55 protein-coding genes and 1 pseudogene (2 of these 56 running past the window's edge) are annotated in these 55,829 nt (G+C 69.9%); 29 read left to right on the top strand and 27 right to left on the bottom strand.

Translation table 11 applies throughout. The annotated features are described in order from the left end of the window. Together BLV57_RS06060 and BLV57_RS06055 are read right to left on the bottom strand one after the other, a co-directional pair. Positions 1–1,990, bottom strand: partial view of an ATP-binding protein gene (locus tag BLV57_RS06060; protein WP_091287515.1) — the 5' portion only. 659 nt of this gene lie to the left of the window's left edge; only the first 1,990 of its 2,649 coding nucleotides appear in the window; the start codon lies at positions 1,988–1,990; its stop codon lies off the left edge, out of view. A gap of 62 nt (positions 1,991–2,052) precedes the next feature. Next, a complete protein-coding gene (locus BLV57_RS06055) occupies positions 2,053–3,228 on the bottom strand; it encodes a beta-1,3-glucanase family protein (protein ID WP_245757173.1) in 1,176 nt (391 codons plus the stop codon). Positions 3,229–3,425: 197 nt separating this feature from the next. Here BLV57_RS06055 and BLV57_RS06050 point away from each other — a divergent pair, with 197 nt between their 5' ends. Further along, positions 3,426–4,376, top strand: coding sequence for a Leg1-related protein (locus BLV57_RS06050; RefSeq protein ID WP_091287514.1), 951 nt, complete (start codon positions 3,426–3,428; stop codon positions 4,374–4,376). A gap of 379 nt (positions 4,377–4,755) precedes the next feature. Then, complete coding sequence (locus BLV57_RS06045) at positions 4,756–5,658, top strand: Asp23/Gls24 family envelope stress response protein (protein WP_091287513.1); 903 nt, start codon at positions 4,756–4,758, stop codon at positions 5,656–5,658. A 66-nt stretch (positions 5,659–5,724) separates the two neighbouring features. Here the strand turns inward: BLV57_RS06045 and BLV57_RS06040 are convergent, their stop codons facing one another. Further along, positions 5,725–6,231 carry a hypothetical protein gene (locus BLV57_RS06040; RefSeq protein WP_091287905.1) on the bottom strand — a complete coding sequence of 169 codons (507 nt, stop codon included), beginning with the start codon at positions 6,229–6,231 and terminating at the stop codon, positions 5,725–5,727. Positions 6,232–6,383: 152 nt separating this feature from the next. After that, positions 6,384–7,202, bottom strand: a complete 819-nt coding sequence (locus tag BLV57_RS06035) for a hypothetical protein (RefSeq protein WP_091287512.1) — start codon at positions 7,200–7,202, stop codon at positions 6,384–6,386. Between the two features lie 189 nt (positions 7,203–7,391). Between BLV57_RS06035 and BLV57_RS06030 the strand changes: the two genes are divergently transcribed. The 3 genes from BLV57_RS06030 (at position 7,392) to BLV57_RS06020 (ending at position 10,624) form a co-directional block, all read left to right on the top strand. Then, the gene (locus tag BLV57_RS06030; protein WP_091287511.1) at positions 7,392–8,615 is read left to right on the top strand and encodes an MFS transporter; all 1,224 of its coding nucleotides are present in this window, start codon (positions 7,392–7,394) and stop codon (positions 8,613–8,615) included. A 184-nt stretch (positions 8,616–8,799) separates the two neighbouring features. Next, positions 8,800–10,068 carry a GGDEF domain-containing protein gene (locus BLV57_RS06025; protein ID WP_245757172.1) on the top strand — a complete coding sequence of 423 codons (1,269 nt, stop codon included), beginning with the start codon at positions 8,800–8,802 and terminating at the stop codon, positions 10,066–10,068. Positions 10,069–10,078: 10 nt separating this feature from the next. After that, the gene (locus tag BLV57_RS06020) at positions 10,079–10,624 is read left to right on the top strand and encodes an AAA family ATPase (protein ID WP_091287509.1); all 546 of its coding nucleotides are present in this window, start codon (positions 10,079–10,081) and stop codon (positions 10,622–10,624) included. On the opposite strand, the gene BLV57_RS06015 is transcribed toward BLV57_RS06020, so the two are convergent. Further along, positions 10,608–11,345, bottom strand: a complete 738-nt coding sequence (locus BLV57_RS06015) for a hypothetical protein (protein WP_245757171.1) — start codon at positions 11,343–11,345, stop codon at positions 10,608–10,610. The genes BLV57_RS06020 and BLV57_RS06015 overlap by 17 nt on opposite strands. Positions 11,346–11,761: 416 nt before the next feature. On the opposite strand from BLV57_RS06015, the gene BLV57_RS06010 reads away from it, so the two are divergent. The 6 genes from BLV57_RS06010 (at position 11,762) to BLV57_RS05985 (ending at position 17,861) form a co-directional block, all read left to right on the top strand. Continuing rightward, entirely contained in the window at positions 11,762–11,977 is a 216-nt protein-coding gene (locus tag BLV57_RS06010) for a hypothetical protein (protein WP_091287507.1), read from the top strand. 128 nt (positions 11,978–12,105) lie between these two features. Then, positions 12,106–12,897 carry a serine hydrolase gene (locus tag BLV57_RS06005; RefSeq protein WP_091287506.1) on the top strand — a complete coding sequence of 264 codons (792 nt, stop codon included), beginning with the start codon at positions 12,106–12,108 and terminating at the stop codon, positions 12,895–12,897. A 116-nt stretch (positions 12,898–13,013) separates the two neighbouring features. Next, positions 13,014–13,604, top strand: a complete 591-nt coding sequence (locus BLV57_RS06000) for an RNA polymerase sigma factor (protein ID WP_091287505.1) — start codon at positions 13,014–13,016, stop codon at positions 13,602–13,604. Then, positions 13,601–14,227 (top strand): hypothetical protein, encoded by a 627-nt coding sequence (locus BLV57_RS05995; RefSeq protein WP_091287504.1) that lies wholly within the window; start codon positions 13,601–13,603, stop codon positions 14,225–14,227. The genes BLV57_RS06000 and BLV57_RS05995 overlap by 4 nt, the downstream gene beginning before the upstream one ends. Positions 14,228–14,242: 15 nt before the next feature. Beyond that, on the top strand, positions 14,243–17,464 hold the full coding sequence (locus BLV57_RS05990; RefSeq protein WP_091287503.1) for a S8 family peptidase: 3,222 nt from the start codon (positions 14,243–14,245) through the stop codon (positions 17,462–17,464). A gap of 28 nt (positions 17,465–17,492) precedes the next feature. After that, positions 17,493–17,861: a hypothetical protein gene (locus BLV57_RS05985; RefSeq protein WP_091287502.1), complete on the top strand. Its 369-nt coding sequence runs from the start codon at positions 17,493–17,495 to the stop codon at positions 17,859–17,861. Positions 17,862–17,903: 42 nt separating this feature from the next. Here the strand turns inward: BLV57_RS05985 and BLV57_RS05980 are convergent, their stop codons facing one another. After that, positions 17,904–18,563 carry a TetR/AcrR family transcriptional regulator gene (locus BLV57_RS05980; RefSeq protein WP_091287501.1) on the bottom strand — a complete coding sequence of 220 codons (660 nt, stop codon included), beginning with the start codon at positions 18,561–18,563 and terminating at the stop codon, positions 17,904–17,906. A 75-nt stretch (positions 18,564–18,638) separates the two neighbouring features. Further along, positions 18,639–18,962, bottom strand: a complete 324-nt coding sequence (locus BLV57_RS05975) for a putative quinol monooxygenase (protein WP_091287500.1) — start codon at positions 18,960–18,962, stop codon at positions 18,639–18,641. Between the two features lie 141 nt (positions 18,963–19,103). On the opposite strand from BLV57_RS05975, the gene BLV57_RS05970 reads away from it, so the two are divergent. After that, on the top strand, positions 19,104–21,128 hold the full coding sequence (locus BLV57_RS05970) for a CocE/NonD family hydrolase (RefSeq protein ID WP_091287499.1): 2,025 nt from the start codon (positions 19,104–19,106) through the stop codon (positions 21,126–21,128). Here BLV57_RS05970 and BLV57_RS05965 read toward each other — a convergent pair. Further along, complete coding sequence (locus BLV57_RS05965; RefSeq protein ID WP_091287498.1) at positions 21,119–21,526, bottom strand: DUF4383 domain-containing protein; 408 nt, start codon at positions 21,524–21,526, stop codon at positions 21,119–21,121. The two genes, BLV57_RS05970 and BLV57_RS05965, sit on opposite strands and share 10 nt — an antisense overlap. 113 nt (positions 21,527–21,639) lie before the next feature. Between BLV57_RS05965 and BLV57_RS43860 the strand changes: the two genes are divergently transcribed. The 4 genes from BLV57_RS43860 to BLV57_RS05950 are packed head-to-tail and all read left to right on the top strand — an operon-like array spanning position 21,640 to position 23,772. Next, positions 21,640–21,900 carry an NAD(P)H-dependent oxidoreductase gene (locus BLV57_RS43860; RefSeq protein ID WP_245757170.1) on the top strand — a complete coding sequence of 87 codons (261 nt, stop codon included), beginning with the start codon at positions 21,640–21,642 and terminating at the stop codon, positions 21,898–21,900. Positions 21,901–21,915: 15 nt separating this feature from the next. Beyond that, positions 21,916–22,245 (top strand): hypothetical protein, encoded by a 330-nt coding sequence (locus tag BLV57_RS43855; RefSeq protein WP_245757169.1) that lies wholly within the window; start codon positions 21,916–21,918, stop codon positions 22,243–22,245. Positions 22,246–22,258: 13 nt separating this feature from the next. Further along, positions 22,259–22,735 carry a hemerythrin domain-containing protein gene (locus BLV57_RS05955; RefSeq protein ID WP_245757168.1) on the top strand — a complete coding sequence of 159 codons (477 nt, stop codon included), beginning with the start codon at positions 22,259–22,261 and terminating at the stop codon, positions 22,733–22,735. Next, positions 22,732–23,772: an FUSC family protein gene (locus tag BLV57_RS05950; protein ID WP_091287496.1), complete on the top strand. Its 1,041-nt coding sequence runs from the start codon at positions 22,732–22,734 to the stop codon at positions 23,770–23,772. Before BLV57_RS05955 ends, BLV57_RS05950 begins: the two co-directional genes overlap by 4 nt. An 8-nt stretch (positions 23,773–23,780) precedes the next feature. Here BLV57_RS05950 and BLV57_RS05945 read toward each other — a convergent pair whose 3' ends face one another. From BLV57_RS05945 to ctaD, 4 genes and pseudogenes are all read right to left on the bottom strand, one after another. Further along, complete coding sequence (locus BLV57_RS05945; RefSeq protein WP_091287495.1) at positions 23,781–24,476, bottom strand: glycosyltransferase family 2 protein; 696 nt, start codon at positions 24,474–24,476, stop codon at positions 23,781–23,783. Further along, a complete protein-coding gene (locus tag BLV57_RS05940; protein WP_091287494.1) occupies positions 24,473–25,753 on the bottom strand; it encodes a bifunctional PIG-L family deacetylase/class I SAM-dependent methyltransferase in 1,281 nt (426 codons plus the stop codon). Before BLV57_RS05940 ends, BLV57_RS05945 begins: the two co-directional genes overlap by 4 nt. After that, positions 25,750–26,709, bottom strand: a complete 960-nt coding sequence (locus tag BLV57_RS05935) for an acyl-CoA dehydrogenase family protein (RefSeq protein ID WP_143046989.1) — start codon at positions 26,707–26,709, stop codon at positions 25,750–25,752. The genes BLV57_RS05940 and BLV57_RS05935 overlap by 4 nt, the downstream gene beginning before the upstream one ends. Before the next feature lie 53 nt (positions 26,710–26,762). Next, positions 26,763–28,461, bottom strand: a pseudogene (ctaD, locus tag BLV57_RS05930) (aa3-type cytochrome oxidase subunit I). A 182-nt stretch (positions 28,462–28,643) separates the two neighbouring features. Between ctaD and BLV57_RS05925 the strand changes: the two are divergent. Continuing rightward, the gene (locus BLV57_RS05925; RefSeq protein WP_091287492.1) at positions 28,644–29,543 is read left to right on the top strand and encodes a manganese catalase; all 900 of its coding nucleotides are present in this window, start codon (positions 28,644–28,646) and stop codon (positions 29,541–29,543) included. Positions 29,544–29,774: 231 nt separating this feature from the next. Here the strand turns inward: BLV57_RS05925 and BLV57_RS05920 are convergent, their stop codons facing one another. From BLV57_RS05920 to BLV57_RS05900, 5 genes are all read right to left on the bottom strand, one after another. Further along, positions 29,775–31,223 carry an aminotransferase class I/II-fold pyridoxal phosphate-dependent enzyme gene (locus BLV57_RS05920; protein ID WP_091287491.1) on the bottom strand — a complete coding sequence of 483 codons (1,449 nt, stop codon included), beginning with the start codon at positions 31,221–31,223 and terminating at the stop codon, positions 29,775–29,777. A 28-nt stretch (positions 31,224–31,251) separates the two neighbouring features. After that, on the bottom strand, positions 31,252–33,549 hold the full coding sequence (locus BLV57_RS05915; protein WP_091287490.1) for a molybdopterin oxidoreductase family protein: 2,298 nt from the start codon (positions 33,547–33,549) through the stop codon (positions 31,252–31,254). A gap of 29 nt (positions 33,550–33,578) precedes the next feature. Beyond that, positions 33,579–33,902, bottom strand: coding sequence for a DUF6292 family protein (locus BLV57_RS05910; protein ID WP_091287489.1), 324 nt, complete (start codon positions 33,900–33,902; stop codon positions 33,579–33,581). A 99-nt stretch (positions 33,903–34,001) separates the two neighbouring features. Then, positions 34,002–34,445 carry a hypothetical protein gene (locus tag BLV57_RS05905; protein WP_091287488.1) on the bottom strand — a complete coding sequence of 148 codons (444 nt, stop codon included), beginning with the start codon at positions 34,443–34,445 and terminating at the stop codon, positions 34,002–34,004. Positions 34,446–34,465: 20 nt separating this feature from the next. Next, a complete protein-coding gene (locus tag BLV57_RS05900) occupies positions 34,466–35,734 on the bottom strand; it encodes an ATP-grasp domain-containing protein (protein ID WP_245757167.1) in 1,269 nt (422 codons plus the stop codon). Between the two features lie 139 nt (positions 35,735–35,873). Between BLV57_RS05900 and BLV57_RS05895 the strand changes: the two genes are divergently transcribed. The 3 genes from BLV57_RS05895 (at position 35,874) to BLV57_RS05885 (ending at position 37,706) form a co-directional block, all read left to right on the top strand. Continuing rightward, positions 35,874–36,785 carry an alpha/beta hydrolase gene (locus tag BLV57_RS05895; RefSeq protein ID WP_091287486.1) on the top strand — a complete coding sequence of 304 codons (912 nt, stop codon included), beginning with the start codon at positions 35,874–35,876 and terminating at the stop codon, positions 36,783–36,785. Between the two features lie 33 nt (positions 36,786–36,818). After that, entirely contained in the window at positions 36,819–37,136 is a 318-nt protein-coding gene (locus BLV57_RS05890) for an antibiotic biosynthesis monooxygenase family protein (RefSeq protein ID WP_091287485.1), read from the top strand. A 126-nt stretch (positions 37,137–37,262) separates the two neighbouring features. Next, positions 37,263–37,706, top strand: coding sequence for a hypothetical protein (locus BLV57_RS05885; protein WP_091287483.1), 444 nt, complete (start codon positions 37,263–37,265; stop codon positions 37,704–37,706). Between the two features lie 64 nt (positions 37,707–37,770). Here BLV57_RS05885 and BLV57_RS05880 read toward each other — a convergent pair whose 3' ends face one another. Next, positions 37,771–39,174 carry a KamA family radical SAM protein gene (locus BLV57_RS05880; protein WP_176968504.1) on the bottom strand — a complete coding sequence of 468 codons (1,404 nt, stop codon included), beginning with the start codon at positions 39,172–39,174 and terminating at the stop codon, positions 37,771–37,773. A 132-nt stretch (positions 39,175–39,306) separates the two neighbouring features. Here BLV57_RS05880 and BLV57_RS05875 point away from each other — a divergent pair, with 132 nt between their 5' ends. From BLV57_RS05875 to BLV57_RS05855, 5 genes are all read left to right on the top strand, one after another. After that, complete coding sequence (locus BLV57_RS05875) at positions 39,307–40,884, top strand: amidohydrolase (RefSeq protein ID WP_091287482.1); 1,578 nt, start codon at positions 39,307–39,309, stop codon at positions 40,882–40,884. Positions 40,885–41,023: 139 nt separating this feature from the next. After that, complete coding sequence (gene lnt, locus BLV57_RS05870; RefSeq protein WP_091287480.1) at positions 41,024–42,574, top strand: apolipoprotein N-acyltransferase; 1,551 nt, start codon at positions 41,024–41,026, stop codon at positions 42,572–42,574. A gap of 39 nt (positions 42,575–42,613) precedes the next feature. Beyond that, positions 42,614–43,384, top strand: coding sequence for a polyprenol monophosphomannose synthase (locus BLV57_RS05865; protein ID WP_091287478.1), 771 nt, complete (start codon positions 42,614–42,616; stop codon positions 43,382–43,384). Then, positions 43,384–43,725, top strand: coding sequence for a YciI family protein (locus BLV57_RS05860; protein WP_091287477.1), 342 nt, complete (start codon positions 43,384–43,386; stop codon positions 43,723–43,725). The genes BLV57_RS05865 and BLV57_RS05860 overlap by 1 nt, the downstream gene beginning before the upstream one ends. Next, positions 43,718–44,905, top strand: coding sequence for an RNA polymerase sigma factor (locus tag BLV57_RS05855; RefSeq protein ID WP_091287475.1), 1,188 nt, complete (start codon positions 43,718–43,720; stop codon positions 44,903–44,905). Before BLV57_RS05860 ends, BLV57_RS05855 begins: the two co-directional genes overlap by 8 nt. Before the next feature lie 468 nt (positions 44,906–45,373). On the opposite strand, the gene BLV57_RS05850 is transcribed toward BLV57_RS05855, so the two are convergent. The 3 genes from BLV57_RS05850 to BLV57_RS05840 all read right to left on the bottom strand — a co-directional run bounded on the left by BLV57_RS05850 (position 45,374) and on the right by BLV57_RS05840 (position 48,119). Then, on the bottom strand, positions 45,374–45,721 hold the full coding sequence (locus tag BLV57_RS05850; RefSeq protein ID WP_091287474.1) for an RNA polymerase-binding protein RbpA: 348 nt from the start codon (positions 45,719–45,721) through the stop codon (positions 45,374–45,376). Between the two features lie 225 nt (positions 45,722–45,946). Beyond that, positions 45,947–46,702, bottom strand: a complete 756-nt coding sequence (locus BLV57_RS05845) for a thymidine kinase (RefSeq protein WP_176968503.1) — start codon at positions 46,700–46,702, stop codon at positions 45,947–45,949. 22 nt (positions 46,703–46,724) lie between these two features. Beyond that, positions 46,725–48,119, bottom strand: a complete 1,395-nt coding sequence (locus BLV57_RS05840; RefSeq protein WP_091287472.1) for an MFS transporter — start codon at positions 48,117–48,119, stop codon at positions 46,725–46,727. A 189-nt stretch (positions 48,120–48,308) separates the two neighbouring features. On the opposite strand from BLV57_RS05840, the gene BLV57_RS05835 reads away from it, so the two are divergent. Continuing rightward, the gene (locus BLV57_RS05835; protein ID WP_091287471.1) at positions 48,309–48,968 is read left to right on the top strand and encodes a transglycosylase family protein; all 660 of its coding nucleotides are present in this window, start codon (positions 48,309–48,311) and stop codon (positions 48,966–48,968) included. A gap of 54 nt (positions 48,969–49,022) precedes the next feature. Here BLV57_RS05835 and BLV57_RS05830 read toward each other — a convergent pair whose 3' ends face one another. Then, entirely contained in the window at positions 49,023–49,973 is a 951-nt protein-coding gene (locus BLV57_RS05830) for a helix-turn-helix transcriptional regulator (RefSeq protein WP_091287469.1), read from the bottom strand. 62 nt (positions 49,974–50,035) lie between these two features. Between BLV57_RS05830 and BLV57_RS05825 the strand changes: the two genes are divergently transcribed. Continuing rightward, positions 50,036–51,184 carry an epoxide hydrolase family protein gene (locus BLV57_RS05825; protein ID WP_091287467.1) on the top strand — a complete coding sequence of 383 codons (1,149 nt, stop codon included), beginning with the start codon at positions 50,036–50,038 and terminating at the stop codon, positions 51,182–51,184. Between the two features lie 21 nt (positions 51,185–51,205). Here the strand turns inward: BLV57_RS05825 and BLV57_RS05820 are convergent, their stop codons facing one another. Then, a complete protein-coding gene (locus BLV57_RS05820; RefSeq protein ID WP_245757166.1) occupies positions 51,206–51,601 on the bottom strand; it encodes a hypothetical protein in 396 nt (131 codons plus the stop codon). Between the two features lie 103 nt (positions 51,602–51,704). Here BLV57_RS05820 and BLV57_RS05815 point away from each other — a divergent pair, with 103 nt between their 5' ends. Continuing rightward, positions 51,705–52,283: a TetR/AcrR family transcriptional regulator C-terminal domain-containing protein gene (locus BLV57_RS05815; protein WP_091287464.1), complete on the top strand. Its 579-nt coding sequence runs from the start codon at positions 51,705–51,707 to the stop codon at positions 52,281–52,283. Here the strand turns inward: BLV57_RS05815 and BLV57_RS05810 are convergent. Next, positions 52,219–53,001, bottom strand: a complete 783-nt coding sequence (locus tag BLV57_RS05810) for a glycerophosphodiester phosphodiesterase family protein (RefSeq protein ID WP_091287462.1) — start codon at positions 52,999–53,001, stop codon at positions 52,219–52,221. The two genes, BLV57_RS05815 and BLV57_RS05810, sit on opposite strands and share 65 nt — an antisense overlap. A gap of 67 nt (positions 53,002–53,068) precedes the next feature. On the opposite strand from BLV57_RS05810, the gene BLV57_RS05805 reads away from it, so the two are divergent. Continuing rightward, a complete protein-coding gene (locus tag BLV57_RS05805; RefSeq protein WP_091287459.1) occupies positions 53,069–53,443 on the top strand; it encodes a hypothetical protein in 375 nt (124 codons plus the stop codon). Between the two features lie 49 nt (positions 53,444–53,492). On the opposite strand, the gene BLV57_RS05800 is transcribed toward BLV57_RS05805, so the two are convergent. From BLV57_RS05800 to BLV57_RS05790, 3 genes are all read right to left on the bottom strand, one after another. Beyond that, positions 53,493–54,452: a tyrosine-type recombinase/integrase gene (locus BLV57_RS05800; protein ID WP_176968502.1), complete on the bottom strand. Its 960-nt coding sequence runs from the start codon at positions 54,450–54,452 to the stop codon at positions 53,493–53,495. A gap of 406 nt (positions 54,453–54,858) precedes the next feature. Beyond that, entirely contained in the window at positions 54,859–55,197 is a 339-nt protein-coding gene (locus BLV57_RS05795; RefSeq protein ID WP_091287455.1) for a hypothetical protein, read from the bottom strand. 233 nt (positions 55,198–55,430) lie between these two features. Then, positions 55,431–55,829, bottom strand: partial view of a hypothetical protein gene (locus tag BLV57_RS05790; protein WP_091287453.1) — the final stretch only. It continues 1,641 nt past the right edge of the window; 399 of the gene's 2,040 nt are visible here — the last part of the coding sequence; the start codon falls outside the window, past its right edge; it ends in the stop codon at positions 55,431–55,433.

The following is a 55,829-nucleotide window of genomic DNA, read 5'->3' as shown; positions in this document are numbered from 1 at the left end:
CGTTGCCGACCACGGCCGTCGCCCAGTGGACGTTCGCGTACATCATGCCCAAGTCCATTGTGGACGCGAGCGCGCTGGCCCTCTCCGTCAGGTCGAGCAGGTCCTGGCGGCGCCCGCGCATCCCGACGAGGTGCGCCTGCGGGTAGAGCAAGGCCGGGACGCCGAGCGCGTCCGCGATCGCCTCCTCCTCGGCGATGGCGGACATCGCCTTGCCGAAGTCGCCTGCTTGCACCGCTCCGCACGCCACCTGCGCGAGTCCGAGCCGCAGCACGTGTGGTGATCCGCCGTCTCGGCCGGCCGCGACCAGCCACTCGCTGATCTTCGTGTGTGCTTCGGCGTCCCAGAGGTCAGCCGCGATCGTGGTCGCCAGCGCGGGCCGCCGCGTCCATTTCCCGGCGTCGAGAAGAACGGTGCGCAGCAAGGGAACCGCCGGTTCGTAGCCATCGGTGGTCAACAGGATCAGCGCGTCGAGGAAGTCCGGCGGTTCCGGCGCGGGCGGGGCGGAGCGCGCCTGCGTGACCACGGTGTCCATGACCCCGGCCGCGCGGCCGACGAGCAGGCCCATCTCCAGCGCGTCGAGGAAGTGGTCGCGGGACCGCTCCGCGTCGAGCGGCGCGAGCCTGCGCGCGGCACTCAGCATCGAGGCCGCGCCGTCGCCGTGCGCGTGCCGGATGAAGGAGAGCCTGCCGCGCAGCAGGTCGACCGTCGCGTGCGTGCGCTCGTCGAGCGCGCCCGCCTCGGCGGTGGTGAGCAGCTCGGCCGCCGCGTCGATCGCGCCCGCGTCGAGCTTGGCCTGCGCCGCGGCCAGGGTGCGCTCGGTCCGCTTGGCCGGGTCGAGCGACAGCGCCGCCGCGCGTTCGAGGAACGCCGCGGCCGCCGCGACGCCACCGCGTGCCCGCGCGCGCGACGCCGAATTCTCCAGCTCGGCGGCGATGTCGTCGTCGGGCCCCGCGGTGCCCTGCGCGCGGTGCCAGACCCGGCGATCCGGGTCGGCGCCGGGATCGGTGACCTCGGCCAGCGCGAGGTGGACGCGGCGGCGCAGGCCCGGTTCGGCCGCCCGGTAGACGGCCGAGCGTGCCAGCGGATGGCAGAACCGCACGCGCGTCGAGAACTCGATCAGCTCGGACGTTTCCGCACTCGACGACGCGGCGGTCACCTCGATGCCGAGCCGTTGCGCGGCGGGCCACAGCAGCCTGGGATCGCCGGTCGGGTCCGCGCTCGCGAGGGTCAGCAGCAGCCGCGCGTCGTCGGGCAGCTCCGCGAGCCGGGCCTGAAAACTGCGCTCGATCCGGTTCGGCACCGAGGACGTGTCGGGCATGGCGAAGCCGCCCGCTCTCGGCAGTTCGAGCAGCGCCAGCGGGTTCCCGCGGGCCTCGGCCAAGATCCGGTCGCGCACCTGATCGTCGACCGGGTCGCCGCTTTCGGCCGCCAGCAAGGCTTTCGCGTCGGTGTCGCGCAGACCTTCGAGCGTGAGATCGGGCAGCTCCGCGAGCCCGGTCGTCGCGCGCGTCGCGAAGATCATCGCGACCGGTTCGGAGGCGAGGCGGCGGGCGAGGAAGGTCAACGCCTTCGCCGACGCGTCGTCGAGCCAGTGCGCGTCGTCGATCAGGCACAGCACGGGGCTTCGCTTGGCCGCGCAGGCCAGCAGTTCGAGGGTGGCGAGGCCGATGCGGAAGAAGTCGGGTGTCCCGGTCTTCAGCCCGAACGCGACTTCGAGCGCGTCGCCGTGACTGTCGGACAGTTCGCCGAGATGACCGAGCAGCGGCACGCACAACTGGTGCAGCGAGGCGAACGGCAGCTCGGTCTCGAACTCTGCCCCGGACGCCTCGATGACCCGGAACCCCGTGGCCTCGCGCACGTGTCCCAGCAGCGCGCTCTTCCCGATGCCCGGCTCGCCGCGCACGACCAGCGCGCCGCCGTCGCCCTTGCGCGCGTCGCCGACGAGCTGGTCGAGCCGCCGGACATCGTCCTGCCTGCCGAGGAGCCGCATGGTCACCAACCTAAACGGCCTGGCAGCGAGCGGGGACCGCGGGCGGCCCCCGCTCGTCGTGCTCAGAACGGCGTGAGGATCACGCGCGCCGAGCGCGGGTTCGGGTCGTGCACGAGCGACTCGAAGTTGCCGACGTCGTCGAACGAGAACCCGTACGCCTTGCCGTCCACCATCTGCTCGTGGATCTTGCGCGAGTAGTGGTCGGTCACGGCGCGCGTGTAGAACTCGGCCGCGTTGTAGGTCGGCTGGGTGTGCAGGTAGCCGAGCGTGGAGCGGTGCAGCGCGGCGCACAGCGACCGGGTGATCAGGCCGGTGTCGCTGTTGGGCGCGCCGAGCCTGCCGTCGCAGCCGAAGACGTCCCTGGTCGACGGCCGCTGGACCGACGCGACCCGAGCGCCCGCGGTGTTGGTGAACTGCATGACCCCGGCCGAGTCGGTGCGGCCGAAGAACTTGATGGCCGTGTTCTCCCTGATCGGCACCACGGTCAGCGTAGTGTTCTTGTAGGTGTTCCACACCTCGGTCGTGTAGCCGTCGAAGTAGGTGTTGCCGAACAGGCCCGACTCGATGCCCAGCCGAGGCGCCAGCGCGCGGACGACGGTGCCGTCGCCGCGGGTCTGGATCAGCTTGGGCCAGTCGCCGGGCTGGCCGCGCAGCGCGGCGAAGAAATTGTTGCGGCCGCCCGCCTTGAGCTCACCCTCGCGCTTGGTGGCGCCCGCGGTGTTGGTCACCTCGACGGCGTGCGGCACGGCGAACATGTCCACCTGCGACGAGTTCAGCCACAGGCCGCCGTCGTTGTAGGTGAACTCGCTCCAGTCGAACAGGATGTTGCGGTTCGGGTCGCTCGGGTTCCACGGCGCGGGCTGAACGAGCCCGTCCGGGGTCAGGAAGAACTTGAGCTTCTCCCCGAACGACATGTACAGCCGCCCGCTGGAGAGGTTGCGGGGAATGTTGAGCGTCTTCGAACCGCCGCCGGCCGGGCCGGGGATGGACGCGTCCGGGGCCGGGCTCGGCGGGATGGCGCCGCCGGACCACGCGGTGAACTGGCCTGCGGCGTTGACGTAGCCGAGCCTGCCGTTGTACCCGCCGAGCACGTACAGGTAGACCTGATCGGCCCGGTTCGAGTTGTTGGTGACGGTCAGCGGCAGCAGCGACGGTGGCACGGCCTCGGCGGGCGCCGAGACGATCAAGGGCATCGTGGCCGTGATGGCGGCCAGCCAAGACAGGATTCTGGAACGCACGGGTGGCTCCTCGTTGAGCTGTCGTGACTTGCGGGAGGTCAACAGGATCAGCCGATTTTCCGAGAATTGTCAACGATTCATTGTGTTTTTGTCTTGCAGGACAGGGCCCTTTTTCATGGCTTGACATAAGCCCGTGAGGAAGGCGGGGAAGAAACGATTTCCGCTTTCGGCTCGCGCGTTTCCGCTAGATTCATCAGATGACCAGTGCGCATCCGGACGAGCTGGCCGTACTGGACCTCTACCAGGTCTGGACCACGGCGGAGGACCTGACCGACCGGTTCGACCCGTACCGGTTCGACCATCGGATGGCGGCCTACCGTGCGCTCGTCGACGCCACCAACGACGGCGACCGGTTCGGCACCGACAACCGGCGCAACCCGCTCTGGGCGTGGCTGTTCCAGCTCCAGTGGCAGTGCCGCACCGACCGGCTCGGCCCGACGACCGGCACCGATGGCCGCATCGACCCCGACGCCCCGTGGGCCTACGGCAACTACACGCTGAGCGTGATCCCGTGGCTGGGCGCGGTACGGGCCGGGGTGGTGGCGCCGCTGGAGATCGCCGACGCGCCGTCGCCGTCGCGGTTCGGGTACGTGCGGTCGGGCGTGGTGCCCGCCGAGCTGGCGCGCAGCGTCGAGCACTGGGCGGACTACTTCGCGCTGGTGAAGACCATGGACGCGACGACCGATACCGAGCCGGTCCGGATCGCGTTGTGGAAGGCGCACAAGACCTGCCTCGACGTGGTCGTCACCGCGATCGCGGACATCGACCCGGCCCCGTACGCCCCGATCGAGCTGACGTTCCTGCGCGGCTGGTGCCGGATGGTCGACTACCTGGGCGCCGCGGCCTGGCGGACGGACTTCGACTTCATGACCGGGCACGGCCTGGACGTGCTCCCGGAGATCTTGCTCGAGCAGCGCTCAGACCTGCACGCGCTTCCGGACAAGGTCCGCCGCAACGTCGCGAACGTGCTCAGGCTGGCCACCACCTCGCCGCGCCGCCACGCCCTGAATCTCCGGCTGTGGAAAAGGATCATGCGCACCCGGGCGGCGCGCGACGAGGTGATCGCTCTGCTCGACGCGGTCTTCGACCCCCGGCCGGACAACGCCGCCGCCCGGCTCCGGACCCTCCGGTATCTGCTGCGTCCGTAGCGTTTGGGGGTCGTGAGTGTTGCGGCCGGTTCTAACCGGCCGCAACACTCACGACCCATTTCATGCCAATAACTGGTCACTTGATTCCAGGCTCCCCAGCGGGACGCGGATCGGCTAATCTTCGCGGGGCCGGGTCCGGGGCGGAGGTCTCCGAGCGCCCCGGCGGGCCCCGGAGTGACGTTTGAACTCCGGGCGAACATGGTGCGTCGATTCGGCGTCGGCAGGTCCGTGTCCTTCGGTCTCAGGCGGAACATGGTTGGGACACAAGGAAATCTCAGATTGGGGGTCAGTGATGTGCAGCATCTGGCTGGCCCTAGTATGGCGCCGTCTCCTCGCAGCCCCCCGTAGTCGTCGCTCCCGAAAAGGGGAATCCATCATCATGTCTGACGTCATGAACAGCATCTTCGGCCGCGCCAAGACCGAGACCCACGAGCCGTACGCTCCCGTCGCCGCCGAGCCGGAAACCGTTGCGCCCGAAGCGGTCGAGGCCGAGACGACGGAGCCGGAAGGCGCCGCCGACGAGACCGAGACCGCCGAAGTGGACACCGTCGACAGCGACCAGGCCGAGGACGCCGAGGACACCGAAGCCGACGAAGACGCCGCCGAGGCGGACGAAGACAGCGCCGAACTCTCGGACGAGGAGTCCGACGAGGCGGCCGACGACGAAGAGTCCGACGAAGCGGTGGCGGACGAGACCGAAGAAGCCGTCGCGGACGACGAAGCCGACGAGACCGATGAGGCCGTCGCCGACGAGACGGACGAGGCGGCCGCGGAAGACGACGCTGAAGCCGACGAAGCCGAGACCGACGAAGCCGACGAGGCCGTCGCCGACGAAGCGGGCGAGACCGCCGAAGAAGAAGCCGAGGTCACCGGCGCGCCCGAGGTCGAAGAGGCCGAAGAAGCGGCCACGGACGAGGCCGCCGCTGAGGAGCCCGAGGCTGCTGAGCCCGCCGCCGAGGAGGCCCCGGCCGAGGCGCGTCCCGCCGCAGGCGCTCGTGGCGCCACCACGGTCGGCGACGGCGTGGTCGTCAAGATCGTGAACGTGGTGTCCCGCAAGGCCGAAGGCGTGCACGAGCTCGCCGAGGACGGCATCTCCGTCGAGCTCGAAGGCGACGTCGCGACGATCAAGATCTCGGTGATCGTCGTGTTCGGGCACGCGGTCAAGGCCGTCGCCGAGCAGATCCGGGTCAACGTGGTCGAGTCGGTCGAGCAGTACCTCGGCCTCGACGTCGCGGTCGTGGACGTGCACGTCGTCGACATCCACCTGCCCGACCTGGCCTGATCCGTCGTCCACTGTGGACAGGCGGCGTGAGAGCGCGGACCGCTCCCACGCCGCCCGGTCAGTGCGCTACCGCCGCTCGCCCGACCAGTCCTCGGTGAGCAGCGGGCCTTCGTAGAGCACCGCGTCACCCTTGTCGAACACCCGGACCGTGAGTTCCGGGGCCCGCCACTCGAATATCTCGTCCATCGTCCGCGGTCGCGGCCCGATGTCGATGTTCACCGCGAACGTGTGGGCCACGATGTCGGCGGCGACGGCCTCGCCGTCCGTGCCAGCCACCTCCAGCCTGCCCACCCGCGGCCCGACCGAGCCGGCGACCCCGGGCCGCAGGGTCCACACCCGGTATCCGTATCGGTCCGGCGGTGACCCGTGCCCGCCGTTCATGATGTTGAACAGCGGGCGCTCGCCTGCCCGGAACACGTACTCCGCCTCATCGCCGGAGTCGTGATACGCCAGCATGGTCCCGTCGCCGTCGCGGTCGCCCAGTTCGGCCCCGGCGTGCCAGCCGCGGTGGGACACCGCCCTGCTGGCCCGGTAGAGCTCGCCGAACTCGGTGAGCTCCTCGACCTTCCGCATGAGCTCCGGATCTTCGCGTTCTTCCACTAGGCGTGTTTCCTCTCCTCGGTGACGACCACTGTCCACAGTGGCCATCACCGAGGTTGTCACGCTCCGCGATCGGCGGCATCGGGGTTTTCCCGGAGATCACCGCACGATTTCGTGCAATCGTGCTACGCGCGCCCCGCCGAATAATTACGGAACAGCAGATAGGTGTCGAGAATGTCGGACGACGCGCTCTGCACCGACCGGTAGATTCCCCACTTCGGGCGCACGTAGTCGCCCTGGTCGGGGATATTCACGTTCGACATCTTGCCCTGGGCGGCGATCGGGGCACTCGAGCCGGTGCCATTGCGGATGACGCAGCCCGCGGCGCCTTTCGCGCCAGGAGTGAACGTCCATTGGATGGTGATCCACTTGTCGCGCAGCGGAGCGAGCTCGGTGGACGCGATGTTCGGCGAGCCGGAGTTGGAGTACGCCCGCGCGCTGATCATTTCCTTGCCGCCGCTGCGGGTGAGGTCCAGTGTCACCCAGGGGCCGCCGTTGGTGCTCGGCGTTTTCGTCTGGAAGATGTGGGTGAACTTGCTGGTGCCGTGCAGCGAGCCCGGAATGTACATCTCGTACGACAACGTCCAGTTCTCACCATTGTGCATTTTCAGGACGGTGCCGTTCTGGACCATGCCCTTGGACTCCGTGCGCTGGCGGTCGCCACCGCCGGTGGTGTCGCGGTCGTCCTTCCAGATGTTGAACCGGTAGTGGTCACCCTCGACGACCACGTATTTGCGGTCCGGGTGGTGATTGCCGCGGTCGGCTTCGATTCCTTCATAGGCCTTGAGCCCGTCGGTGGCGGGATTGGGATGCCACAGCGGCGCGGCGACGGCCGCGGCCGAATTCAGCGGGGAGAAGACGACGGGGGCGGCGAGTGCGGTGGCGGCCAGCGTGCGCAGCGCCGTCCTCCTGGTGAAGCCGTGGGGACGCGTGGATTCAGGCATCGTCGGTGTGTCCTTCCTGGCGGCGGGTCGACAGGTTGGTGCACATCGGCCGGCGGGCGTGGACGGCCCTGAACGGGCTGAACATCCGATGTCTTGCCTCACCGACGGTAGGAGGACGGGTCGTTACCGTCAACTGTGACTCTTCCGCGCCGCGAGTGGAACGGCTACCTTCGGTCAGGGGTGAGGGGGATGACGGACACGGGGGACAGGCCTGCGAGTTTTCGCGCGGTCTTCGCGATCGGCGAGTTCCGCGGGCTGCTGGCCGCGCATGTGCTGTCGGTGGCGGGTGACCAGCTCGCGCGGCTCGCGCTGACGATCCTGGTGTGGCAGCAGACTTCGTCGCCGTCGCTGACGGCGCTGACGTTCGCGGTCAGTTATGTGCCGGACGTGCTCGGCGGCCTGGTGCTGGCCGCCGTCGCGGACCGGTTCTCGCGGCGGACGGTCATGGTCGCGACCGATCTCGCGCGGGCCGTGGTGGTCGCGGCGATGGCGTTGCCCGGTGTGCCGCTCGTGGTGCGGGTCGGGTTGCTGGTGGTCGTGCAGCTGGCGGCCGTGCCGTTCACGGCCGCGCGGCAGGCGGTGCTGCCCGAGCTGCTGGACGGGGATCGGCTGGTCGCGGGCACCGGGATCCTGTCGATGACGTATCAGTGCGGGCTCGCGTTCGGGTTCGGCGGCGGCGCCGCGGTGGTCGACGCGCTCAGCCCGGCGGGCGCGTTGTGGGTCGACGCGGGCACCTTTCTCATTTCGGCCGCCTTGCTCCGCGCGACCCTGCGTCCACATCGGCCTGCCGGGTCCGCCGCGCCGAAAGCGGGCCGCTGGCCGACGATCACGGCGGGCTGGCGGCTGGTCGCCGCGGACAAGCGGCTGCTCGCGCTGCTCGGTATCGCCTGCTGCAGCGGGTTTTACGTGGTGCCGGAAGGCCTGGCCGTCCCGTACGCGGCCGAGCTGGGCGCGAACTCCCAGCTCGGCTGGCTGCTGGCGGCCAACCCGCTCGGCACGATCGCCGGAGTGGTGGTGCTCAAACGGCTCGCGCCGTCCCGTCGGCTGGCATTGCTCGGTCCGCTCGCCGCGGCTAGCAGCCTGGTGCTGCTGCCGACGGGCTGGGCGCCGAGTGTGCTGGTCAGCGCGCTGCTGTGGGGACTGAGTGGCGCGTTCTCGGCGCACGACATGGTCACCCAGGCCACCTATGTCCGGCTGGCGCCGGACGCGCGGCGGGGGCAGGCGCTTGGCGTCGCCGGTGCGGCGTTCCGTGCGGCGCAGGGCCTGGCGATCGTGTTGTCGGGGCTGCTCGCGCAGGCGATCGCGCCGTCGCTGGTGATCGCCGTGTTCGCGGCCGCCGGTGTGCTCGGGGCGATGGCCGCCGCCACCGGCTGGGCCCGCGCGTCAGTCGCGGCCCAGCCGGACGCGGCCTAGGGCGGGAAAGGGGCGGGTCACCAGTTGTTGTCGCTCATCGGGGCACCTCCTTCATTGGGCCAACCGGGGGAATTCCGGGTCGCGCCTCATGGTCTCAACACATTCCGGTGACCGGCTGTGCCAATTCGGTTACGGTGGATGGTCCAGGTGCGGGTGCGCACCCCTGTTGTGGCTGGTGAGGCGGGTGCGAGGACCGATAGGAGGCTGGCTGCTGTGGCAGCGGCCGCCCCGCGTGCTCGGCTACGTGCTCGCGGTCAACCTCCTCGCGGTCGTGGCCAGCGCGGCCACCGCGCCGCTGGTGCCGGTCACTTCGCTCGACCTCGTCCGCGCCGGTGTGCTGGCGATCGCCGCCGCTGCGGCGATCGAGTTGACCCGCCATGTCGAACGTCAGCGTGAGTACGCGCGAGACTCCACGGTCGCGTACGTCGACACGAAGGCCGTGTGGTCGGTCGCGGCGGTCATCGTGCTCCCGCCGATACTCGCGACGGCCATGGTGGTCTGGACCTACGCCTACGCGTGGTGCCGGATCTGGCCTGCCCGCCGTCCGATCCCGGCGCATCGCTGGGTGTTCGCCGCGTCGACAGTCCTGCTCGGCACCCAGGCGGCGGTCGCCGTGCTCGCGCTCGGCATGCACCACTATCCCGGCGCCCCGGCGACCGGCCTGCTGCCCGGTCTGGCCGATGTCGGCGTGATCACCGCGGCCGCGGTGCTGCGCTGGGCGATCAACACCGGGCTGGTGATGACGGCGATCGCGCTGTCCGGCCCCGAGACGACCGTCCGCGAGCTGTTCAGCGGGTTCTCCCAGCAGCTGCTCGAAGCCGGGACCGCCGGGCTCGGCCTGGTGGTGGCGGTGCTGCTGGTGGTGGCGAACCCGTTCGTGCTCGCCGGGGTCGTGGTCGCGCTGGTCGCGATCCACCGCGGGATTTTGCTCTCACAGCACCAGCTCGCCGCCCGCATCGACGTCACGACCGGCCTGTTCACCAAGAAATGGTGGACCGAGCTGGCCGAGGAGGCGCTTCGCCGCGCGGCGGGCGGCACGCGCGTGACCGGGGTGCTGTTCCTCGACCTCGACCACTTCAAGCGGATCAACGACGTGCACGGCCATCCCAACGGCGACCTGGTCCTGCGCGCCATCGCCGACGCCGTGAAGGCCGAAACCCGTGGCCAGGACGCCGTCGGCCGCTTCGGCGGCGAGGAGTTCGCGGTGCTGGTCCCCGACATCGGCAGCGCCCGCAACCTGGAGAACCTCGCCGAACGGATCCGCCTGCGCATCCACACGGTGGTCGTCGACCTGCCCGGCGAGCACCGTGTCACCGGCTTGACCGTCTCGATCGGCGCCGCCGTCCACCCGGCCGACGGGAGCACCAGCGTCGACGACCTGCTGCGTGCCGCCGACCACGCGCTGTACCGCGCGAAGAACGCTGGCCGCGACCAGGTCAGGACGACCGAGTAGCGTCCGGCGCATGCCGCGCTTGATCCACTTGAACGGGCCGTCTGGCGTCGGGAAGTCCACGATCGCCCAGCTCTACACCGACCGACACGCCGGGGTGCTCAACCTGGACACGGATCAGATCGTAAGCCTGATCGGCGGCTGGCAGGACGACTTCTGGACGGCCTTGCGCGCGGGCCGGGTGCTCGCGATCGCCATGGCGGAAACCCACCTGCGCACCGGGCACGACGTCGTCATGCCCCAGCTCACGACCCGGTTGGAGGAGATCGAGGGCTTCGAGGCGGCCGCGGCCCGCGGCGGCGCGGAGTACCGCGAGATCGTGCTGACGGTCGAGAAGCCGCGGATGCTCGACAGGTTCGCCAGGCGGATAGCGGGCGAGCATGCGGCCAGGCACCGCCACATGGACGAGATCGTCACGCGTGGTGGCGGCCCGATTCTGTTGGAGCGGATCCACGACCATCTGACCGCTTACCTGGGGACGCGGCCGGACTGCCGGATCGTGCCGACCGACGGTCTCTCGCCCGAGCAGACCTATGCCGAGGTCATCCGGCTTCGGTGAACGGCTGCTCGCACACCCCGCAGGTGACCGGCCCGAGGTCGAAGACGCTCCGCGCAAACCGTCCCCGGCGCGGCTTCGCGCACCCGCAGCCGACGGCGATGTAGTTGCCACCGCCCCGATGCGCGCCCCGGCCGTCGACAGCGCCGAGGTCGATCCGCGTGCGGGCCGGAGGCTCGCCGGGTTCGGTGTTGTCGTCTCCGGGTTCCGGGGTTTCGAGGATGCGCTGGACGGCTTCGGTTTCGGTGTGGCGCCAGACGGTCAACGCCGCCTCGAGTACCGCGACCTGCTCGGCATAGGCCTCGGCCGTGTGCGTGGGGACGGCCGTGTCGGACCAGCCTTGGCGGTCCATTTTGCGCACCGTGACGCCCAGTTCTTCGGCCAGTTCAGCGAACTTTCGGTTGTGGTAGCGCCCGTCGCTGACGTCGACGATGTCGCGGGTGGCCGCGAGACCATGCGCGGCCTCGTGCAACGCGGTGCCCAGGATGTCGGTCGCGGGCCTGCGCAGTCCTTCGGCGCCGATGAAGAACTCGGCGCGAGGCTCGATCCCGTCGCCGACGTGCCAGCGCGCGCGGGCGAAGTGGCCGAAGATCTCGGTGGGCTGGCCCATGGTCCCGGACGCGAGCACGAGAATCGCCTCGGGCACGTCGGCGTGCCTGCGCCGGATCTCGGTCCAAAGCTGCTCGAGTGCATACATGACCTGCGTCGTAGGCCCCAACGTCACGAGGTGATCGTACGGCGCGGTTCCCGCTTAAGCGGTAATTGGGCTCGTGAGTGTTCCGGCCGGTTCTAACCGGCCGGAACACTCACGACCTCCGGATCGTCCGTAGCCAGGCCGCGGGCGAGGGCGATCGCTTGGCTTGCGTTGCCAACCGAGGGTGAGCACGCGAAACCCGAGTTTGGGCCATCCAATGGCCAAAACTCGGGTTTCGCGAAGGCCGAGCCACCGCCACCGGGGAGGGGGACGTGATGAGCGGGGCGTTTGCGTCGCTCAGCGTTGTGAGCGCCCCGTTCACAACGTCCAGCGGACCCTGCGGCGCCCGGCCGGAGCACTCACGAGCGTGGTGGTGCTGGCGACACCACGGTTACGGGGGAGCGGGCCATCGCGGGGCGCCCACCTGCGCGGATAGCTTTCGTGGCATGAACACCGACACCTACCGCCCGGCCCGCAAGGGGACCGGCGTCGCCGCCATCGTCCTCTGGCTCGCGCTCGCGATCGCCGCCACCGTCAACGTGCTGAGCTCCTTCGCGGGGCTCAGCGTGATCGTCCAGGTTGCCGCTGGCGCGGTTGTGCTGGTCTGCGTGCTGCTGCTTACCGAGCGCTACCGCAGGCGCCGCGAGGCCGCGAAACGCTGACCGGATCGGCCGAAAGGTCATTTCCGGGTCAGCCGATCGACCTATTCTCTTTTTTCAGAGCATTCTTGTTACAAAGCTATGACAGAAGATCGATTGCGCGCCGATAATCGTTTACCAATAATCAAAAGATGTTGGACGAGCGCACAATTCCGATCCATCGCTCCCGGCCCCGGCGGCGATTTCCCCGGTGGATCGCCGTGGTCACGGTGGTCACCGTCGGGGCGGGCGTGCTGGGATACTCGGTGCTGCGGTCCAACGCGGCGCCGGCCACGCGGACGGCCACCGTGGTGCTCGACCGCGAGTCGGGGGACAAGGTGGTCCGCACCCGGGGTGACGAGCAGTTTCGGATGGCTTCGGTGGTGAAACTGCTCATCGCCCTGGACGCCGTCGTCACGAAAGGCACGAAATCCGAGGTCGCGAAGCTCGACCGGATGCTCTCGGCCAGCGACGACGGGATCGCCAGCGCATTGTGGTCGCGCAACGGCGGCACCGACATCGTGACCAGGGCCGTCGCGCTGATCGGCCTGCGGCACACCACGCCACCGGCCGACCGGGGACGCTGGGGCGACACCTTGTCCACAGCGGACGACATCGCGGCGGTCTACGCCTACATCCTCAAGCTGCCGAAAGCCAAGCGCGAGCAGCTGCTCGGCCCGCTGCGGCACTCGGCGAAGACCGCGGCCGACGGCTTCGACCAGCGATTCGGCATCCCGGCGGCGTTCGGGGACCGGCCGGTGGCGGTGAAACAGGGCTGGGCGGCCGGGCGCGGCGCCGTGGACGCGCACACCACCGGCCTGGTGGGCGAGGACGACCGGTACGTCGTAGTGATCCTGTCCAGTTCGCCGGAGGGCACCGCGCTCACCGAGGCGACGACGACGGTCACCGCGTCGGCCCTCTCACTCGCCTCGCGCATTTCGTGATAGCGCTTTCAAAGCCGCGCTTTCAAAGCCGCTGGGAAAGTTGCAGAGATTGGTGGCATCTCATGATCGGCCGTGAATTCCTGTAACGCTGGTCCACTGTGCGACCAAGTGCGGGCATGAGAGCGACATCGGCGGCGGGAATCCGCGGCATCGGCACCGATCCGGAGGTGTTCGAGGCGTTCTACCGGGAGCATCTGGACGCGGTGCACCGGTTCGTCGCCCGCCGGGTCGCCGACCCGGGCCTGGCGGCCGATCTCACCGCCGATGTCTTCCTGGCCGCCATCGAGTCGGCGCACACCTATCAGCCGGGCCGAGGCTCGCCGCAGGGCTGGCTGTACGGCGTTGCGCGCAACGTCGTCTCCTCGGAACGGCGCCGCGCCGCCAGGGCGCTGACCGCGAACCGCCGGATCGCCGGGCGGCGGCTGCTCGACGGCTGCGAGATCGCCAGGATGGAAGACCGGATCGAGGCCGCCACCGAGGTCCGCCGCGCCTACGAGGCGATGGAATGCCTCTCCGACGGCGAACGCGCCGTGCTCGAACTGGCCGCGCTGGACGGGCTCGCCGTCTCCGATATCGCGCACGCGCTGGGCATCTCCTCGGTCACCGCGCGGGTCCGGCTGCACCGGGCACGCCGCCGGATGCGGGAGCTGCTCGCACCAGCCCCGCCGGTGGCCGCCCGGGGACTCGCTTCGGAGGTGCGCTCATGACCGCGCGGCGCCCGCTGACCGACTTCGAACGGCGGCTGCTGGCGGAACTCAAGGAGATCGTGGGCGAGCGAGCGTCGGTGCCCGGCGGGACCGCGCCTCGCTCCTCGCGCCGCAGGGGTCGCGCGCTGGGCGTGGCCGCCGCAGGCGTCACGCTGGCGCTCGGGCTTCCCTTGCTGCACGACGGCACCGTCCCATCGGCCTACGCGGTCCAGCCCGCCGTCGACGGCTCCGTCACCGTGACGATCAACCGGATCGACGACGCCGCCGGCCTGGAAGGTCAGCTCCGCGCGCATGACGTGCCCGCCGTGGTCGTCTACACCCCGGACGGCAAGACCTGCCGGGAACCGTGGCTGAAGACCACGAGCGCGCCGCCGCGCCTGCGCGTCGACGTGACCGGCTCGGCCGCCTCGTTCCGGGTGCGGCCGTCCGACCTGGAGACGGGGCAGACGCTGGTCGTGCGCAACATGACGGTCGGCGGCCCGGATCCCGCCACGGCGGCGGGGATGATCGCGATCGCCGTGACCGAAGGCGCGGCGCCACCCTGCGTGCTCGTCGACGCGCCGGCGCTGCGGGAGATGACTCCCACCCCAGACCCCCGGTTGAAAGTCTCACCCACCAATTAAGGAGTACATGCCTTGATGGCGAGAAAGTTGGGTATCGCCGTGCTCGCGGTCGCCGCGGCCGCGCCCGTGGTGACCGCGCCGACGGCGAGCGCCGCCGGGCGCGAAGGCCCGGTCGGCGAGACCGTCACGCTGATCAGCGGTGACCGGGTCAGCCTGCGCGGCGACGACCAGGCGCCGCGGATCGAGCGGGGCCCCGGCCGGGAGAAGATGACGTTCGTCCTCGAGCGGAGCCAGGGCCACACGTATGTCGTGCCCGGGGACGCGACGGCGCTGGTCGGCAGCGGCAAGCTCGACCGCAGGCTCTTCGATGTCACCGGCCTGCTCGCGCAGGGATACGGCGACACCGCCCGTGACACGCTGCCGCTGATCGTGCGGGGCGCCGACGGCGGACGTGCGGCCGCGCGGTCGGCGGGCGCCACGGTGACCACCGAGCTTCCCGGTTTGGGCGCGCAGGCGCTGCGGCAGGCCAAGAATCGGCTGACCGAGCTGTGGAGCCGGATCAAGGGCGGTGGGGTCGCCGCGTTCAGCGCGGGCGTCGAGCAGGTCTGGCTGGACGGTAAGGTTTCGGCCTCGCTCAAGGAAAGTGTGCCGCAGATCGGCGCGCCGAAGGCCTGGCAGGCCGGGTTCACCGGCAAGGACGTCAAGGTCGCGGTGCTCGACACCGGCGTCGACGGCACCCACCCCGAGCTGCGCGGCCGGGTCGCGGCCGAACGGAACTTCAGCGACAGCGCGGACGCCGTCGACCGCGTCGGGCACGGCACCCACGTCGCCGCCACCATCGGCGGCGCTGGCAGTGTGTACAAGGGGGTCGCACCGGACAGTGTGCTGCTCAGCGGCAAGGTGCTCGGTGATGACGGGTCCGGCCCGGAGTCGTCGATCATCGCCGGGATGGAGTGGGCGGCCGAGCAGGGCGCGCGCCTGGTGAACATGAGCCTCGGGCACCCGGACTCGCCAGGGCTCGACCCGCTGGAGGTCGCGATCGGCGAGCTGTCGGCGAAACACGGCACGCTGTTCGTGGTGGCCGCGGGCAACGCGGGCCCCACCGCCGGGACGCTGGGCTCACCGGGCACCGCGGACGCGGCGCTGTCGGTCGGGGCCGTGGACAAGGCCGACCGGATCGCCGACTTCTCCAGCCGCGGCCCGCGTGCCGACGGCGCGATCAAGCCGGACATCACCGCGCCCGGCGTGGGGATCGTCGCGGCCAGGGCGGCGGGCACCTCCGGTGGCACGCCGGTCGACGGCCAGCACACCGCGCTCAACGGCACTTCGATGGCGTCGCCGCACGTCGCGGGCGCGGCGGCGCTGCTCGCGCAGCAGCATCCCGAGTGGACCGGGCAGCAGCTCAAGGCGGCGCTGATGGCGTCGGCGCGGCCGAACCCGGCGCTGGACGCCTACGCACAGGGCGCGGGCCGGGTCGATGTCGGCGCGGCCATCGGTCAGACGGCGTACACGGTGCCCAGCAGCGTTTCGGCGGGCAAGCCCGAGTGGCCGCATGGGGATGACAAGCCGGTGGTCACCCCGGTGACCTACCACAATCCCGGCAAGACCTCGTTGACGCTGGACCTCGCGGTCGACGGCAGGTTCCAGGACGACACGCCGGCGCCCGCCGGGATGTTCACCGTGGACAAGCAGCGGATCGAGGTGCCCTCGGGCGGAACCGCGACGGTCAACGTCACCGTCAGCACGGCGATGACCAGCCCTGACGGCATGTACAGCGGCCGGGTCACCGCCACCGGCAAGGGCGTCTCGGTCGTGACGCCGGTCGCGGTGACCAAGGAGGCGGAGAGCTACAACCTCACGGTCAAGTACCTCGACCGTGACGGCAAACCCCCGGCCGGCTACACCGGTCAGGCTGGCCAGGTGAATCTGCCGTTCAGTGAGAACGGGGTGGCGACCGTCCGCGTGCCCAAGGGCAGGCTGTCGCTCAACTCGGTGATCGAGACCGGTGCCACGGCGACGCTCGTGGCCCAGCCGGCGCTGGAGGTGAACGGTGACACCACGGTCGTGGTCGACGCCCGGCAGGCGAAGCCGGTCAGGGTCGACCTCGACCGGCGCGAGGCCGTCGCGCGCTCCGCGCTGGTCGTGCTCATCCAGCCGCGTGCGCGCGTCTTGTTCGGGACGACCGCCTCGTCGCTGAGCCAGACCTTCACGCTGCAGATGGGCCCCTCGGTGTCCCAGGACGAGATGGTCGCCCAGCTCACCGGCGCCTGGGCGGTGCCGGACGCGGGCGGCGGGTTCGACGGCAGCCCGGTGATCTACGCGCTGAGCTGGTTCGAAGCAGGCAGGCTGCCCGACGGGTTCACGCGGCGGCTGCGTGATTCGGATCTGGCGGAGGTGCGTCCCGACTATCGCTCGGGGCCGTCGGGATTCAGCGGGACCAAGGCATGGTCCCCGTCGCATCGGGGCATCAACTTCGGCTTCGGCACGGACTTCCCGTTCACGCCGTCCCAGGCGACGCGGCTCGAGTACCACAACGTCGAGTCCAACATGGACTGGCGGCCGAGCGTCGTCTACTTCTCCGGCGGCAGGGAGACCTTCAGCTCGCAGCGAGGAGCGGTGGTTTCGCACAAGGCGGGCCATCGGTATGAGGAGACGTGGAACGCCGCCGTCGCGGGACCGGCGCTACCGCCGGACGCCAAGCTGGAGCGCACGGGTGACACGGTGGACGTGAACCTCCCGCTGTTCTCCGACGCGCCCGACCGGTTCGGCACGCGAGACGTGACCAGCGGCGAAACGACGCTCTATCTGGACGGCAAGAAGGTCGGGAGCACCGATGAGCTTGGCAGGGGCAAGCTGACGCTGCAGTCCGGCAAGGGCCACTACCAGCTCGAAGCGAAGGCGGCCCAGCCTGCCGCGGGACTGTCCACCAGCGTGTCCGTGAAGTGGACGTTCGACTCGGCGCACGTTCCGGGCGACAAGCCGAAGGCGTTGCCGCTGCAGGCGATCCGGTTCGCCCCGCAGGGACTCGACCGGGACAACCGGGCAGCGCCGGGACGCCCCACGACCGTGCCGATCACGGTGCAGCGCTACGGCGGCGCGGGTGAGCTCGCCGGGCTGACGGTCGAGGTCTCGTACGACGACGGCGTCACGTGGACGGCGGTGGCGGTGGACGGCAGGCAGCGCGTGAGCATCGCGCACCCCGGCAAGCCCGGCTTCGTTTCCTTGCGTGCCAAGGCTTTCGACACCAAGGGCAATGGCGTCGAGCAGACAATCCTGCGTGCGTTCGCACTGAAGTGAAATTCTGTCCACGAGGAAATGAGGAAAGATGATCAAGACCCGATTCGCCGTCGGGCTGGCCGGCGCCGTGGCGCTGACGCTGGGCGCGGCCACCGCCGCGCAGGCCCTGGAGCCGCCGCACGGCGGGACCAGTAAGAGCTACAACCTCCACCCGGCGCTGCCCGACGGCTCCGCCGCCGCGGAGGTGGCCTTGGCCTGGAACAACGGCAACCACGGCCGTTCGTACGTGAGCTGGGAGACTACGCGCACGCAGGCGGGTATCGAGCTCGACGTCGAGATCGACGGCCATGTCGACCATCTGCTGAACGGCAGGGTCGAGAAGACCGGCGGCACGGTCATCAAGACGGTGCGGGTGCGTGCCTGTGACCAGAGCCGCCACTGTGGACGGTGGCTCTGAGTGAATCCTGAGGGTGGGGGCGCCGCTGCGGTGCCCCCACCCTCATCGCTCGCGCGCGGTGATGCCCGCGAGGATGAGATCGATCCCGGCGAGGAACTGCTCGCGGTCGTCGTGCTCGCGCATCTGGGCGGCGACGGCCCTGGTGAACGGATAGTCGTCGGGGTCGAGTTGCTCCCACGCCTTCGACACCGAGTTGAGGAACTCGGCCCGTTCGGTCCCGCTCCCGGCCACGCGGGCGTTGGCGGCGTTCTGGCCGGCGGCGCCGAGAATGTAGTGCAGCAGCGCGGACGCGGCGATGAACTGGTCGCCGTCGGGCACGTCCAGCGCGCGGACCTCCCTGCCGATGGCCTCGAAGATCAGCGGTGTCACGGACTTCGACGGGCTGCGCGAGAGCTGGGTGGCGAGTTGCGTCGCGAGCCATGGATGCGCGCTGATCGCGTCAAAGAGCCCGAGCGCGACGCCGTGGATCCCGCCAGGCAGGTCGGCGGGCAGCGCGGCGGTGACGAGGGCCTCGGTCGCGGCGGCCAGCAGCTCACCCTTGTTCGCCACATGCCAATAGATCGCTCCGGGCCCGGTGGCGAGCCGTTCGGTCAGCGTACGGAAGGTCAGCCCGGCGTCGCCGGTCGTGTCGAGCAACTCGATGGCGGCGTCGACGATGCGTTGCCGGGTGAGCGCCTCCGACCTGCGCGTCCGTGGTGGCATCCGGCCATCTTGGCACGGGGGTCGTGAGTGCTGCGGCCGGTTAGAACCGGCCGCAGCACTCACGACCCTGGAGGGTCAGCGCGGCTGGATCTCGCCCATCGGGCCGAAGCCGTCGTGCGGCGCGTCGAGGTAGATGATCTGCGGCTGGGCCGAGACCAGGTCCGGCGCGGCCTCGAAGAACTTCTTCACGTACGGATGCTTGACGTGCGCGGCGCCTGCTTCGGCGTCCTTGAAGCCTTCGATGCAGATGAACTCGTTCTCGTCGGTGAGGCTGCGGGAGAACTGGAAGAACAGGCAGCCTTCCTCGGCGTTGACGTCCTTGGCGTAGGCGGTGGCCAGTTCCAGCCACTCGTCGATCTTGTCGGGCCGGATGGGGAACTTGATGTTGATCAGGATCATGGCGCCACTCCTGCGAACACGGGGCAGATTCTCCTCCTCAACTCTGCCGCACGGGCCGAAGCGGCGCTCGCCCCGGTTGAAGCGGGCCGGTCGCGGGTAACCGGTGCGCCAACGTGAGCGATCAAGGAGGAGTAACGCTTTATGCGCACGGTGACCTCGCTTCCGCACCAGATCACCGAAGAGGAACATCTCTGGATCCCGGTCTCGGACGGTGTCCGGCTGGCCGCCCGGCTCTGGCGCCCGGTCAGTTCCGACGACCAGCCGGTGCCCGCGGTGCTGGAGTACATCCCGTACCGGAAAAGGGACCTCACCGCCGTGCGCGACTCGATCCATCACCCGTACCTGGCCGGGCACGGCTACGCCTGCGTGCGCGTCGACATGCGCGGGACCGGGGAGTCCGAGGGTGTGCTCGCCGACGAGTACCTCGAACGGGAGCAGCTCGACGCCGAGGACGTGCTGGAGTGGATCGCCGCCCAGCCGTGGTGTGACGGCAACACCGGGATGATGGGCATCTCGTGGGGCGCGTTCACCTCGCTGCAGGTGGCCGCGCGCAAGCCGCCGAGCCTGCGCGCGATCGTCATCTCGTCGTTCACCGACGACCGGTACGCCGACGACATGCATTACATGGGCGGCTGCCTGCTTTCGGACAACGTGGCCGAGGCGTCGACCATGTTCGCCTACGCGACGCTGCCGCCGGACCCCGCGCTCGTCGGCGACCGCTGGCGTGAACTGTGGCTGGAGCGGCTGGAGAACTGCTCGCTGTGGGCCGAGAACTGGCTGAGCCATCAGCGGCGCGACGAGTACTGGCGCCACGCTTCGGTGTGTGAGAACTACGGCGACGTCCAGGTGCCGGTATTGGCGTCGAGCGGCTGGGCCGACGGCTACTCCAACGCCGTCACGCGGCTGCTCGCCGGGCTGGACGTGCCGCGCAAGGGCCTGATCGGGCCGTGGTCGCACAAGTATCCGCATCTCGGCGAGCCGGGACCGGCGATCGGCTATCTGCAGGAGGTCGTGCGCTGGTGGGATCACTGGCTCAAGGGCGAGGAGAACGCCGTCATGGACGGCCCGATGCTGCGCACCTGGATGCAGGACAGCGTGCCGCCGTCGACGTCCTACGAGGACCGTCCGGGCCGCTGGGTCGGGGAACCCAGCTGGCCTTCGCCGCACGTCAAGCCGTCGGAACACCGGCTCGCGCGGCATCGGATCGCCCGGCCAGGTGAGACCGTCGCCGAGGAGGACCTGGCGGTCGAGTCGCCCCTGTCGGTGGGCCAGTTCGCCGGGAAGTGGGCCTCGTACAGCGCTCCGCCCGACCTGCCCTACGACCAGCGTGAGGAGGACGGCGGCTCGCTCGTGTTCGACACCGACGTGCTCACCGAGCGCTGTGAGATCCTCGGTTCGCCGATCGTGCGGCTCACCGTGTCGGCGGACAAGCCGGTCGCCATGGTCGCGGCGCGGCTGTCGGATGTCGCGCCGGACGGGCGCGCCACCCGGGTCACCTACGGCCTGCTCAACCTCACCCACCGCGACGGCCACGAGGACCCGGCGCCGGTGGAGCCGGGCGAGCGTTACGAGGTCGCGGTGGAGCTCAACGCCGTCGCACAGGCGTTCCCGGCGGGGCACCGGATCCGGCTGTCGCTGTCGACCTCGTACTGGCCGCTCGCCTGGCCGCCGCCGGAGCCCGCGATGCTCACCGTCCACACCGGACAGTCGGCGCTGACGCTGCCGGTGCGCCCGGTCGCCGAGGCCGACGAGGTGTCCGCCCGCCCGTTCGGCGAGCCCGAGGGCGCCGAACCGCTGGCCACCACCCAGCTGACGCCGGAAGAACAGCGCTGGACGGTGTCGCGTGACCTGGTGGACTACCGGTCGGCGCTGGAGATCGTGAAGGACGCGGGCGTGCTCCGGTTCGACGACATCGACCTCGAGGTCACCCGCCGGGTCGTCGAGCGCTACAGCTGGGTCGCCGACGACTTCTCCTCACCGGCCGCGGAGACCTCCTGGAGCATGACCTTCGCCCGCGGCGAGTGGAGCTGCCGGACCGAAACCCGCACGCGGGTCACCTGCACGCCTGCCGAGTTCGTCATCGACGCCCAGCTCGACGGCTTCGACGGCGACCGCCGGGCCTACTCACGCAACTGGCATCGCCGTGTGCCCCGCGATCACGTCTGATCGGCGCGCTGGCGGCTCGCCACCGTCGCGGCGGCGAGGCATACGAGCGCGGAGGCCAGGTGCAGCACGTTGTCCGGCCAGTTGATGTTCAGCGCGGCGTCGCCTTCACGCTGCGTGCTCGCGGCCAGGACGCCGTACGCGGTGAAACCGAGCAGCACGCAGAAGCCCACCCACGCGAAGGCGCGCGCGTGGATCTCCTTGAACGACGACAGCAGCGCGAGCGCGCCGAGGAGGGTGTGCAACAGGTTCTGGGTACCGCTGACAGTGAAGATCCAGACGGCGTTGGACGGCTGGTGGCCGACCGCGGACATCGGCTCGGGCGCCAGAACGAACCCCAGCACGCCGGCCGCGAGGTAGACCACTCCGATCACCAGCATGAGCAATCGGGTAAGCGGCATGGTCGGTCCTTTCGTCGTGGTCCCGCTGCGGATACCCCCTGGGTGACCGATTAACCGTGTTTGAGCGGACCGGCCAGCGGGAATCGCAGCCAGATGGAATTCGAGGAACGCTCATGACCACCGCGCTGGCACTGACCTGCAGCCTGAAGAAGTCGCCGTCACCGTCGAGCAGTGAGCTGCTGGCCAACCAGCTGCTCGACGCGCTCGCCGGGCTCGACGTCAAAGGCGAGTGCGTCCGCGCGGCCGACTACGAGATCTCGCCCGGTGTCGAGACCGACATGGGCGGCGGCGACCAATGGCCGGGCCTGCGCCAGAAGCTGCTGGCGGCGGACATCCTGATCCTGGCGACGCCGACCTGGCTCGGGCATCCGTAGAGCATCGCGCACCGGGTGCTGGAGCGGCTCGACGCCGAACTGTCCGAAACCGATGAGGACGGCCGCAAGTCCATGTCCGGCAAGGTCGCGCTCGTGGCCGTGGTCGGCAACGAGGACGGCGCGCACAAGATCGTCGCGGACTGCTATCAGGCGCTCGACGACATCGGCTTCGCCATTCCCGCCAACGGCTGCACCTACTGGAACTCCACGATCACCGATCCCAAGGACTACAACGACCTCGGCGAGACGCCCGAGGCGGTCGACGGGATGACCAAGACGGCCGCCGCCAACGCGGCGCATCTGGCCCGGCTGCTGGCCGGGCAGCCCTATCCGGTGCAGTCCTAGAAACCCTGGAGGCGTGGTGTCGACCGACGCGATCGTGCTGTTGAAGGAAGACCACAAGACGGTGGAGAAGCTGTTCAAGCGGTTCGAGAAGTCGGAGGATTCCGGCGAGAAACGCGAGATAGCCGACTCGATCATCGAAGAGCTGACCGTGCACGCCCACATCGAGGAGGAGATTTTCTACCCGGCGGCGCGCGAAGCGGCGCCCGACACGAAGGATCACGTGCTCGAAAGCGTCGAGGAGCATCACGTGGTGGTGTGGATGCTGTCCGAGCTCGCCGGGATGTCCCCCGAGGACGAGCGGTTCGACGCGAAGGTGACCGTGCTGATCGAGAACGTGCGGCATCACGTCGAAGAGGAAGAGGACGAGTGGTTCCCGGAGGTGCGCAAGGCGATGGGCCGCAAGGCACTGCAGGAGCTCGGGGCGCGGATGATCGAGGCCAAGGCCGACGCGCCGCGTGACCCGCTGAAGCTGCCCAGCGCCCGCGCTTGACCCCGGCGGGACGGCTGGGGGCCTGGTTCGGGCGCGTCAGCCGGATTCCCGGCGAGGAGCGGCGCGTCCTGGTCCAGGCGGCGAAGGCCGCGTTCGCCGCGGTCGTGGCCTGGGTGCTGGCGACGGCGGTGCTTAAGCTTCCTCAGCCGTTCCTGGCGCCGTACGCGGCGGTGTTCCTGGTCGAGGCGACGGTCTACCGCTCGGTGCGCGGGTTCGCGCAGCAGGTCGCTTCGGTCGCGGCCGGTGTGGTGCTGGCGGCGGGCGTCGCGACGGCGATCCCGTCGGTGACCGTCGCGCTCGGGGTCGTGGTGTTCGTCGGGTTGGTCATCGGTTCGTGGCGCGGCCTGGGCGAGTCGGGCGTCTGGGTCGGGCTCACCGGGCTGCTGCTGATCTCCTACGGCAGCGCGACGCAGGAGTCGCTGCTGGTGGACCGGCTGGCCGAGACCGCGCTGGGCGCCGGGGTCGGCGCGGCGGTGAACGCGGTGATCCTGCCGCCGCTGTACGGCGAACGGCTGGCGGCGGCCACCGACCGGCTTTCGCGCGCGTTCGCGCGGCTGCTCGAGTCGACGTCACGGCTGATGTGCGCCGACGAGGACGCCGGCGAGTGGCTCGAGCAGGCGGGTGACGCGCAGAGCCTGGTCGGCGCCGCCGAAGACGCGATGGGGTGGATCCGCGAGGGCCGGTGGCTGAACCTGCGGCGCCGCAACGACCGGTCGGAGCGTCCACTCGCGACACTCGTCGGGGTGTGGCCGCCGTTGCGGCAGCTGGTCGACGCGTTCCGCGCGGCGGCGGGCCGCGACGACCCGGCCACCTATCCTGGACCGGCCGCACGCGACGCCGCGGCGGCTTTGCTTGACGCGCTCGCCGACGCCGTCCGCGCCATCGGCGACGATCACGCCCCCGATCTCGTCCGCTGCCGTGAGCGGCTGGCCGAGGCCGACCGGCATCTGCTGGCACCGACGGGTGACCTCACCTCGACACTCGGGCTCGGCGCGATCCTGCTGCCCGCGCGGCAGGTGCTGGAACGGCTCAGCTGACCGAAGGGCTAGCCGGTTTCCAGGCGGCGGAGCAGCGCGGCGAGCCCGTGCGGCGCGCGGCCGGTGAGCCGGGAGCTGGTGACGACCTGGGCGGCGCTGTCGTAGCGCAGCCGGTGGCCTGCCTCGCCGAGCCTGCGCCACAGGTCGTGGTCCTCGCCGGTGCTCAGCGCGCGGAACCCGCCGACGGCGAGGTAGGCGTCGGCGCGGACGCCGAGGTTGGCGCCGTAGACGTTGCCGTGCCCGTCGTGACGCCGCGCGCTGTCGAGAATGGCCTGGTAGCGATGCGCGACGCGCGCGGTGGTGAACGGGGCGGACAGCTCGGCGGTGCCCGCGACGGCATGGCAGCCCGCGTCGGCGGCGGCCAGATGCGCGCGAGCCCAGCCGGGCGCGACGGTCGTGTCGGCGTCGGTGCCCAGCAGCAGGATGTTCGCGGGCGGATGCCTGGCCAGCAGCGAGAGCACGGTCCGGCAGCCGAGGTCACGCACCTCGCCGATGGTGAGCTCGTGCTCGTTGACCACCAGATGCGCGCCGCTCGCGTTCGCGATGGCGGTGGTGCCGTCGGTGCAGCGGTCGGCGACGAAGCAGACGGCGCGCTCGACATGAGGTGGCAGCGCGAGCAGCGCCCGGCGGATCGAGCGCAGGCAGGCGGCGCTGTGCCCGGCTTCGTCGCGTGCGGGCACCACGACGCCGACGGCGGTGATCACCGGCGCCTCAGCACGTGCAGGAGGAACTGCTCGTCGGTGTGCTCGACGAGGACGTCGAACTCCGGGCGCTCCAGCAGCCGCCGGTGCGCGTCGCGGCCGTCGCGCGGGGCCTCGGCGGCCCAGTGGAGCCAGTGCACGGCCAGCAGCTGCCCGCCCGGGCGCAGCGCGGCGACCGAGCGTTCGATCGTCTCGGTGAGTTCGGCGTCGTCGAGGTAGTACAGGATTTCGCTGTACACCAGCAGATCCACGCCCGACGGCGGCAGATCGGACGGCAGCGCGCCGACCCGGACATCCACTGTGGACGATGTGGTGGCCTGCGCGACGGCGGCGGGCACCGGGTCGAAGGCCAGCAGCCGGTCGCAGCGCGCGGCGAGCTCGCGGGTGAGGACCCCGGTGCCGCAGGCGGGCTCGACCACGAAGCCGTAGTGCTGGTCCGGCAGCGCGGCGAGCGCGACGGCGCGTTTGCGGCGTTCGTACCAGCGCGTCGAGACCTGCCACGGGTCGGGCGCGCCGCCGTAGAGCTCGGCGAACCGGCTGTGCGGCGCCGACTTCGTGGGTGGCTCGCGGAAGAAGACCTCGGTGTCGCGGGCGAAGTGGGCCAAGACCTCCGGCGGCAGTATCGGGTCTTCGCCGCGCGGGCCGGGTTTGAGCTGCGAGGCGAACGCGGCGACGGCCGCGGCTTTGCCTGCCTGTTCATGCTGGTCGAGCGGGTAGGCGAAGGCACGCGACCACGGGATGGCGGGGTCGTCGTCGGCCAGCCAGTGCCACAGCCAGATCGGGTACGACCAGCAGTGCGAGGTCACCGGGGCCGCGCGCAGCGTCGCCAGCCCGGCCGCCTGATGGTCGGGATGCGGGTCTCCCGGCCACGGCGCGAGGCACAGCTCGCGGCCCGTCGCCAGCTCGGCCAGCGCGGCGGTCAGCTCACCGGCGTGCGCGCTCAGCCCGGAGTCGGGCAGGCCGAGCCAGACCGGCTCGACCTCGTGAAGTCCTTGCGCGGTCAGGGAATCCGCGAGTTCGGTGCGGCGGAGCCTGCCCAGTTCTCGTCGTTCGTCCGAAGTGGACTCGGGGAACGCGGCTTCGCCGTCGGTGGCGATGACGAGGGTGATCTCGGTGCCTTCGGCGTGCAGCCGCTGCAGCAGCCCGGCCGCGCCGAGCGTTTCGTCGTCGGGATGGGCTGCCACGACTAGGGCGCTGGTGAACCCGCTCGCCGGAAAGGGCCGCAGCTCACGCGCGGCCAGCGCGGGCCGCCAGTGGGACTCGGGGATGTACTCGGTCACCGGTCCTGCTCCAGCAGCAGGCGCCCGAGCCAGGCGAGATCGCGTTCCGCGTGGTGCTGGCGGACGTAGACCAGCAGGTCGGCGAGCTTCTGGGCGAAGACCCGGTCGCGGCACATCAGGGTCGGCCCGGTGATCTTGGGCGCGCGATCGAGCACTTCGCGCACGGTCCGCTCGACGGCCGCGCGGCACGTGTTCGCGGGCAGCACGGCATCGGCGTCGCCGTCTCCGTCGAAAAGCTCCGCGGTTGCCAGCAGCAGGGCTTCGGCGGAGCGCAGCGAGGCGTGGAGTGCGCCGAGGTGGGCGAGCTGGTGCTCGTCGGCGCGGCCACGCTCGGTCAGGTAGGCCAGCACCGCGTCGGCGATCCCCGCGGCGCCGCCGAGCCAGACGGCCGCGACCCCGCCACCGCCGCGCCAGAACCCCGGCCGGGTGACGTACCAGTCCGGGCCGCCGATCAGCGCGTCGACCGGCACCCGGTCGAAGACGACGTCGCCGCTGTCGGAGTCGGCCATCCCGATCGCCTGCCAGGTGCCGGGGTGCCGCTGGACGCCGGGGTGTGCGAGATCCACCTCGGCCAGCCGGTCACCCGCGACGACCAGCGCGCGGTCCAGAAAGGACGCGCCGGAGCAGAACCGCACCGTGCCGGACAGCGCGCCGTCGTCGAGCGTGGCGCCGGTGCCCTCGGATTTCGCCGCCCAGACCCCGTACAGCGCGCCGTCGGCGGGTGCGTGGCCCGCTTCGGCGAGGATCGCGAGCGCGTCGGTGTGTCCCTCGGCGAGTCTGGCGAGCGCGAGATCCCGCCTGCCGAGCCCGGCCAGTGCCGCCCAGCGCTTCGCCGTGCCGCCTCCGCCAGGCAGGGGAAGATCGAGCTCGTCCGCGGCGGCGAGCGCGCGGAGTTCGGCCTCGATCGGGCCGTCCGACGGCGGTTTGGGAGGCAGGGCAGCGAGCAGCGCCGTCATGATGGGCCTTTCGGTCGGATGATCACCGGCCGGATACCTCGGCCGCCCGGCCGTCAAACCCCGGGTGCGGACGCCGTGCCGCGGTGGCCCTCCCGCCTCATCCGCTCGACCATGTGCGGATAGTGCAGCTCGAACGCGGGCCGTTCCGACCGGATCCTGGGCAGTTCGAGGAAGTTGTGCCGCGGCGGCGGGCAGGTCGTCGCCCATTCCAGCGAGTTGCCGAAGCCCCAGGGATCGTCGACCTCGACGACCTCGCCGAAGCGGTAGCTCTTGAACACGTTCCAGATGAACGGCAGCACGGACAACCCGAGCAGGAACGCCCCGATGGTCGAGATCGCGTGCATGACCGTGAACCCGTCGGTGGACAGGTAGTCGGCGTAGCGGCGCGGCATGCCCGCGTCACCGAGCCAGTGCTGGATGAGGAACGTGGTGTGGAAGCCGACGAACGTGGTCCAGAAATGCCATTTGGCGAGCCGCTCGTCGAGCATCCGGCCGGTGATCTTCGGGAACCAGAAGTAGATGCCGGCGAAGGTGGCGAACACGATCGTGCCGAACAGGACGTAGTGGAAGTGCGCGACCACGAAGTAGGTGTCGTGCACGTGGAAGTCCAGCGGCGGCGAGGCGAGCAGCACCCCGGTCAGCCCGCCCAGCAGGAACGTCACCATGAACCCGACGGCCCAGAGCATCGGTGATTCGAAGGTGAGCTGCCCTTTCCACATGGTGCCGATCCAGTTGAAGAACTTGATCCCGGTCGGCACGGCGATCAGGAAGGTCGACAGCGAGAAGAACGGCAGCAGCACGGCGCCGGTGGCGAACATGTGGTGCGCCCACACCACGATCGACAGCGCGGTGATGCCGACCGTGGCCCACACCATCAGCCGGTAGCCGAACAGCGGTTTGCGGCTGAACACCGGCACGATCTCGGTCACGATGCCGAAGTACGGCAACGCGACGATGTAGACCTCGGGATGGCCGAAGAACCAGAACAGGTGCTGCCACAGGATCGCGCCGCCGTTGCCGGGATCGAACACGTGCGCGCCGAGATGCCGGTCGGCCAGCAGCCCGAACAGCGCCGCGGTCAGCACCGGGAAGGCCAGCAGGATCAGCACCCCGGTGAACAGGATGTTCCAGGTGAAGATCGGCATCCGCCACATGGTCATCCCGGGGCAGCGCAGGCACAGGATCGTGGTGATCATGTTGACCGCGCCGAGGATGGTGCCCAGCCCGGAGACGATCAGCCCGCTGATCCACAGGTCGCCGCCGACGCCAGGCGAGTGCATGGGCGACGACAGCGGCGTGTACGCGGTCCACCCGAAGTCCGGCGGCCCGCCCGGGGTGAGGTAGCCGCTGAGCACGATGGCGGCGCCGAAGAAGTAGAGCCAGTAGGACAGCGCGTTCAGCCGGGGGAAGGCCACGTCGGGTGAGCCGATCTGCAGCGGCACGACGAAGTTGGCGAACCCGAACAGGTTCGGCGTCGCGTACAGCAGCAGCATGATCGTGCCGTGCATGGTGAACAGCTGGTTGTACTGCTCGGGGGAGAGGAACTGCAGCCCCGGCCTGGCGAGTTCGCCGCGCATGAGCAGCGCGGTCAGGCCGCCGATGAGGAAGTAGCCGAACGAGGTGGTCAGGTACAGCACGCCGATCGTCTTCGGATCGGTGGTGCGCAGGAGGGTCGAGCAGCACCCGGCCTCGCCCGCGCCGGTGCACCGGGCGCCGCTGGATCGGGACCGGCCGTGCGGCCGTGTCTGTCATCGAAGCCGCTCCTCTCGGACCTGGCTGGAAATACCCACCCGCGGGTGACGGCAAACGTGGACGGCGCTTGCGGCTCCGCGGCCCGGGTTTTCCACCCTTCTCCAAAATCCCGGCTTCCGGTTTGCCCGCCGTTTGCCAGGGCACTCGGCGCCTTCACGCTCGAACGTCTCGAGGAGAAACCGATGTTCCGTCACACAGATCATTTGCAATTCCAGGCGAAGCCGGAAAAGCCGGACCCCGTCTACGCCCGCAAGCTGCAGGAGCTGATCGGGGGCGCCTTCGGTGAGATGACGGTGACCATGCAGTACCTGTTCCAGGGCTGGAACTGCCGGATGCCCGGCAAGTACAAGGACATGATCATGGATGTGGCGACCGAGGAGATCGGGCACGTCGAGATGATCGCCACCATGGTCGCGCGCCTGCTCGAAGGCGCGCCAGCCACCGAGTCGACCCGCGCGGCGAGCGCGGACCCGGTGATGGCCGCCGTCCTCGGCGGGATGGACCCGCAGCAGGCGATCGTCGCGGGTGGTGGCCCGGTGCTCGCCGACGCCAACGGGATGCCGTGGAACGGCCGCTACATCGTCGCCAGCGGCAACCTGCTCGCCGACTTCCGCGCCAACGTCGCCGCCGAAGCGCAGGGCCGCGTCCAGACCGCGCGGCTGTACAACATGACCGACGATCCGGGCGTGCGGGACATGCTGAGGTTCAACCTGGCCCGCGACACCTACCACCAGAACCTGTGGCTGGCCGCCATCGAGGAGCTCAAGGCCGATGGCCTGGAGGGCACGGTCGCCCCGGACGCGTTGTTCGACGAGGAGTACACCGAGCACGCCAGCCAGCTGTGGAACCTCTCCGACGGCACGAAGTCGGCCGAGGGCCGCTGGGCCGGCGGCCAGGCGCCCGACGGCGTGCACGAGATGGCGTTCCTGGCCGACCCGGCTCCCCTCGGCGGCCCCGGCGTCCCGCCGCCGCCGGACCCGCTGCTCTACGCGACCTACGACGGCAGTCTCGGCAAACCGGCCAAGCCGGAGCTGGGCACCGAAACCGGCGTGGTCGGCAAGATCAAGAAAGCGATGGAGTAGGTCGTGAGTGTTCCGGCCGGTTCTAGCGGACCGGTACCTGGCTACCTACCACGCGAGTCTCGGCGCGAGTGGAAGGTTTGCTCCGTTAGATGCAGAAATTCTTCCACTCGCTCGAGCTCGTCCACCCTGGGCACGTGACAAGCCCCGCCCGTGCACGCCAGCCAAGGCCACGTCACGGGCAGGTCGTCGAATACCGGTTCGCTCTAACCGGCCGCAACACTCACGACGCTCCTATTTGGCGACGACGCGGATCGACTTGAGTTCGGAGTCGGCGGGGTCGGGCAGTTCCATCCCGGCCCCAAGTCCGCTGCGCAGGTAGTCCAGCACCGGCTGGGTGATCACCTCGCCGGGCAGGATCCCGGGCGCGCCCGGCGGGTAGGGCGTGATCATCTCGGCGGCGATCCGGCCGGGCGCCTGGTCGATCGGGACCTGCTCGGCCGGGCCGAAGAACGCGTCACGCGGCAGCATCGCCGTGCGCAGTTCGAGGTCCGACGGCGCCGGGACATCGACCTGTGGCGGCGCGGGGAACCGGGTGCGGGTGAGCGCGGTGAGTGCCGAGAGCAGGGTGTCGGCCGTCGAGTCGTCGTCGGAGTGGTTGAACTGGGCGACGATGCGGCGGTGGTCGGACAGCCCGACGGTGACCCGCTGTTCCGAGCGCAGCCAGTCCGCCGCCTGGTAGCCGCTGATGCCGAGCTCGGCCAGGTCGACCACGACCTTGAACGGATCGACCGAATCGGCCAGCCGCAGGAATTCGTCGTGCATGACACGCAGTCCGTCGATCTCGCCGACACGCTGGCGGACGTCGCTGACGAGGCGCAGTGCCGAGCCGAGCAGTTCCTTGCCGTGCTCGGCCATCTGGCGACGCCAGCCGTCGAGCGCGGCGTACACCAGCGAGGACGGGCTGGTGGTGCCGAGCAGGTCTTCCCTGGCCTTGAGCACATCCGGGTCGACGCGGTCACCTTGGAGGTGGAACACCGAGCTCTGCTCGACCGCCGCCCCCATCTTGTGGACGCTGGTGACGCAGACGTCGGCCTCGGCGTCCATGGCCCACGGTGGCAGGTCGTCGTGGAACGGCAGGTGCGCGCCCCACGCCTCGTCGACGATGAGCGGGATGCCTCGTTCGTGGCAGGCGCGCGCGACCGCGCGGATGTCGCCGCAGGTGCCGTAGTCGGTGGGCGTCACCAGCAGCGCGCCCTTGATGTCCGAGTCGCTTTCGAACGCCTCGATGTACTCCTCGGGACCTGGCGGGTGCGTCAGGTGCAGCTCCGCGTCCCAGCGCGGCCGCACCCACACCGGGCGGACACCGCTGACGATGAGGCCCGAGATCACCGACTTGTGCGCGTGCCGGGGGACGAGCAGCTTTTCGTGCGGCCCGGCGACGGCCAGCATGGCGCTCTTCACCGACAGCGAGCTGCCGCAGGTGGAGAAGAACGTGTGCTCGGCGCCGACCGCGTCGGCCATCAGCGCCTGCGCCTCGGCGAGCACGCCGCCGCGCATGAGCCGGTCGTCGAGGCCGTTGAGCGCGATCACGTCGGAGGAGAACACGTCGGCGCCGAGGACGTTCAGCACCCGCTGGTCCACGCCGCGGCCCTGTTTGTGCCCCGGCGCGTTGAACGGCACATAGCCTCGGTCGCGGTAGTCGCGCAGCGCGTCGAGCACGGGAGCTTTGCTCTGGTCCATGCGCTGGGATAGCCGCGCGCCGGGTGGATCAAACTCCCTGATCGTGGGGTCCGGGGCGGCCACGGGCGAGTGACACCGCGGCGGTCTTGAACAGTGGCTGCTTCGACACCGGGTCCCAGGTGGTCAGCGTCAGCTCGTTGGCCGCCCGGTCGTCGTGGCGGTCGCTGTCCCAGTAGCCGTAGTGGAACGGCAGGAACAGCACGCCGTCCCGGATCGCGCTGATCTTCGCGGTGGCGCGCACGAGCCCGCGTGGCGAGCGGAGCTCGACCGGGTCGCCCTCGGTGATGCCGTGCGCCCGGGCGTCGGAGTGGGAGAGCTCGACCCACACGTCGGGCGCGGCGCTGGTGAGCGGCTCGACGCGGCCGGTCTTGGTCCGGGTGTGGAAGTGGTGCAGCGTCCGCCCGGTGATCAGCGCGAACGGGTAGTCCTCGCTCGGCTGTTCCGGCGGTGGCAGGTAACCGGCCGCCTTGAGCATCGCCTTGCCGTCCGGGTTGTACTTCGCGTAGGCCTCGGCGTCGACGGGATCGCCGCTGATCAGGTCGTGTCCGAAGTCTTCGCAGTAGGACGGGGCGGCAGGGAACCGCCCGTCGCCGTAGAGCCGTTCGGTGCCCAGCGGCCATTGGATGCCCTCGCCGCGCAGCTTGGCGTGGCTCAGGCCGGTGTAGTCGCAGGGGCGTCCCGCCGAGCAGTCCTGCCAGGCGTGGAACGCGGATTCGGTGTCGTGCCAGTGCGGGAAGGCCTTGCCGTCGTTGTCGCGGAAGTCCATCCGGCGGGCGAAGTCGAGGAAGATGTCGAGGTCCGGCCGTGCCTGGCCGGGTGGGTCGACCGCTTTGCCCGAGTAGTGCACGGTCCGGTCGGCGTTGGTGAACGCGCCGGTCTTCTCGCCCCAGGCCGCGGCGGGCAGCACCACGTCGGCGAACGCGGTCGTCTCGGTAGGGAAGATGTCCTGCACCACTAGGAAGAGCTCGTCCTTGCCGAGGATCGACCGGATCCTCGCCAGGTCCGGCATCGACACGGCGGGGTTCGTGGCCGACACCCACAGCATCCCCAGCTCGCCTTTCCCGGCGAGCGCGAAGATCTCCATGGCGTGGGTCGGCGGGCCGTCGTGCGGGATATGCGACGCGTCGACGTTCCACAGCCGAGCCAGTTCCTCGACGTGCGCGTCGTTGGCCCAGTTGCGGAAGCCGGGCAGGTCTCCATCGGCGCCGCACTCGCGGGTGTTCTGCGCGGTCGGCTGGCCGTTCATCTGGAACACCCCGCGCCCGGGCCGCCCGAGCATGCCGCGCAGCAGGTGGATGTTGTTGACCTGCACGGCGGACGCGGTCGCCTGATTGGACTGGTAGAAGCCCTGCAGCACCGTCGAGGTGAGCCGCTCGGCCCGTCCGATGATCTCGGCGGCCTCCCGGATCCGCTCGGCGGGCAGGCGGCAGATGCGCGCGACCCGTTCGGGCGTGTACGACTCGACCTGGGCGGCGAGGTCCGCGTACCCGACGGTGTGCTCGGCGACGTAGTCGTGGCCGGCCCACCCCTGCTCGATCAGCTCGTGCAGGAGGCCGTTCATCAGCGCGAGGTTCGTGCCGGGGAACGGCGCGAGGTGCACGGTGGCGTGCTCGGCGACCCGGGTCGTGCGGGGGTCGACGCAGATCAGCGCGGGCGGGTTCGGCCCGGCCAGCCGGTCGAGCATGCGTTCCCAGAGCACCGCCTGGGTCTCCGCGACGTTGTGTCCATAGAGGACGATCGTGTCGGCGTGGTCGATGTCGCCGTAGGAGCCAGGCTGGCCGTCAGAGCCGAAACTCTCCTTCAGCGCCGCGGCCGCGGTGGCGGTGCACAGCCGGGTGTTGCCGTCCAGATGCGGGGTGCCGATGGCGCCGCGGGCGATCGCCGCGAGCGTGTAGTACTCCTCCAGGAACAGCTGGCCGCTGGTGTAGAAGCCGACCGAGCCGGGCCCGCGTTCGGCGAGCAGGTGTTTCGTGCGTTCGGCGATGAGGTCCATCGCGGTGTCCCAGTCGGACTCGACCAGCCGCCCGTCACGGCGTACCAGTGGCCGGGTGAGCCGGTCCGGTGCGTTGTTGGCCTGCCAGCCGTAGCGGTCCTTCGGGTCCAGCCGTCCGTGGTTGACCCGGTCCCCGGCCCGGCCGCGCACGCCGGCGATCCGGCCGCCGGAGACGGCGAGGTCCAGCCCGTCGCCGTTGGAGTGCAGCACCGCGGCGGTGGGCACCCAGGTGTCCACTTCGGACTCGTCGACCGTGAGGAAGGAGTCCACGCGTGACGGCCAGGGCTCACCAGGGCCGTAGGGAGTGCGTGCCGTGTCGTCCGCGTGCGCCATGGGCGCGGAGTAGCCGGGCGTCCGCGCGCTCAAACGGCCAGTGGGCGTTCTGCCCGCAACTGCCGCCGAACCCACGCGGCGACGACGCCCACCTCCGGCACCGGGTCGCCGTCCAGACGGGCTACGACCCGGTCACCGTCGCCCGTTTCGGCGGCGAGGCTCCATCCCCGCGTCTCGCTCCACAACAGCGCGACGTCGTGCCCGCCGAGCCTGCCGTCGAGCGCGAGGTAGGCGTCGCACGGCCGCTCGGGCGAGACGAACCAGCTGTCCCCGACCACGCCGAGCGCTTCGGCGGTCAGCCGCACGTAGTCACGCAGCTTGCGCGTCAACGTGCCGTCGAAATCCAGGTCCATGCGTCTCACCTCGCCTTTCACGCCCGAAACGAACGCCGGCTGTTTGACGCGGGACGCGGATACCCGGCTTTCCTGAGCCGAAACCACGGGTCCCGGTGCTTAAGCCGGTGATCCGGGGGTCGCCTCGTGGCCGGGACGGCCCGCCGTCCGGCGCTGTCGTTTGAGGTCGGCCTCGTGCACGTGCGGGACGTCGTGGGTGAGCTTGCGGACTTCGGCCTCCAGCTCGCGGAAGACCGAGTGGTAGGTCTCGTCGTACTCCTCGACGATCTGGAACGTCCACCGTCCCGGCAGGACGTTGCGGCCGAGCAGCTCGTCGGTGAGGCGGCGCGCGAGGTCGGGGTGCCCGGCTTCGCGGAGTTTGCCGATGGCCTTCTCCAGCGTGAAGTCGGTGGTCCCGATGAGCCGGTGGAAGGCGAACAGGTGCCCGCGGGCGACTTCGGCCGCCTCCAGCGCTTCGGTCATCGCGCCGACGGCCTCGACGACGTCATCGTCGAGGCCGTCGCGCCAGGCGCCCCCGGTCAGGCGGGGATCGTTGGTCGTCATGGCGCGCCGGGTACCCCGATTCAGGAGAATTCGAACCGGAGCGCGTCGACGCAGGCTTCGTATTTGCGGCGTATGTCCGCTTCGGAGCTGCCCGCGACGAACATCTGCGCGAGCTCGAAGCTGTAGCTGTCCTGTTCGGGCAGGTCCGAAAGCCGTTGCCCGGCTTGGGGCATGACGATGATGCGGGTGCCGTCGATGCGCGCTTCGATCTCGGCGATCTCGTCGGCGCTGGGCACGCGGGTGACCAGGCCGTCCTCGAAGCGGCGCAGGTACCACTTGGCGGCGATCTCGTAGGGACCTTGCCGTTCGCGCCGGTCGTGCGGGGTGCGGCCGAGTCCGAGGCTGACCATGATCTCGTGGTTGGCGATCCCGTCCACGGATTCGAACAGTTCGGCGTGGGACTGGGAGTGCCGGGGGTTGATCTCGAGCAGGCACACTTGCCCGGTGTCGGGGTCGCAGAAGAATTCGATGCTGAACGTGGCGTGCTCGAACCCGATGTGGGCGATCACCCGTTTGGCCACGTCCGCCATCCGCCCGATCACGGCCTCGTCGAGCTGTGAGGGGTACTGGTGGCGCAGGAAGGACGAGCTGCCGGGGTAGTTGATGGAGTCGAGCGCGCCGTAGACGTGCACTTCGCCGTCGAGCATGTAGCCCTCGATCGCGGCCTGGACACCGTGCAGCGCGCCTTCGGCCAGGCAGGCGGCTCCGCCGACTTCGCGGATCTCGGCAGGCGGGTCGACTTGGCGCAGCACGTAGTCGAACGGCTCGCCGACGCGGTCGATCCCGTCCCGGATCTCGGCGATGGCCTCGTCGAGTTCGCGCTCGTCGGTCACTTTGAACGCGAGTTCGGACGAGAACGACTTCACCGGCTTGAGCCAGAGCGGGAAGTCGACGCCCTCGGGCCGCCGCGGGTCGTCGAGGTCGACGATGCCGAAGGCGGGAAGCTCGTCGATGACCGCGCGCTGTTCGAGTCTGCTCCAGTACTTGTGCTCGCATTTGAGCACGGCTTCGAGCGGGACACTGGGCAGGCCGCGGCGGCGGCAGAGCAGCGGGACCAGGGTGGCGGCGGGGAAGTCCCAGAAGCTCACGATCGCGTCGACCGTGCCGTCGAAGCCGTCGAGTTCCTGCTCGGCCTTCGTCAGCAGCTTCTCGAAGTCGATGTCGCCGTGCTGGAGCTCGTCCGGGGTGAGCACACCGTGGAACCGGCAGGACTCCGCCATCGGCAATCGCTCGAGCACCGCGCGGTTCCCGTCGTCGAGACCGATCACGAAAACGTTGCTGGGCGACACAGGTTCTCCTCTCCACCGGCCCCGTGGCCGGGCTCCGGACCGGTCTACCCCGCCGCGCGCGGCTGAAACGGGCCGAATGGCGGCGACGTTTGGGGTCCGTCCGGCGCGGCTACCACCGTGGTGACGGAAAGGAGCCGATGTGGTCAGCGTGCGGGCCCGGCTGGTGATGGGCATGCTCCGGGCGACCGGGCAGAAACCCTTCTACGACGACGCGCGGGCGTTGCATCACCGCCTCCGGCGCCATCAGCGCCCGTCGATGGCCCGCCCGCCGCGCCGGATCCGGCGGTCCTGCGCGATCGAGCGGCGCGAGGTGCGTGGTTTTCCTTGCTACACCCTGCGTCCCCGCTCGGGCGCAGGCGACGGGCCGCACGTGTTCCATCTCCACGGCGGCGGTTACGTCGAGCAGATCGAGAAGCATCACTGGCGCCATGGGGCCGAGCTGGTCACCCGGCTGGGCTGCACGGTGACGCTGCCCGTCTATCCGCTGACCCCGCATCACGACCACACCGCCACGCTGCCGATGGTCCAGGAGGCGTACGAGTCGCTGACCGCGGCCGAGCCGCCGCATCGGCGGGTGATCTCGGGCGACTCCGCGGGCGGCGCGCTCGCCCTGGCGATCGCCCAGCACCTGCGCGAACACGGCAGGCCTCAGCCCGAGCGGCTGCTGCTGTACTCACCGTGGCTCGACGTCACGCTGGCCGACCCGATCTCCGTGGTGCTCGACGAGCACGACCCGATGCTCGGCATCGACGGCCTGCGCGAGGCGGGCCGGATGTACGCCGAGGGAGCCGACCCGCACGACCCGCGCATCAGCCCGCTCTACGCCGATCTCGAGGGGCTGGGCCCGTTCAGTGTCTTCATCGGCACGCGCGACCTGCTGCTGCCCGACGCCCGGCGTTTCGCCGAGCGTGCCGTGGCCGCGGGGATCGACCTCGACTACCACGAATACCCCGGTATGTTCCACAACTGGCTCATGCAGCGCATCCCCGAGGGGCGTGAGGCGATGAACCACATCGAGCGCATCCTCCGCAGGCCTCCGCGCCGCCCTTGACCTCCAGTGCGGTCGAGGTTCCAGAATTCAACCATGGTTGAAAAAGAAGAAGTCACCTTCATCAATGTCATCGAGCTGCCCGCCGCCGAGGTGGACGCCTTCATCGTGCAGTGGCGGGAGCGGGCGATGCTCACGACCACCACGCCGGGCTTCCGGGACTTCCGCCTGCACCGGGCCAGGCTCTCGGACTCACGGTTCCAGCTGATCAACGTCGCGCACTGGGACAGCGCGGAGGCCTACCAGAACGCGATCGCCGACCCGGCCTTCCAGGCGGCGATGCGTGGCGTGCCGGGCTTCGTCAGCGCGAGCCCGGCGCTCTACGACGTGGTGGTGGAGCACGAAAAGGCGTGACGCCGCGAGGCTGGGCGGGTCATGGGGCCCGCCCAGGCGAGATCGACCGGTTTGCCTGGGCGGAATCTGGGCGGGCCACGCGGCAAGGTTCAGCGTCGACAGGCAGTTCTGACACGGAGGGGAACCATGATCAACTGGAAGGGCCTCGCGGCGGGGGTGGCCGCGACGGCCGCGGCGGGGACGCTGGCCGCGCCGATGGCTTCGGCGTCGGAGCAGCAGACCGTGACGTACACGCCGTCGTGCTCGGCTGGCGGGTTCACCGGCACGCTGCGGATCATCTACCGGGAGCCGGTGAAGGGCCGCGCCGACTACATCTACTCGGTCGAATACCGCATCAACAAGGGCTCGCAGCACGGCGGGAACCAGGCCGACGTGCACTGGCAGGACGGCGCCACCGCGCCGACGACCGTGCGGTACACGTATTCGGGCATCCAGGACGGCAACTGGCACACGCTCACCGGTGGCGGTTACAGCCGAGGCCGGGGTGACACGGGGATGAAATTCGTCTTCGACAAGCTCGGTCCTGGTGACCCGAGCTGCCAGCTGTCGCCGACGGCTCTGCGCAACTGAAACACGAGTGACCCGGTCCCGAGAGCCGCGGATCCGTGGCTCTCGGGACCGGATACAGCGCCGGTCAGCTACTGTGCTCGGCCCACCACTGGCGGCCGGCTTCGGGCAGCGTGGAGATCGGGTCGTAGTAGGGATAGCGCTGCTGCAGCGCCTCGGAGGGGTCGCTGATGTTTTCCCGGTCGACGCTGGTCAGGTAGTTCTTGGTCCAGTAGGAGATGCCGCGCTCGCGGTCGTATTCGGCGAGCTGGTGCACCCAGCGCTTGCCGACGTAGGGCACGTCGCACACGATGCGCGGAGTCGCGTAGCCGGGCAGGTAGCCCATGATCGCGTGCTGCAGGTCCTGCGCCTCCTGCACCGAAACGCGCCAGTGCTCGGCGTTGGGGATCATGTCGCACATATAGAAGTAGTACGGCAGGATGTTCGCCTCGCCCTGCAGCGCGAAGCACAGGTCGAGCAGCTGCGCGGGGGTCGCGTTGACGCCGCGCATGAGCACGCCCTGGTTGCGGACGTCGCGGACGCCGACGTTCAGCGCGGTCTGGGCGGCCTCGGCGACCAGCGGGGTGACCGACTGGGCGTGGTTGACGTGGGTGTGGATCGCGAGGTTGACGCCGCGGCGCTGCGCGGTTACGGCGACGCGCTCGAGGCCTTCGACGACCTTCGGCTGCAGCCAGTGCTGGGGCAGGCCGGCGAGCGCCTTGGTGGCGAGGCGGATGTCGCGGACGGTCTCGATGTCCATCAGGCGCATGAGGAACGACTCGAGCTGCGGCCACGGGACGTTGGCCACGTCGCCGCCGGAGACGACCACGTCACGCACGCCGGGGGTCTTCTTGAGGTAGTCGATCATCGCGTCCTGGCGGTCGACCGGCTTGAGCGAGAGCTTGTGCTTGTCGATCTGCTCGGTCGAGTTCCCGACGAGGTCCATCCGGGTGCAGTGGCCGCAGTACTGGGGGCAGGTCGAGATCATCTCGGCCAGCACCTTGGTGGGGTAGCGGTGGGTCAGGCCCTCGACCACCCACATCTCGGCCTCGTGCAGGGAGTCGCGCTCGGAGTGCGGGTGGTTGGGCCACACGCTGTCACGGTCGCTGCGCACGGGCATCATGTAGCGGCGGATCGGGTCGGCGTAGAACGCTTCGGTGACCTTCACCGGGTCGGAACCGGCCTGCGGCGCCATCGTGTTGAGCATCTGCGGGGGCAGCAACATCGACATGGTCGCCATCTCGCGCTGGTCGGCGAGCAGGTCGTCGTAGAAGCGCTCCTCGAGCAGGTCGCCCATGAGCGCCTTGAGCTGCTTGATGTTGCGGACGCAGTGCACCCGCTGCCACTGGGCGTCACGCCACTGGGCCTCGGTCACGTCACTCCAGCCGGGGAATCGGCGCCAGTCGGGTTCCACCAACTCGGTCCGCCGGTACTCGTACGGCTGTTCCTGAGCGTCGGCGGCTATCGCGACAGGTTCCTGGATCGCAGTCACTGTTGCTCCTAGTCGTCGGGAAAACGTAAAAATATCCTGTCATACCGTCAGCTCGGCGTAAATATTATCGTCCGAGTCGTGATCACGCAGCGCGGGACAGTGTCAGCTCGGCCGCCTGGAAGACTCTCGGGAGTGACGGAAGACAGCACCACGCTCCTGCTCGGCGGCCGCGTCTACACCCCCGGTTCCCCCGACGCCACCGCCATGGCGATCACCGGCGGCACCATCGTCTGGGTCGGCCAGGACGCGCCTGCCCGCGCGCTGCACCCCGGCGCCGAGATCGTCGACCTCGACGGCGCGTTCGTCGCGCCCGCCTTCGTCGACGCCCACGTGCACGCCACCGCGACCGGCCTGCACCACACCGGCCTCGACCTCACCACGGTCCGCGACGCCGCGGGCCTGCTGGCGGCCGTCCGCGACGCCGCCGGTCCCGGCGAGGTGCTCATCGCCCACGGCTGGGACGAGTCGCGGTGGACGAACCCCCGCCTGCCCAGCCGGGCCGAACTCGACGCCGCCGCCGGGGACGTGCCCGTCTACCTCAGCCGCGTCGACGTGCACTCGGCGCTGGTGTCGAGCGCGCTGGTCACGCCCGAAGCCCGTGCCGCCGACGGCTGGTCGCCCGACGGCCCGCTCACCCGCGAAGCCCACCACCGCGTCCGCGAGGCGATGCGCGCGGCGATCACCCCGACGCAGCGCGCCCGCGCCCAGCGCGCGTTCCTCGACACCGCCGCGTCGCGCGGCATCGTCAGCGTCCACGAATGCGCCGGGCCCGACATCTCCGGCGAGCAGGACCTGCTCGACCTCCTCGCGCTCGCCGACGGCCCCGAGGTCGTGGCCTACTGGGGCGAGCACGGCGCGATCGACACCGCGCGCCGCCTCGGCGTGCGCGGACTGGCGGGTGACCTGTTCGTCGACGGCGCCATCGGCTCCCGAACCGCGGCACTCTGCGCGCCCTATACCGACGCACCGTCGACCTCTGGCGCGCTTTACCTCGACGCCGCCGCGATCGGCGACCACCTCGCGGCCTGCACCGACGCCGGTCTGCAGGCGGGTTTCCACGTCATCGGCGACGCGGCGGTCGCCGAGGTCGTCGAAGGCTTCCGTATCGCCGAGAAGTCCGTCGGGCAGCGCGCACTGGCGTCGAGTCACCACCGTCTCGAACACCTGGAGATGGTCACCCCCGAGCAGGCCGGTGCCCTGGCGTCGTGGGGTGTCGCGGGGTCGATGCAGCCGCAGTTCGACGCCGCCTGGGGCGGCACGGACGGCATGTACGCCACCCGGCTCGGCGAGCGCGCGGCCGCGCTGAACCCGTTCGCGATGCTCGCCTCGGAGGGCGTGGTACTCGCGTTCGGCTCGGACGCCCCGGTGACCCCGCTCGACCCGTGGGCGAGCGTGCGCGCCGGCACCTATCACCGCACCCCGGGCTCCGGGCTGTCGGCGCGCGCGTCGTTCACCGCGCACACCCGAGGCGGCCACCGCGCGGCCGGGATCAACGACGGCCTGACCGGCGCGCTGGTCCCCGGCGCACCTGCCCACTACGCCGTCTGGGACGCCCCCGACCTCGTGGTCGCCACCGCCGACTCCCGCGTCCAGCGCTGGTCGACCGACCCCCGCGCCGGTGTCCCGCCCCTGCCCAAGCTCGACGACAACGCCCCGCTCCCGACCTGCCTGCGCACGGTCCGCGCCGGCCGCGTCATCTACGAGGCCTGACAGCAGGGTGGCCCGGGATAAAGCGGGCTTTACTCCACTTCGGGATAAAGCCCGCTTTATCCCGTACGTCTGGGGCGAGTCCGCCGGGCCCCGGGTGCCCGGAACGCTCACGAGTCCTTGACCGCCTAAAGTTCGGCGCGTGATCGAAGATGCCGTGGCGCCGGCCAAGCGGCGCCGGTTCTCCCGTGCCTGGGCGGTCCGCTTCGCCGCGGCCGCGGCCTCGGGGTTCGTGCTCTACCTCAGCTACGCGCCGCGTCCGCTGTGGTGGCTCGCGCCGCTCGCCTTCACCGGGCTCGCGCTCGTCGTCAAGGCCAGGCGGTTCCGCGGTGGCTTCGGGTACGGCTTCCTCTTCGGCTTCGCCTTCTACCTGCCGCTGCTGACGTGGCTGCTCGACTTCCTCGGCCCCGACTTCGGCCCGTGGCCGTGGATCGGCCTGTCCGCCGCGCTCGCCTGCTACAGCGGACTAGCCGGCGGCCTGATCACCGTCGTGTCGAAACTGCCGGGCGGCCCGTTCTGGTCCGCGCTCGTCTTCATCGCGACCGAAACCCCGCGCACCTGGTTCCCGTTCGGCGGCTTCCCCTGGGGACGCGTCGCGTTCAGCCAGCCCGAGGGCGCGTTCACGCCGTTGGCCTCGATCGGCGGCGCGCCGCTGGTCGGCCTCGCCGTCGTGCTCACCGGCTTCGGGCTGGCCAAGGCGCTCGAAGACCGCCGCTCGCTCGCGTTCGTCATCGTGCCGCTGACCGCGGGCATGGCGCTGTGGCCCACGATCGGCACCGACGCCCAGGACGGCGAGCTGACCGTCGCGACCGTGCAGGGCAACGCGCCCGACATCGGCCTCGCGCTCGAAGGCCGCCGCGACGAGCTGCGCGACAACCACCTCGCCGAGACCCGGCGCCTGCTCGCCGACATCCGCGCGGGCAAGGCGCCCAAGCCCGACCTGCTGGTCTGGCCGGAGACCGCGACCTACCTCAAGCAGAACGACCTCGTGCTCGACCAGCTCATCGGCGAGTTCGGCGCACCGGCGATCATCGGGACGCTCGACCGCACCGGCCCGGACGGCTCGCAGAACTCGGCGATCGTGTGGGATCCGCGCACCGGGCCCGGGCAGCGCTACGCCAAGGTGCACCTGGTCCCGTTCGGCGAGTACGTCCCCTCCCGTGAGGTCGCCCGCCTGGTGACCCCGTTCGTGGACAACATGGCCGACGTCAAACCCGGCGACGGCTCCAACAGCGCGCTCAGTGTCGCGGGCACCAAGGTCGGCGTGTTCATCTGCTACGAGACCGCGTTCGACGGCCCCGGCCGCGCCAGTGTCGCCGGTGGCGCCGAAGTGCTGCTCGTGCCGACCAACAACGCCTGGTACGGGCCGGGGGAGATGAGCTACCAGCAGCTGGCGATGTCGCGGCTGCGCGCGGTCGAACACGGCCGCGCCGCGGTGGTCTCGGCCACCAGCGGGGTCAGCGCGATCGTCAGGCCGGACGGGACAATCGCCAGGTCAACCGACCTTTTCACGGCCGCCTCGCTGGTCGAGCGAGTGCCGCTGCGGCGGCAGACTACGCTGTCGGATCAATTGGGTGCGTTGACGGAGTACGGACTCGTGGGCCTGGCAGTGGCAGGGGTGCTCGCCGGGTGCGTGCTCCGTAGTCCATTGTGGACGCGGCGCACGCGGCGCGACGGCGCCGGAACCGACTAGATCCGCGGCGGGCGACCCGCCGAGGGAAGGAAAGAACTGATGGCGCAGGCGCCGCGGGGGGCCCAGGGAATCGATCCGGTGCTGGTGGTGATCCCGACCTACAACGAGCGGGAGAACATCGGCCCGATCTTGCGCCGGCTGCTCGAAGCCTTACCGAAGGTGCACGCGCTCGTCGTCGACGACGGCAGTCCCGACGGCACCGGTGACCTCGCCGACGAGTTCGCCAAGAACGACGAGCGGGTGCACGTGCTGCACCGCACGGAGAAGGCGGGCCTGGGCGCCGCCTACGTCGCCGGGTTCCGCTGGGGACTGGCCCGTGACTACCAGACGATCGTCGAGATGGATGCCGACGGCTCGCACGCGCCGGAGGACCTTCCGCGCCTGCTCGACGCGCTCGGCGACACCGACCTGGTGATCGGCTCGCGCTACGTCACCGGCGGCACCACGGTCAACTGGCCGCTCTCGCGGCAGCTCATCTCGCGTGGCGGCAACCTGTACTCGCGCCTGGCGCTGGGTGTGTGGCGGATCAACGACATCACCGCCGGGTTCCGGGCGTACCGCCGCGAGGTGCTCGAGAAGCTCGCGCTCGACGAGATCGCCTCGCACGGCTACTGCTTCCAGATCGACCTCGCCTACCGCACCCTGCTCGCCGGGTTCGAGGTGGTCGAGGTGCCGATCACCTTCACCGAGCGCGAGATCGGCCAGTCGAAGATGAGCGGCTCGATCGTGCGCGAGGCGATGCTCCGCGTCGGCGCGTGGGGCGTCAAGCGCCGCTACGCCCAGCTGAAGTCGCTGTTCAAGCGGAACTGATGCCGCGGTACCTGCTCGCGATCCACCAGCCGGACGGTCCGCCGCCCGAGGATCTCGGTGAGGTCATGCGGGAACTCGAGGCGCTCAACGACGAGATGAAGGCGGCGGGCGCGTGGGTGTTCGCCGCTGGGCTGCAGCCGCCGTCGGCGAGCACCGTGGTCAAGGCCGCAGGCGGTGAGGTGCTGGCGACCGACGGCCCGTACACCGAGGCCAAGGAGTTCATCGGCGGCTTCACCGTGATCGAGGCCGCCGATCTCGACGCGGCGCTGGACTGGGCGCGCAAGCTCGCCGCCGTGCTCGCCCCGCTGCCGATCGAAGTGCGGCCGTTCGCCGGTGCGTGAGATCGAGCGGGTGTTCCGCGAGGAACACGGCCGCGCGATCGCGGTGCTCGTGCGTGTCTTCGGTGACCTCGACATCGCCGAGGACGCCGTCGCCGAGGCGTTCGCCGTCGCGGCCGCCCGCTGGCCCGCTGACGGCCTGCCGCCGAGTCCGGCCGGGTGGATCATCACCACGGCCCGCAACCGCGCCATCGACCGTCTCCGGCGCGAATCCTCCCGCGAGGACCGGCACGCCGAAGCGGCACTGCTGCACGCCCGCGAGGAACCGGGGGAGCGGGAGCCCGTCGGTGACGACCGGCTCCGCCTGATCTTCACCTGCTGTCATCCGGCGCTGGCGATGCCGGTGCGCGTCGCGCTGACGCTCCGGCTGCTCGGCGGGCTCACCACGGCCGAGATCGCGCGCGCGTTCCTGGTGCCGGAGCCGACGATGGCCCAGCGCCTCGTGCGCGCCAAGACGAAGATCCGCGACGCGGGCATCCCGTACCGGGTGCCGCCCGAGGCCGAACTGCCGGAACGGCTGCGCGCGGTGCTGGCCGTGCTCTACCTGATCTTCAACGAGGGCTACACGGCCAGCTCGGGCCCGGCGCTGATCCGCGAAGACCTCTGCGCCGAAGCGATCCGGCTCACCAGGCTGCTCGCCGAGCTGATGCCGGGCGAACCCGAGATCGACGGCTTGCTGGCGCTGATGCTGCTCATCTCCTCCCGCGCGCCCGCCCGCACCGCCGCCGACGGCTCACCGGTGCTGCTGGCCGACCAGGACACGACGCTGTGGGACCGCGAGCTGATCGCGGAGGGCCAGTCACTCGTGCGTGGCTGCCTCGCGCGTGGCGAGCCGGGGCCGTATCAGATCCAGGCGGCGATCAACGCCGTGCACAGCGACCCGCCGACCGACTGGCGCCAGATCGTCGCGCTCTACGACCAGCTGCTGGCGTTCACCCCGACGCCGGTGGTGGCGCTCAACCGCGCGATCGCGGTCGCCGAGGTCGACGGCCCGGCCGCGGCGCTCGCCTTGGTCGACGGGCTGGACTTGCCGAAGTACCACCTGCTGCACGCCGTGCGCGCTGATCTGCTGCGCCGCCTGGACCGGGTGCCCGAGGCGGCCGAGGCCTACGACCGGGCGATCGACCTCGCCGGGAACGCCGCAGAGCGCGACCTGCTTCGCCACGCCCGGGAAGGGCTCTAGCGCGCCGAGCGGGCCCGAAACTGTCGGTGCTCCGTGGGACGCTCGTGGCGCGTCGGCCGGTACCGGGGTATCCAGCACTGCAGGGAACCGGGGCTCCCTGGCTTTGCGTGGGGGCGGCCCTGGCACATGACCAGGGACCTAACCAGCGGGCCAGGCACTGTTGAGGGCGAGCAGTCACCCGGCAGCACCGGCCGGCGCGCGAGTTTCGGTGGGGAACAAGGGCGGCCCTTGTAACGCTAGAGGTGACAAGGGCCACCCTTGTCACGTCGGGCGCGCAGCCAACCCTGGACATAGAAAGAAGCACCCTCGCGGGGGGAGGTCGCGAGGGTGCTTCGGCTTGGTGGCGGGAGGTCCGTCAGCTACGACAGTCGAGATCCAGGCGGTTCCTGGCGGTGCCGCGGGATCTCCCTCGTACCGGGTTGTACTCGGGAGATTCCGCGGTGTCGCCAGGGGCCGCCTGGGCTCGACTTAGGCCGAGCGGGTCGTCCGGCGACCCTTGAGCTCGGCGAGACGTTCGTTGAGCAGGTCTTCGAGCTCCGGGATGGAACGACGCTCGAGCAGCATGTCCCAGTGGGTCCTCGGGGGCTTGACCTTCTTCTGCTCCGGCTGTCCGCCGTCGACGATCTCAGACTCGCTGCCGTGCAAGCGGCACTCCCAGACGGCCGGGATCTCGGCGTCGTCGGAGAACGGCACCTCGAACTCGTGGTTCTTGGGGCATGCGTAGCGCACGGTGCGCCGCGGCGCGAGGTCGTGATTGCGGTCGGTCTCGTAGCTGACCGCTCCCAGCCGGCTTCCACGGAGTACACGGTCGGCCATGATGGGTCCTTTCAGTCGGCTCCGGGTGGAGCCTGGGCGGTGCTCACCCTATGCAACGAACGAGCGGTTCCGGAGATTCCCGGAGCAGCATGTCATTGCTCACGATGAGCTGCACCACCCGTCGGCAACAGCTTCCTCCAGTAGGACGGTTTTCGCGGCCTCGCGTGACGCGCTTAGGGGGTTCTTCATGGTGATATCCCCCATACGGGCTATTGGGGAGCCCATTCAGGTCAGTCGTAACTGACCGTGTTGGCCCATCACGGGACCGAGGTCGCCAACCCGGAAATGGCGGCGACATAATACCTTGTAACGTACGGTAGTTACTTCCGCACCTAACGGTGATACTGGTGAACTTTCAACTACAGAGGGTTCCGTATCCGCAACCACAACAGTGTCACCGTCACGAAGTACCTCTCCGTCACGGACACGCGCGTTGAACCGGCCGGGCAGACCACACCAGCACAACACCTCCACCTGCACGGGCTGCAACTCGTCGGCGAGCTCGAACAGCCGCCGCGCCCCGGGGAACAGCTCGCTGCGGAAGTCCGTGGCGATCCCGAAGCAATACACGTCGATCTGGACGTCATCGGCCAGCTCGGCGAGCTGATCCACCTGATCGGGGGAGAGGAATTGCGCCTCGTCCACGATCAGGTAGTCCACGTGCAGCCCCCGCGACCACCGCTCGCGCACCAGCTCGCGCAGATCGGTGTCGGTGCCGACCTCCGTCGCCTGCCGGGTGATCCCGATCCGGCTGGAGATCTGCGGCGCGCCGGAGCGGTCATGCCGGACCAGCAGCAGCCCCCGGCGGCCCTGACGCGCGTGGTTGTGGTCGATCTGCAGCGCGAGCGTCGACTTCCCGCAGTCCATCGGGCCGTAGCAGAACTTCAGTTTCCCCACGATCGGGGCGCCGCGACGGGAGCCTGCCACCGGCACCGAGAGCGCATCGGCGGGTTCGGAGTCGCTATCGGAGAGTACGGTCACGACGCCCGACCCTATCGGCAGCTCACAGCACGGCGGGAGGACGGTTCCCGGCGGCCGTGATCGCCCGGCGCACCGGCACGAACCAGGTGAGCACGAACCCGATCACGAAGAACGCCGTCAGCGCCACGATCGCCAGCCGGAACGAGCCGGTCGCCTGCCCGATCCCGGCGAACACCAGCGGCCCCAGCCACGACGTGCCGCGCTCGCCGACGTTGTAGAGCGAGAAGTACTGCGCCTCCTTGCCCGCCGGGATCATCTGCGCGAACAGGGAGCGCGACAACGCGTTCGTCCCGCCGAGCACCAGCCCGATCCCGACCGCGACCCCGTAGAACCCGACCTGGTCACCCGCGTGCACCGTGTACGCGAACCCGATCACCAGCACCCACACCACCAGGCTGCCCAGAATCGTCTTCTTCGCGCCGAACCGCCGCGCCACCAGCCCGTGCAGCATTCCGCCGAAGTACGCGACGAACTGGATCAGCAGCACCGTCACGATCAGCACCTGGTTGGAGAACTTCAGCTCGTCCTTGCCGTACTGCGCCGACACCGCGACCACCGTCGAGATCCCGTCGGTGAAGACCAGGAAGCAGCCCAGGAACGCCAGCGTCAGCGGATACCCCTTCGCCTCGCGCACCGTCTGCCGCAGCTCGGTGAACCCGGCACGCAGCACCGACCCCTCGGCGGGCAGCTCATGCGCGCCACCGCGGGCGGGCAGCACGCGCAGCGGGATGATCGTGAACACCGCCCACCAGATCCCCGAGGTCAGGAACGCGATCCGGATCGCCATGTCCTGGCTGATCCCGAGCTTCCCGTGCGCCAAGAACAGGACCAGCTGCAGCAGCAGCGCCAGCCCGCCACCGAGATACCCGAACGCCCAGCCCCGCGCCGACACCGCGTCCCGCTCGTCCGGCCCCGCGATATCGGGCAGGAACGAGTAGTAGACGACCAGCGAGCCGCCATAGCCGAGGTTCGCGATGAGGAACAGCACCACCCCGAGCTGCCAGCCCGTGCCCTCGACCAGGAACATCGCGCCCGAGCACACCGCGCCCAGCAGCGCGAACCAGCCGAGGATCCGCTTCTTATCCCGGCTGCGGTCGGCGATCGCCCCGGTGACCGGCAGCACCAGCACCTGCAGCACGGTCGCCGCCGAAATCAGGTAACCCCACAGCGAACCCGCCGGGAAGTGCAGCCCGAACAGGCTGATGTCGCAGTGCTGCAGCGTGTTCTCGACGCCGGCGTCGTCCCGGCACGGCGACGGCCCGTTCGTCGCGGTGTCGGCCTTCGCCGCGTTGGCCGCCACGTAGCTCATGTACAGCGCGCCGAACACCGTCGTCACCGACGAGTAGAACGGCGAGTTCGCCCAGTCGTAGAAATACCAGCCCCGATGCAGGCGCCGCCGGGTGTCCACAGTGGTCATTCGAACGGCTCCGGTGCTCGTCAGGCGGTGCGGTCCGGGGGAGCGTACTGGCACACAGCCCGACGCGCCGAAGCGCGGGTGACCTCCGTTATGGGCGTGTCGCTGCGCCGTTTCACGTCCGTGTCATGTGAGACTGATGTTTCGCCTGGGGCCCTTGTGTCCAAAGGGGACATTACTTATTGTGCCCTTATGTCCAGATTCCGGCTCCGTACCGTAGTGACGGTCCTCGCGGCGCTCTGCCTGCCGCTCACCGTCCCCGGCACCGCCGCCGCCGACCCGGCGAGCACGGCATGGGCGAAGCTCCGGATGTGCGAGTCCAGCGGCCGCTACAACATCAACACCGGCAACGGCTACTTCGGCGCCTACCAGTTCAACCTCGCCACCTGGCAGAGCGTCGGCGGCCAAGGCCGCCCCGACCTCGCCGCCCCCGCCGAGCAGGACTACCGCGCCCTCTACCTCTACCGCATGCGCGGCTGGCAACCCTGGCAATGCGCCACCATGCTCGGCCTCGCCGCCGACGGCGACGCCCGCACCAAACGCGTCCCCACCTACGGCGAATCCGCCTACATCGGGGGAGGCGGCCAACCCTCACCACCCGTGCCGGCACCCGGCGGCCCCAAGCCAGCCTGGCCCGGCGTCGTCTACGACTACGGCGCCTGCGCCGAAGGCCTCAAGACCTTCCAGCTCCGCATGAACGCCTACGGCTACGGCTTCGCAGGCACCGGCTGCTACTACGAAAAGACCCGCGACGCCGTCCTCGCACTCCAGCGCGCCAACGACATCAAGGACTCCGGACTGCTCGGCCCCAAGACCTGGGACGCCGCCTGGTCCGGCAAACCCCCACGCTGAACCAGGGATAAAGCCCGCTTAACTCCGCGGGATAAAGCGGGCTTTATCCCGGGTTCAGGCCGAAGACTCGGCCGCACGCCGATAACGCTCGGCGACCAGCGTGAGATGGTCGCCGAGCCCGGCGGGGGACTCGACCACGAAGTCGGCGTCCAGCACCGCCAGCAAGAACGCCAGCATCCGCGGCGACTCCGCACCCAGGTGCAGCAGGCAGCTGTGCCCGTCCACCGGCTCGAGCGTGCCGTGCAAACCCCACATCCGCTCACGCACCACCTCCGCAGGCGCGAACAACCGCACCCGGACCCGCGCCTGCCATGCCTCGGCCACACCCCGCGAGACGAACGTCGCCGGATCCGACGGCGGCTCCCTCGGCGTGAACCGCGGCCCGAGCGGGATACGCGGAGACATCCGGTCCACCCGGAAACTCCGCCAATCCGCCCGCTCGGCGTCCCACGCCACCAGATACCAGCGCCGCCCCCACGACACCAGCCGATACGGCTCCACCCGCCGCACCGACTCCGCCCCGTCGTGCTTGCGATAGCCGAACCGCAGCTCCTGCCGATCACGGCACGCCATCGCCACCGCCGTCAGCACATCCGCGTCCACCCCGGGACCCGCCGAAGCGATCGTCGCGATCTGCAACGCCGAGATCCGATGCCGCAACCGCGACGGCAACACCTGCTCCAGCTTCACCAGCGCACCCAGCGCCGTCTCACCGATCCCCGAAACCCCGCCACCGGCCGCCGTCCGCAACGCCACCGCGACCGCCACCGCCTCGTCGTCATCGAGCAGCAACGGGGGGAGTGCCGCACCGGCACCCAGCCAATACGCCGCACCCGGCCCGGTACCCGCGTGCACCGGATACTCCAGCTCCCGCAGCTTGTCGACGTCCCGCCGCACCGTCCGCGTGCTCACCCCGAGCCGCTCCGCCAGCTCCGCGCCCGGCCACTCACGCCGGGTCTGCAGCAACGTCAGCAACCGGAGCAGCCGCGCCGAAGTCTCCAACATGAATCTCAGTCTGCCGGAAAAGGAGGACGGAAGCTGTCCGCCTCTCTTTCTAAGCTTGCAGCATGACCAACGAAGAGATCCGCCCCTTCCGCATCGACATCCCGCAGGCTCAGCTCGACGACCTCGCCCGCCGCCTCGACAACACCCGCTGGCCCGACGAAGCGGACGGCGTCGGCTGGTCACACGGCATCCCGCTCGCCTACACCCGCGAACTCACCGAGTACTGGCGCACCACCTACGACTGGCGCGCCCAGGAAGCCGCCCTCAACGCCCACCCGCAGTTCCGCACCGAGATCGACGGCCACGACGTGCACTTCCTGCACATCCGCTCCGCCGAACCCACCGCGCTCCCGCTCGTGCTCACCCACGGCTGGCCCGGCTCCATCGTCGAATTCCTCGACGTCATCGAGCCGCTCACCGACCCCGTCGCACACGGGGGAGACGCCGCCGACGCGTTCCACCTCGTCATCCCCACCATCCCCGGCTTCGGCTTCTCCGGCCGCACCCCCGGCGGCTGGAATCCCCAGCGCGTCGCCCCCGTCTGGGCCGAGCTCATGCGCCGCCTCGGCTACGACCGCTACGCCGCACACGGCGGCGACATGGGCTCCGTCATCACCCGCGAACTCGGCCTCATCGACCCCGAGCACGTCGTCGCACTGCACCTCACCCAGCTCTTCGACGCCCGCGTCACCGCCGAAAACGCCGACTTCTCCGACCCCGCCGAGAAAAGCTGCGTCGAGAAGGGCTACCGCTACCAGTACGAACTCGGCGCCTACGGCATGCTCCAGTCCAGCCGCCCGCAGAGCCTCGCCTACGCCCTCACCGACTCACCCGTCGGCCAGCTCGCCTGGATCGCCGAACGCTTCAAAGACTGGACCGACTCCGTCGACGCCCCCGAAGACGCCGTCGACCGCGACGCGCTCCTCACCAACGTGATGATCTACTGGCTCAACGAGACCGCCGGCTCCTCCGCGCGCTACTACCGCGACAGCGCCGACAGCTGGGGCAAACGCGACGCACCCTCCACCGTGCCGACCGCCGTCGCCGTCTTCCCGCACGACATCAACACCCCGATCCGGCGCATCGCCGAAGAGAACAACACCATCGTCCGCTGGACCGAGTTCGACCGCGGCGGCCACTTCGCGGCCTTGGAAGAACCCGATCTCGTCATCGAAGACCTCCGCACCGCACTGCGCCCGTACCGGCGATGACCGCGCCACGGCGGCTCTCGCTCACCCGACCGGGAGCCGCCGACGGGCACGAACCCACCACGTCGCCAACACCACCAGCAGCACCACGGCGCCGCCATCGGTCACGACACTCGGCAGCAACCCCACCGGCCCGTACAGCTCGTACATCGCCCGGAACACCACGGGCCGGATCGCGAACACACCGGCCGCCTGGCCCAAGTTCACCACCACGACCAGCCACAACACCCACCGGCGCCGCGTCAGCGCCAGCACCCCCAGCGCGTTACCCACGATGAACACCCAGCCCACCAGCCGGAACCCGGTGAGAAACCCGGCCGCGTCGGCCGGGGGAGCACCCGCCAGCCGCATCGTGTGCTCCAGCATCGCCAGATCCACGATCACGAAGTTCTGCAGCGCCGTGCCCACCGTGAACACCACGGAACACCAGCACACGAAAAGCGAGATTCCCCTGGTCAAGACGCCCCCCAGCGCAGTTACCTATCAACGATAGAGCCACTCTATCACTGATAAAGTACGCACCATGGGCCGCAAACCACAGCTCGACCAGCAGCTGATCACCCAAGCCGCGGTCGAACTCCTCAACGAAGCAGGCCTCGCCGAACTCACCACCCGCCGACTCGCCACCAAACTCGGCGTCCAATCACCCACGCTCTACTGGCACGTCAAGAACAAGGACGAACTACTCGACCTCGTCGCCGAAGCCATCTGCGCCGACGCCTTCACCATCGACGAAACGCTCCCATGGTGCGCCCAGCTCGCCAGCGGACTCCGCCAATTCCGCGCACTGCTCCGCACCCACCGAGACGCCGCCGCGCTCCTGCGCGAACGCCCGCCCACCGGCCCCCACCGGCGCGCCCACATCGAAACCACCCAGCGCATCCTCCGCGGCGCCGGCTTCACCGAACACGACACCCAAGGCATCGCCCGCCTGCTCGCCGCCCACATGCTCAACACCACAGCCGACGACGTCGGGAATGACGACGCCTACTTCGAACTCGGCATCGAGATCATCCTCGACGGCCTCACCCAGCGCGCTAAGCGGCGTTCCAGCAACCCCGCTCCGTCAACACCTCACGCAGCAGATCCGGCCGGTCCGTGACGATCCCGTGCACACCCAGATCCAGCAGCTCCCGCATCTGATCGGCATCATCGATCGTCCACGTGTGCACCTCGACCCCCGCACGGTTCGCCGCCGCGATGAACGCCTTCTGCACCACCGTCAACCGCCCCTGCCGCACCGGCACCTGCGCCATCGCGCCCCGCACCAGGAACCGCAGCGGCAACGGCCGCACATGCCCGTTCGCCCACAACGCCGCCACCGCACCCGGCCCCATCGACGTCACCAGCCGCGGACCCGCCAACCGCCGCAACCGCGCCAGCCGCCCATCCGAGAACGACGCCGCCGCCACCCGATCGAACGCACCGACCCGCTCCACCGCACGCACGAACGGCTCCACCGCGCCCGCCGACTTCACATCGATGTTGAAATGCGCGTCGGGAAGCTCCTCGAGCACATCCTCCAACCGCGAGATCTGCTCACGGCCACCCACCTTCACCCCACGAAGCTGCGCCCAAGTCTGCCCACTGATCGGCCCCGACCCATCCGTCGTCCGATCCAGCAGATCATCGTGATGCACGACCACCACACCATCCGACGTGGCGTGCACATCGGTCTCCACGTACCGGTAGCCCTCGGCCACCGCACGCCGGAACGCCGACAGCGAGTTCTCCATCCCCTCCAGCTCACCCAGATGCCACCCGCGGTGCGCGAACGCACGAGGACAAGGAGACGCGAGATACGCGTGAGTAGCTACCACGCCCCCTAGTTTGCCCTTTCGGCGTGGCCTCGGCGTGAGCAACCCATGGCCGGTTATCGTCGACTCCGTGAGCGACGTCGCCGAGCTGCCGGATGAGCTACCCGCGGTACTCCGCCGATCCGCCGTGCCCGCACACTGCGGCTGGTGCGGACGCAGGCTCCCCGAAGGCGCCAACCGCGGCCGGCGGCGACGCTACTGCGGCCAATCCTGCCGCCAGCGCGCCTACGAACGCCGCGCCGCCGTCCAGCGCACAGGCCTGCCCGAAGACGCCGTCGTGCTCTCCGACACCGAGATCGCCGACCTCCAGGACAAGATCTTCCAGCTCCGCTGCGCCGCGGAGGACATCGTCACGGCCGCCGAAGACGGCGCCGAGATCGACGAACTCCGCAAGCTCGCCGAGGACATCGCCCGCACCGCCAAGGACCTCGAGCAGATCCGGTGATAAAGCGGGCTTTATCCCACGGCGGGATAAAGCCCGCTTTATCCCGCCGTCACAGCGTGTCCAGCGCGCGGTAGGTCCGGTTGCTCGCGACCGCCGCACGCTGCTCCCGGCCCGTCGCCTCGATGTAGTTCTGACTCGTCGCCAGGCTCGCGTGCCCCAGCAACGCCATGATCTCCGACGCCGTCGCGCCGTCCTCGGCCAGCCGCGTCGCGAAAGTGTGCCGGAGCGCGTGCAGATTCGCACCCACCGGCACCCGGTCATGCAGCCCGGCCCATCGGTAACAGGACTTCACCAGGTACTCCAGCGCTCCACGCCCGATCGGCTCACCCGCCCGGTCCCGCAGCAACGGCGTCGACGGCCCGAACCGCTGATGCGGGAACCGCTTCCGGCACGAGTCCAGGTAGTTCTGGATGATCTTCTCCATCACCGGCTCGACCGGGATCGACCGGTCCCGGCTGCCCTTCCCGTGTACGTGCAGCCGCATCTCCCCGGACCGCCCGACCAGCGACCGAGCGCTCAGCGTCCGCATCTCGGCCGACCGCAGCCCGGCGACCAGGCCCAGCGCGATCACCAGCACGTCGCGCTCCGGCCACGGATCCCGCGCCTTCCTGGCCCCGCCCGCGGCGGCCGCGAGCAACCGCTCCGGCGTGTCCTCACCCCTGAGCGGCTTGGGGGAGAGGGGAGGAGTCTTCGGCCGCGCGACGGCGCCCATCGGGTTACCGGCGAGCAGACCGTCCGACACGCAGAAGGTCAGGAACTGGTTCCAGGTCGACCAAGCCCGCAGCACGGAGCTTTTCGCGTGGTCGTCCGCGAAGGCGCCGAACGCGTCACGCAAGGCGGGCGCCGTGAGGTCGCCGATGGTGAGTTGATCGGTCTCGATACCGGTCTCGGCGACCAGTAGGGAAGTGATGCCCGCCAGATCCCGGCGGTAGGCGTCGGTGGTGTGGGGCGAGTCCTTGCGGGGACGGCGGGCGGCGAAGAACGCTTGCTGGGCGTCGAGAACCCTCATGTGGATCTTGTACCCGACACCACCGACAGTTTTGGCCGAACCACCCGCCGATTGCTGCATAATGGCAATTATGCATGAAACAGCTCTCGGAAGGGGTTCGGCTCCTCCTGGGGGATCCCGGCTCCCATAGCCGTCCGAACACGCATTTTCGGCCCTCGTCAACGTTCGAGACCCGCCTGGTTCCTTGGCGGCGTGGCTGGGCGTGCGCTGGGCTTGTGCCATCTGTCGACAGGTGGTGCTGGGTCAAAGTGCCGAGTTGGTCGCCTGCTCGTTGTGGTCGCGCCACCTGTCGGCAGATGACGGAACCCTGGTTTTCGTCACCGTGACGTAATGAGGTGGTGTGGCTGGGTGTCGAAATTGAGGCTGGAATTGGCCGCTGGGGACCGGCATGATCAACATTAGGATATTAGAAATCGTCTACGTGATAACCGGCGACATAGGCGTTCATGAGCAAGGCGCCGTGACATTCCGCCGTCGACGGACCGAATCCCAGCGGGACCCAGTGGCCGACCGTGTACCAATACGACGATCCCGAAGCGCAGTGCGCGACCACGCGATACGTCTGCGACGGCGCCGCCAGCGAGAAACAGGTCATGCTCACGCCTTCGCCGAACAGGAGGCTGTAGCGGCTGACATCGCACCCATAGGGCGGGAAATCCTCGGTGGCGTTCGCGGCGGGTGCGCCGACCGTCAATGCGGCGGCCGAAATGGCCGCGGCCAGTAAACCGGCCGTTTTCTTGTACATCACTTTCTCCCGGGGATCGTCCCAATGGAAATCTCAGATTAGCTGCCCGGAAGAATTGCGGGGAATTCATCGTGAAGGTGAAAAGAAAACGCGCGCGGTGATGTGCGTTGGGCCAAGTGAGCGTTTCCAGCCCCTTCCGAGGACCTCCGATCCCCAGGTTGGCGTAACGCCGATAATGTACATTATGTCAAGTAAGGTGGGGAGCATCCACTGCGGACGCTCCCCACCCGCTCTCAGCCGTTGACGTTGAAGGTGTACGTCCGAGGTTCGGACTTGGTGCCGTCCGCGAAGACGGTCGTCACCGTCAGCCGGTGCCAGTAGTACGACCGCGTCGGGGTGAACACCATGCTCGCCGTGCCGTCGGCGTTCGCGGGCACGGTCGTCGCTTCCCCGTCATTGATCGAGTACTCGTAGCTGTCGATGTCTCCGGCCACCGGCGACGTGAAGACGAAGGTGCCCGCGACACCCACACCTCCGCTGTACTGCCCTTCCGGGTATTCCGCGCTGCTGATCCGCGGCCCGTTGGACGCCACGTTCATGCCGGGTTGCGTGGTTCCGGACCGTTGGCCGTCACTCGTGGTCGTGTAGACGTACAGCGAATGCCAGCCGGATTCGGCCGGGGTGACCGTCAC

The organism is Amycolatopsis xylanica (assembly GCF_900107045.1).
GTDB lineage: Bacteria > Actinomycetota > Actinomycetes > Mycobacteriales > Pseudonocardiaceae > Amycolatopsis > Amycolatopsis xylanica.
The sequence above is the reverse complement of the archived record's forward strand: the minus strand, read 5'-3'. Positions and strand labels throughout refer to the sequence as shown.

What these genes read in the sequence shown, in the direction of transcription:
- BLV57_RS06050 (WP_091287514.1), top strand. Translation starts at nt 3,426, where the DNA reads ATGACCAGTGCGCATCCGGACGAGCTGGCCGTACTGGACCTCTACCAG.
- BLV57_RS06045 (WP_091287513.1), top strand. Translation starts at nt 4,756, where the DNA reads ATGTCTGACGTCATGAACAGCATCTTCGGCCGCGCCAAGACCGAGACC.
- BLV57_RS06040 (WP_091287905.1), bottom strand. Translation starts at nt 6,231, where the DNA reads ATGCGGAAGGTCGAGGAGCTCACCGAGTTCGGCGAGCTCTACCGGGCC.
- BLV57_RS06035 (WP_091287512.1), bottom strand. Translation starts at nt 7,202, where the DNA reads ATGCCTGAATCCACGCGTCCCCACGGCTTCACCAGGAGGACGGCGCTG.
- BLV57_RS06030 (WP_091287511.1), top strand. Translation starts at nt 7,392, where the DNA reads ATGACGGACACGGGGGACAGGCCTGCGAGTTTTCGCGCGGTCTTCGCG.
- BLV57_RS06020 (WP_091287509.1), top strand. Translation starts at nt 10,079, where the DNA reads ATGCCGCGCTTGATCCACTTGAACGGGCCGTCTGGCGTCGGGAAGTCC.
- BLV57_RS06010 (WP_091287507.1), top strand. Translation starts at nt 11,762, where the DNA reads ATGAACACCGACACCTACCGCCCGGCCCGCAAGGGGACCGGCGTCGCC.
- BLV57_RS06005 (WP_091287506.1), top strand. Translation starts at nt 12,106, where the DNA reads ATGTTGGACGAGCGCACAATTCCGATCCATCGCTCCCGGCCCCGGCGG.
- BLV57_RS06000 (WP_091287505.1), top strand. Translation starts at nt 13,014, where the DNA reads ATGAGAGCGACATCGGCGGCGGGAATCCGCGGCATCGGCACCGATCCG.
- BLV57_RS05995 (WP_091287504.1), top strand. Translation starts at nt 13,601, where the DNA reads ATGACCGCGCGGCGCCCGCTGACCGACTTCGAACGGCGGCTGCTGGCG.
- BLV57_RS05990 (WP_091287503.1), top strand. Translation starts at nt 14,243, where the DNA reads ATGGCGAGAAAGTTGGGTATCGCCGTGCTCGCGGTCGCCGCGGCCGCG.
- BLV57_RS05985 (WP_091287502.1), top strand. Translation starts at nt 17,493, where the DNA reads ATGATCAAGACCCGATTCGCCGTCGGGCTGGCCGGCGCCGTGGCGCTG.
- BLV57_RS05980 (WP_091287501.1), bottom strand. Translation starts at nt 18,563, where the DNA reads ATGCCACCACGGACGCGCAGGTCGGAGGCGCTCACCCGGCAACGCATC.
- BLV57_RS05975 (WP_091287500.1), bottom strand. Translation starts at nt 18,962, where the DNA reads ATGATCCTGATCAACATCAAGTTCCCCATCCGGCCCGACAAGATCGAC.
- BLV57_RS05970 (WP_091287499.1), top strand. Translation starts at nt 19,104, where the DNA reads ATGCGCACGGTGACCTCGCTTCCGCACCAGATCACCGAAGAGGAACAT.
- BLV57_RS05965 (WP_091287498.1), bottom strand. Translation starts at nt 21,526, where the DNA reads ATGCCGCTTACCCGATTGCTCATGCTGGTGATCGGAGTGGTCTACCTC.
- BLV57_RS43860 (WP_245757170.1), top strand. Translation starts at nt 21,640, where the DNA reads ATGACCACCGCGCTGGCACTGACCTGCAGCCTGAAGAAGTCGCCGTCA.
- BLV57_RS05935 (WP_143046989.1), bottom strand. Translation starts at nt 26,709, where the DNA reads ATGACGGCGCTGCTCGCTGCCCTGCCTCCCAAACCGCCGTCGGACGGC.
- BLV57_RS05925 (WP_091287492.1), top strand. Translation starts at nt 28,644, where the DNA reads ATGTTCCGTCACACAGATCATTTGCAATTCCAGGCGAAGCCGGAAAAG.
- BLV57_RS05920 (WP_091287491.1), bottom strand. Translation starts at nt 31,223, where the DNA reads ATGGACCAGAGCAAAGCTCCCGTGCTCGACGCGCTGCGCGACTACCGC.
- BLV57_RS05915 (WP_091287490.1), bottom strand. Translation starts at nt 33,549, where the DNA reads ATGGCGCACGCGGACGACACGGCACGCACTCCCTACGGCCCTGGTGAG.
- BLV57_RS05910 (WP_091287489.1), bottom strand. Translation starts at nt 33,902, where the DNA reads ATGGACCTGGATTTCGACGGCACGTTGACGCGCAAGCTGCGTGACTAC.
- BLV57_RS05905 (WP_091287488.1), bottom strand. Translation starts at nt 34,445, where the DNA reads ATGACGACCAACGATCCCCGCCTGACCGGGGGCGCCTGGCGCGACGGC.
- BLV57_RS05890 (WP_091287485.1), top strand. Translation starts at nt 36,819, where the DNA reads ATGGTTGAAAAAGAAGAAGTCACCTTCATCAATGTCATCGAGCTGCCC.
- BLV57_RS05885 (WP_091287483.1), top strand. Translation starts at nt 37,263, where the DNA reads ATGATCAACTGGAAGGGCCTCGCGGCGGGGGTGGCCGCGACGGCCGCG.
- BLV57_RS05865 (WP_091287478.1), top strand. Translation starts at nt 42,614, where the DNA reads ATGGCGCAGGCGCCGCGGGGGGCCCAGGGAATCGATCCGGTGCTGGTG.
- BLV57_RS05860 (WP_091287477.1), top strand. Translation starts at nt 43,384, where the DNA reads ATGCCGCGGTACCTGCTCGCGATCCACCAGCCGGACGGTCCGCCGCCC.
- BLV57_RS05850 (WP_091287474.1), bottom strand. Translation starts at nt 45,721, where the DNA reads ATGGCCGACCGTGTACTCCGTGGAAGCCGGCTGGGAGCGGTCAGCTAC.
- BLV57_RS05840 (WP_091287472.1), bottom strand. Translation starts at nt 48,119, where the DNA reads ATGACCACTGTGGACACCCGGCGGCGCCTGCATCGGGGCTGGTATTTC.
- BLV57_RS05835 (WP_091287471.1), top strand. Translation starts at nt 48,309, where the DNA reads ATGTCCAGATTCCGGCTCCGTACCGTAGTGACGGTCCTCGCGGCGCTC.
- BLV57_RS05830 (WP_091287469.1), bottom strand. Translation starts at nt 49,973, where the DNA reads ATGTTGGAGACTTCGGCGCGGCTGCTCCGGTTGCTGACGTTGCTGCAG.
- BLV57_RS05825 (WP_091287467.1), top strand. Translation starts at nt 50,036, where the DNA reads ATGACCAACGAAGAGATCCGCCCCTTCCGCATCGACATCCCGCAGGCT.
- BLV57_RS05815 (WP_091287464.1), top strand. Translation starts at nt 51,705, where the DNA reads ATGGGCCGCAAACCACAGCTCGACCAGCAGCTGATCACCCAAGCCGCG.
- BLV57_RS05800 (WP_176968502.1), bottom strand. Translation starts at nt 54,452, where the DNA reads ATGAGGGTTCTCGACGCCCAGCAAGCGTTCTTCGCCGCCCGCCGTCCC.
- BLV57_RS05795 (WP_091287455.1), bottom strand. Translation starts at nt 55,197, where the DNA reads ATGTACAAGAAAACGGCCGGTTTACTGGCCGCGGCCATTTCGGCCGCC.